This window comes from Rubrivivax sp. A210 (assembly GCF_904426505.1).
GTDB lineage: Bacteria > Pseudomonadota > Gammaproteobacteria > Burkholderiales > Burkholderiaceae_C > Rubrivivax.
In genome coordinates, this window is the sequence record NZ_CAJGBN010000006.1 from 1 (window position 1) to 57,671 (window position 57,671).

Genomic DNA, 57,671 nt, shown 5'->3' on the forward strand with positions numbered 1-57,671 from the left:
GCCGCCGGCCAGCCCCAGGCGCGCAGATGGCGGGCCAGCGCGGCGGCGCCGTCGCGCCAGGCGGCCAGGCGGGCTTGCTGCGGCGACTGCGGCGGCGCTTGCGCGGCGGCGCTCATTCCAGGCTCGTCGGCTGCAGCTGCAGCGCGATCTCGAAACGCAGGCCGGCGCTGCCGTTGGACTTGTCGCCGGCCTTGTCGGCAAGGTCCAGCCGCGTCAGCGTGGCGGCGGCCACCAGCGGCTGCAGCGCCAGTGCGTCGACCACGGCCAGCGCCGTGGCAGCGTCGCGCGCCTGGCCCTCCAGGCGCAACTCGGCGCGGCCGGTCTCGTGTTCCAGCGCCGTCCAGCGCAGCCCGGCCGGCGTGACTGCCTCGACGGCGCCGAGAACGTCGCCCCAGGGGTGGCGCAGGCCGGCCACCACGGCCCAGGCGGCGGCGCGCTGGGCAGCGCTGCTGCTGAGGGCCTGGGGGGCAGCGCCTTCGAGGCCCGGCGCCTTGGCCTGGCGGCCCGGCCCGGCGCGCTGGCGCTGCGCCTGGGCCTGCCAGCGCTCGACGCGCGCCTGGGCGGCCTGGAGCCGGTCGCGTGCGGCCAGCATATCGATGCCGCTGGACAACGCCATCAGCAGGCCGCACAGCAGCAGCAGCCAGGCCGGCCAGGGCGGGCGCAGGGGTCCGGCCACGAAGTCGTGCGCCGGCACGACGGGGCGCGGGCCGGGCTTCATGGCAGGGCCCATGGCGGCGGCGCCGTGGCGGCGTCCAGGAGGCCGGCGATGCGGGCCTGGCCGGCCAGCACGGCAGGGGCGGCCGGGTCTGCGCCCGCGTCGGCGATGCCGAAGCCGGCGATGGCGCAGTCGGCGCCGGCCACGCCGTGCTCGGCCTGCCATTCGGCCAGCAGGGCGGCCAGGGCCTGGCCATCGGCGGCGGCGGCGCGGCGCTGCTCCAGCGCGGCCAGGCGCCCGCCCTCGAAGACCAGCCAGGTGGCATGCGCGCCCTCGGCCAGCAGCAGGCCGGCACGGCCGCGCCCGGGCCAGCCCGCCAGCGCGGCGACCACGCGGCGCAACGCCGTCGACCACCAGGGCCGCACGCTGGCCAGGCGCGAGCGCCGCTGCGCCGCGCCTTCGCGCCAGGCCGCAAGATCGGCGCCGTGCAGCGCGGCGGCGCTCAGCGTGGCGCCCTCCAGGCCCAGCACCAGGGGCCAGGCGGCGGCCTCGGGGCCGTGGAAGTGCAGGAACTGCTGGCGCGCCCAGGCCTGCTGGTCGGCCGCGGGCGCGCGCACCAGCGCCGGCTCGGCGGTGAGGAGCGGGTAGAGCAGACGGCCCGACAGCACCAGGTGCAGCTCGCTGGCCGGCTGGGCTTGCAGCCAATGCGCCAGGTCGGGGGCGCCGCCGCCCTGCCCGTCCAGCTCGGTCACGCCCTCGGGGGCGACGAAGAGAGGGCGGCGCGGGCGCGGCCAGGGCAGCAGGCCGGCCAGGCGCCGCTCAGGCGTCGCTGGTGACACGTTCGGCCTCCTCCAGCGTGGTCTCGCCGCGGCGCACGGCGGCCAGCGCGGCGTCGCGCAGCAGCACCATGCCGCTGGCCACGGCGGCCTGGCGGATGCGCGTCATCGGCGCCCGCGCGGCGATGAGGTCGCGCAGCTCGTCGTTCATCAGCATCAGCTCGGTCACCGCGCGGCGGCCGCGGTAGCCGGTGTGGCGGCAGTGGCTGCAACCGACGCCGCGCATCGGCCGCCCGCCATCGCCGGCGTCGTCGGTCACGTCATCTGCACCTATCGCCAGCAGGCCGTGGGCCTGGTGCAGCGGCGCCACCGGCACACTGCAATGGCTGCAGTTCAGGCGCAGCAGGCGCTGCGCCAGCACGGCGTTGAGGGCCGAGACGACGTTGTAGAGATCCAGCCCCATGTGCATGAAGCGGCCGATGACGTCGAAGGCGCTGTTGGCGTGTACGGTGCTGAAAACCAGGTGGCCGGTGAGCGCCGCCTGCACCGCGATCTGCGCCGTCTCGGGGTCGCGGATCTCGCCCACCATCACGCGATCGGGGTCGTGGCGCAGGATGGAGCGCAGGCCGCGTGCGAAGGTGAGGCCCTTGCGCTCGTTCACCGGCACCTGGGCGATGCCGGCGAGCTGGTATTCCACCGGGTCTTCGATGGTGACGATCTTGTCGCGGCCCTGGTTGATCTCGCTGAGCATGGCGTACAGCGTCGTCGCCTTGCCACTGCCGGTGGGGCCGGTGACGAGCAGCATGCCGTGCGGCTGCAGCGCCAGCCGGCGCAGCGTGGCGCAGGTGACGGCCGGCAGGCCCAGCGCGGCCAGGCTGAGCTGGCCCTGGGTCTGCTCGATGCGGGCGCGGTCGAGCACGCGCACCACCGCGTCCTCGCCGTGGGCCGTGGGCATGACCGAGAGGCGGAAATCGATCTCGCGGCCCGACAGGCGCAGCATGAAGCGGCCATCCTGCGGCAGGCGGCGCTCGCCGATGTCGAGCTCGCTCATCACCTTCAGGCGCGAGACCAGCTGCTCGGCGATCTGGCTGCCCTCGACCCGGCGCACCGGCTGCATCACGCCGTCGACGCGGTAGCGGATGCTCATGCCGCGCGGCTCGCACTCGAAATGCACGTCGCTGACACCATCGTGCAGCGCGTCGTAAAGCGTGGCGTCGAGCAGGCGCACGACCGGGCTTTCCTGCTCGGCCAGGTGCAGCGCCGACAACTCCTGCGCCGCCTCGGCGCCTTCGCCGCCCTCGCCACCGGTGTCGCCCACCGCGGCCAGCGCGCGGTATTCGGCGGCACCCAGCGCGATCAGGGTGTCGATGCTGGCGGCGTCCTGGCGGTGGCGCTGCACGCGGCGCTGCAGCCGCGTCTCCAGGCGCTCGAGCAGCGGTTGCGGGATGGGCGCGTCGGACAGCGCCGCCAATTCGCCGCGCGGCGACTGCGCCAGCACCACACGCCAGCGCTGGGCCTCGGCCGGCGGCCAGAGGTCGAAGGCGGCGCGCCAGGGCCCGAGGGCCGGCGTCAGGCAGGCGGCCAGCACATCGGCCGATCTCACCTGGCTGACGCCGCGGGATTCGAGCGCCGCGTTCATTGCACCTGCTCCGCGAGCTGGAAGATGGGCAGGTAGAGCAGCACGACGACGGTGCCGATGACGCCGCCCATCAGCAGCATCAGGAGCGGGTTGAGCAGCTTGGTGACCCAGTCGGACAGGCGCTCCAGCTCCTCGTCGTGGAAGGCCGCGGCCTGGCCCAGCATCTCGCCCACGGCACCGCTCTTCTCGCCCACGCGCAGCATGCGCAGCGCCACCGGCGTGGCCAGGCCCTCGCGCTCGAAGGCGTCGGACAGCCGCTCGCCGCGCGCCACCGCGGCCAGCGCCGCATCCACGCGCGGGCGCAGCCGCGCCGCCACCACCGGGCGCGCGGTGCGCAGTGCGGCTGGCGCCGGCACGCCGGCGGCGAGCAGCATGTTGAGCGTGCGGTACAGCCGCGCCAGCGCCAGCACACGCAGGCGCTGGCCGACGGCGGGCAGCCGCCAGAGCGCGTCCAGCACAGCCTCGCGCACCGCGGCCACGCGCCAGGCCAGGGCTGGCGCCGCCAGCAGCGCCAGCGCCAGCGCGGAGGCCAGGGCCGGATGCTCGCCAGCGACGCGGCCGGTCTCGAGCAGGGCGCGCGACAGCGGCGGAATGTTGCCGGCCATGCCGTCCAGCATGGTGGCGAAGCGCGGCACCACGAAGATGAGCAGGAAGACCACCACCGCCATGCTGGCCAGCACCAGCAGCAGCGGGTAGAGACTGGCGCCGACCAGGCGGGCGCGCAGCATGTCCACCCAGGCCAGGTAGCGCGCGTGCGAGGCCAGGGCCTCCTGCAGCTGGCCGGTGCGCTCGGCGGCGGCTATGACGGCGACGAAGAGGCCGTCGAAGTGCCGCGGCTGGGCCGCGACGGCGGCCGAGAAGGGCTCGCCGATGCGCAGGTGCTCGATCACGCCGTCCAGCGCCGCGGCCACGGCCGGCGCGGCTTCTTTCTCGCGCAAGGCCGTCAGCGCCTCCAGCAGCGGGATGCCGGCGCCCAGCAGCACGCCCAGTTCGCGGCTGAACAGCGCCAGCGGAAAGCGCGCTCTGTGGCCCAGCAGCGGAGTGTCCGGGGTCGCCGCCGCGCCCGCCTGAACCGCGACCACGCGCGCCGCCGGCAGGCCCAGCTGGGCCAGCGCGGCGGCGGCGTCGGCGGCCTCGATGCGGCGGCTGGCGATGCGGCCAGCATCGAGGTAGCGGATGTCGAAGGCCGGCATGGGGCGCGGTCTCACCAGTTGCCGATGTCGGCGTCTTCGCCGACGCCGCCGGGCCGGCCGTCGCGGCCCAGCGACCAGAGGTCGACATCGCCGTGCTCGCCCGGGTTGCGGTACTGGTAGTCGTGGCCCCAGGGGTCGGCCGGCACGGCCTTGGCGAGATAGGGGCCGGTCCAGCGCGGCTCGTCGCCGGGCCGGGCCAGCAACGCGACCAGGCCCTGCTCGCTGGCCGGGTAGCGGCCGGTATCGATGCGGTACTGGTCCAGCGCCTTTTCGAAGCTGCCGATCTGCGCCCGCGCGATCTTGACCTCGGAGCGGCCGATCTGCGCGAACAGCTTGGGCCCGACATAGCCGGCCAGCAAGCCGATGATGACCATCACGACCAGCAGTTCGAGCAGGGTGAAGCCACGTTGGAATCGGCGCGGTGCGGTCATGGAAAGCGGACGGGCGCCAAAGGCGCGGGCAGCAGGCGGGCCGATGGATGGAGATGGCACAGCGCCCAGGGAACCCCAGAGCTTATGAAGCGCCCGTGACTCGGCTGTGAAGGGCGCGCTTCGTCGCCACCCTGCGTGCCGGGCCATCGCCGCCGGCGGCTGTCACCTTGCGGTCACGGCCCGCGGCCGACACTGCGCCGCGGCCCGCTCCCGGGCCGCCTCAAACCTGCCCACCCAGCCCAAGAGGTCTCGCATGATTCCTGTTTCCCTCACGCAAGAGGCGCGCGCCCTCGCGCGCGCCGCCGGCCGCTTCTGCGGCGCGGCGGTGGCCGCACTCGCCTTCGCCTCCGCGCCCGTCGGCACCGCGCTGGCCGACGACGAGCACGACGATGACGGTGGCACCTATGCCATCGGCCTCTGGGGCGACCTGCCCTACGGCCCGGCCCAGGCCGCCACCGGCGTGCCCAACCTGATCGCCGACATGAACGCGCAGCGCCTGAAGTTCACCGTCCACGACGGCGACCTCAAGGCCGGCTCGGGCAGCCTGTGCGACGAGAACCTGTACCTGCAGGCGCTGGGCTTCTTCAACGCCCTGCGCGCTCCGGCGATGTTCACGCCCGGCGACAACGACTGGACCGACTGCGACCGCCCGGCCAATGGCGGCTTCAACTCGCGCGAGCGGCTGGACCGCGAACGCGCGGTCTTCTTCTCGACCCCGTTCTCGCTGGGCCAGCGCACGCTGCGCCAGGAGGTGCAGGCCGAGCCGCTGTGCCTGGGCCTGAACGGCGCCGTGCCCTGTGTCGAGAACCGCCGCTGGACCGTGGGCCGCGTGACCTATGCGACCTTCAATGTCGCCGGCTCCTGCAACAACCTCTGCGACACCGCGCCCGACGCGGCCGAGTACGCGGCGCGCAATGCCGCCAATATCCGCTGGCTGCAGGAGACCTTTGCCACCGCCAAGGCCCGCCGCTCGGTGGCGGTGATGCTGATCAGCCAGGCCAACCCCGGCTGGGACCAGAGCGACCCCACGCGCGCCCCGCTGCGCAACCCGCGCACCCTGGCCCAGACCGATGGCGCGCCCGACGGCTTCCAGGCCTGGCTGCTGGCGCTGCGCGACGAGGTCATCGCCTTCCGCCGGCCGGTGGCCTATGTGCACGGCGACTCGCACTACTTCCGCATCGACAAGCCCCTGCTCGACGCCGCCGGCCAGCGCCTGGAGAACTTCACCCGCGTCGAGACCTTCGGCAACAACGCGGCCAATGGCAACAACGACGTGCAGTGGCTCAAAGCCAGCATCGACACGCGCAGCCGCGAGGTGTTTTCCTACCAGCCGATGATCGTGCCGGGCAACCGCACGGCCGTGCCGGCGCCCTGAACGGGCGCGGCGCCGGGGCCCGCCAGGCGACGGGCTCCGGCGCCGGACTTCAGTCGTCGCGGTCGTCCAGCTTGGTCGGCGCCAGCGGCGGCGGGTTGGGCCGCGACGGCGTCTGCGCCGAGGGCTGCAGGCGCATGCTGCCGGCCTGGGTCTCGAAGGCAACCGCAAAGGTCTCGATGCGGCTCGCGCTGGCCACGGTGTCGACATACCACCACTCGGCCACCGCGCGCTGCGGCGTCACGTCGACCAGCATGTAGCCGCGGCGGTGCAGGTTGATGTACTTGAAATGCGGGTTGGCCGAGCGCAGCGCGCCGGCAATGGCGCCGTTGGTGTCGGTGTCGATGCCGGGCGAGCTGATCGAGGTGCCGACGAACTCGACGGCGCGCGAGCCCTGGCCGGTGGCCGGGTCATAGCCGCCCGCGGCGACGACCGGGTTGTTGGGGTCCTGGCTCAGGTCGGCGGCCCAGGAGCTGTGGATGTCGCCGGTGAGCACGACGACGTTGTCGACGCCGGGCTGCGTTGCCGAGCCCTTGATGACCTCGTAGACGCGGTCGCGTGCCGGCTGGTAGCCGTCCCACTGGTCGGAATTGAGGAAGAGCCCGCCGCCGGCTGCATTGGGCAGGCCGAAGCCCGGCACCTTGAGCTGGGCAAACATCACGCCCTGGCCCAGGAACTTCCACTGCGCCGGGCTGTGACGCAGGCGGTCGAACAGCCAGGCCTCCTGCTCGGCACCCAGCAGCTGGCGCGTGGGGTCTGCATAGGGGCCGTTCTGCGTGAAGGCGGCGCCGAAGGGGGTGGCGATGCTGCCCGGAATCTGCTGCGAACGGCCGCCCAGGCGTTCTTCCAGCATGATGAGGTCGGCCAGGTCGCCCCAGGCCAGGGCGCGGTTGCTGCGGCGCAGGTCGGCGCGGTTCTGCTCGCGCACCGGCATCCACTCGTAGTAGGCCTGCAGCGCCGCGGCCACGCGCGCCGGCCACAGGCCTTCGCTGTCCGACTGGTGGTTCTGGGCCCCGTCCACCCAGGCGTCATTGGCCGTCTCGTGGTCGTCCCAGATCGCCACCAGCGGGTGCTGACGGTGCATGGCCTGGGAGTCGGCGTCGCGCTTGTACTGGGCGTGGCGCATGCGGTAGTCGGTGAGTGTCACCATCTCGGTGGCCGGCTCGGGCGTGCGCACGCTGCCGTACTGTCCGGCGCCGTACTCATACAGGTAGTCGCCCAGGTGCAGCACGAGGTCGAGGTCGGCACGCTCGGCGATGCGGGCGTAGGCGTTGAAATAGCCGGCGGCATGGTTGGAGCAGCTCACCACGGCCATGCGCAGGCTCGTGGTGCGGCCCACCGGCAGGGTCTTGGTGCGGCCGATGGGCGAGCGCTCGCCCTCGACCTTGAAGCGGTAGTAGTAGGTGGTGCCGGGGCGCAGGCCCGTGGCGTCCACCTTCATCGTGTGGTCGCGCGCCGCCGTGGTGGTGCTGCGGCCGCGCGCCACGATGCGCTTCAAGCCGGGGTCGGCGGCCACCACCCACTCGATCTCGACGCGCTGCTCGGGGCGGCGCGGCGTGACGCGGGTCCAGAGGATGACGCGGTCGGACAGCGGGTCGCCGCTGGCCACGCCGTGCTGGAACAGCGCATCGCGGCGCTCGCCGCCGGTGGCCAGCGCGGCCATGGGCGTGGCGGCCAGGGCCAGCGCGGCCGAGCCCGACTTGCGGAAGAAATCGCGGCGGTTGGCACCCACCGGCAGGGGTTTGACGCGGGAGGGACGGCCCATCTGACTTCCTTTGGGAGGCCGGCGCGGGCGCCGGCAGGCTGCGAGAAGCCTGCCGCCCCCGGCGGGGGTGGTCAGGCTCGCGAAGCGCCGAAGTCTGGGAGGGCCGTTTGACAGCGTGAAGTCAAACGGCGCCGGCCCCTCAGGCGAGGGGCGAGTAGCCGCTGACGAGAGCGAAGCGGCGGTGGTCGGCCACCGTGAGCTGCAGGCGCTGGCCCGGCGCCAGCGATTCAAGGCCGGGGCCCGCGGCGCTCCTGGTCAGGGTCCAGTCATGGGCGTCGTCTCCCGCGAGATAGGCCAGGCCGACCGCCGGCAGCACTTCGAGCACGGTGGCGGTGGTGGTCCTGGGTATCGCGTAGACCGCTGGCTGCATGCAAGCCTCCGTTTACAACTTGATGCCTTGGGTATACCCCGGAAACACAGCGCCAAACGTTGATCTGGCCCAACTTCGTCCGGCGGCTGCGCGGCAAGCGCGCACCGGCCGCAGGCACGGATTCCCCCGGGCGCGAGCCCGCGCCGGCAAGGGCCGTCACTGCAGCTTCATCAAGCGCCGCTAGATTGCCGCCTCTGCTACCGGAGCCCCTGCCCATGGTGAGAGATTGATGGCCGCAACCCCGCCGCGGCGCCCGCGCCGCGTGGGCCTGCTTGTCGCGGCGCTGCTGGCTCTGGCCCTGCTGGGCGGCTGCTCGCCGCAGGCCCTGCTGGTGCGCGGCGTGGCCGACCAACTGGCCGGCCAGGGCAGCGAGGCCGAGGACGACCTCGATCTGGCGCGCGAATCCAGCGCCTTCTACCTCAAGCTCTCGGAATCGGTGCTGCGCCGCACGCCCGGCCATCTGGGCCTGGCCGAATCGGTGGCCGGCGGCTTCACGCAGTATGCCTACGCCTTCGTCGAGGCCGAAGCCGAACGCACCGAGGCCAGCGACGCCCGCGCCGCGCAAAGGCTGCGCCAGCGCGCGGCCAAGCTCTATGCGCGCGGCCACCGCCACGCGATGAACGCGCTGGAGGCGCAGCATCCGGGCTTCGCCGCGGCGCTGGCCCAGGCCGACCCGACGCTGCGCCTGCGCGACGACGAGGTCGGCGTCGCCTACTGGGCGGCGGCATCCTGGGGCGGCTTGATCGCGCTGTCGAAAGACCGGCCCGACCGGGTGGCCGACCTGCCCCAGGCCATCGCCCTGGCACGCCTGGCCTGGGAGCGAAAGCCGGACCACGGCGATGGTGCGCTGGCCTCGCTGATGGGCAGCTTCGAGATGGCCCGCCCCGGCGGCACGCCGCAGCAGGCCGCGGCCTATTTCGACAGCGCCATCGCCGCCGCCGGCGGGCGCAGCGCCGGGCCTTTCGTGGCCAAGGCCGAAGCCCTGGCCCTGCCGGCCGGCGACCGCCCGGCCTTCGAAGCCCTCCTGCGCCAGGCCCTGGCCGCTGCCGGCACGCGCGGCGACCTCGCCAACGAAGTGATGCGCCAACGCGCGCAGTGGCTGCTGGCCACGGCCGACGACCGCTTTTGAAACCATCCCCTCCATGAACATCGCCCGCCGCCTTCTGTCCGCTGCTCTGACCACCGCCCTGCCCGCTGCCCTGATCGCGCTCACCCTGCCCCTGACGGCGCCGGCCTGGGCCGCGCCGGGCTCGCTGCGCATCGGCAGTCTGGTGCCCAAGAACTCGCTCTACCACCAGCAGCTGCTGGAAATGGGCGAGGCCTGGCGCAAGGCCCAGGGCGAAGGCGCGAAGTTCGTTGTCTTCACCGACGGCAGCCAGGGCGGCGAGGCCGAGTTGGCGCGGCGCATGCGCATCGGCCAGCTGCAGGGCGCCCTGCTGTCGGTGGTGGGCCTGCGCGAGATCGATCCCGCCATCAGCGCGCTGCAAAACCTGCCGCTGCTGTTCAAGAGCTGGGAAGAGGTGGACTACGTGCGCGAGAAGATGCGCCCGGCGATGGAGAAGAAGTTTCTCGACAAGGGATTCGTCGTGCTGGGCTGGGGCGATGCCGGCTGGGTGCGCTTCTTCTCCAAGGCGCCGGCCTTCCGCCCCGACGACTACAAGGGCATGAAGTTCTTCGCCTGGGGCAGCGAGGCCGAGCAGCAGGCCATCATGAAGAGCCTGGGCTACACGCCGGTGCCGCTGGAAACCGCCGACATCCTGCCCTCGATCCAGACCGGCATGATCAACGTCGTGCCGTCGACGCCCTACTTCGCGCTCGCCACCCAGGTCTACAACACGGCACCTCACATGCTGGAGATCAACTGGGCGCCCATCGTCGGCGCCATGGTGGTCACCAGGAAGGCCTGGGACGAGATGGCGCCGGCCGCCCAGCAGGCGCTGCGCACGGCCGGCGAGAAGGCCGGCGTCGAGATGCGCGGCAAGGCGCGCCGCGAAGTGGACGAAGCGGTGGACGCGATGAAGAAGCGCGGCCTCGTGGTCAACCGGCCCTCGCCCGAGCAGTTGCGCGAATGGAACGAGCTTGCCGACAAGCTCTACCCCCGCATCCGCGGCACCATGGTTCCGGCCGAGACCTTCGACGAGGTCTTCGCCCACCTCAAGGCCTACCGCGCCGGCAAGGGCAGGTAGTCCTTGGACGCCCCTTTGGCCGGCCCCATGCTTCCCTCGACGGCGGCCTCAACGGCTGCTTTCGCCGCGCCCGCCACGGCCCCCCGCTGGCGGCAGGCAGCGCGCTTCGACGATGCGCTCGCGGCCCTGGCGCTGGGCCTGATGATGCTGATCCCGCTGGCCGAGATTGCGATGCGGCCTCTGCTGGGCCGCGGCGTCGAGAACGCCTCGGTGCTGGTGCAGCATCTGGGCCTGCTGCTGGCCATGTTCGGCGCCGTGGCGGCCGAGCGCAACGGCCACCTGACGACGCTGGGCAGCAGCCTGGACAAGCTGTTCGGCCCCGGCCTGCAGGCCGGCATCAAGGCCATCGCCCAGGGCAGCGCGGCCCTCGTCAGCGGCGTGCTGGCGGTGGCCAGCGCGCGCTTCGTGGCCAGCGAGATGGAGGCTGGCCAGGGCCTGGCCTATGGCCTGCCGGTGTGGTGGGTACAGGCGGCCATGCCGCTGGGCTTTGCGCTGCTGGGGCTCAGGCTGGGCTCGCGCTGCGCCAGCGCCGCCTGGGCCCGCACGGCCTGGGCGCTGGCCCTGCCGGTGGCCGGCGCCGCCGCGGCCTGGCGGCTGGACGGCGCGGCGCTGCCGCTGCTGCCGGCTGGCGCCGCGCTGCTGCTGATGCTGCTGGCCGGCGCGCCCATCTTCGCCGTGCTGGGCGGCCTGGCGCTGGCGCTGTTTGCCTCCGACGCGCTGCCGCTGGCTTCCATCGCGCTGTCGCACTACCAGATCACCGTCAACCCCTCGCTGCCGGCCCTGCCGCTGTTCACGCTGGCCGGCCTGGTGTTCGCGCGCACCGGGGCCGCCCAGCGCCTGAGCCAGCTCTTCCTGGCGCTGTTTGGCGGCGCCGTGCGCGGCACCGTGCTGGCGGCGGCGGTGCTGTGCTCCATCTTCACCGCCTTCACCGGCGGCAGCGGCGTCACCATCCTGGCCCTGGGCGGCCTGCTGCTGCCGCTGCTGCGGCGCGCCGGCTATCCGGAGCAGCGCGGCATCGGCCTGGTCACCAGCGCCAGCGCCCTGGGCGTGCTGCTGGCGCCCTCGGTGCCGCTGATCATGGTGGCGGTGATCGCCCGCGTGCCGATCAAGGACATGTTCCTCGCCGGCCTGCTGCCGGCGGCCGTGATGGTGGCCTGCCTGCTGCTCGTCGGCGGCTACCTGCGCAACGGCCGCGCCGACCCGGCCGGCCCGGTTGCGGCACCGCCGGCCCGAGCCGACCTGGGCCGCGCCCGCGCCGCGGCCTGGGCCGCCAAGTGGGAAATCCTGGCGCCGTTGGTGGCCATTGGCTCGCTGGTGGGCGGCTTCGCCACACCCACCGAATCGGCCGCGCTGACCGCCGCCTATGCCATTGCCACCCAGGCCTTCGCCCACCGCGAACTGGGCTGGCGCGCCCTGGGCCGCTGCCTGGTCGAATGCGCCCAGGTCATCGGCGGCGTGATGCTGATCCTGGGCATGGCGCTGGCGCTCACCAACTACCTCGTCGACGCCGGCATCCCCGACGCGGCCATCGAATGGACCCGCGGCGTCGTGCCCAACCGATTTGTCTTCCTGCTCGGCCTGTGCGTCTTCCTGTGCGTGGCCGCCGCGTTGATGGAAATCTTCGCGGCCATCGTCGTGCTCGTGCCGCTGCTGCTGCCGGTGGCGCGCAGCTACGGCATGGACCCGGTGCACTTCGGCATCGTCTTCCTCGCCGCGATGGAATTGGGCTTTCTGTGCCCGCCAGCGGGCATGAACATCTACTTCGCCTCAGCCATGTTCGGCAAGCCCATGCGCTATGTGGCCGCCGCCGTGTTGCCTGCTGTGGCGGCCATCTTCATCGGCACGCTGCTGATTGCCGTGGTGCCGATGTTGGCCACCGGCCTGCCAACCTGGCTGGCGGGGGCGTAGCAGCCCCGGGCGCGTCCGCTCGGAGCGCGCAGTCGAGGTCGCGCTGCAACTGTTCCGCAAGGGCTCAGCCGACTTCGCTGACTGCCTTCATGTCGCGTTGGCCACCCAAGCCGGCGAGCAACCGCTGCGGACATTCGACAAGGGAACGGCCAAGGTCAGCGGCGCTCAACTGCTGGTCAAGGCATGAGGCAGCGACGAACATCGGCCGCGCCCGTTTCATCGGCCACCGTCAGCATCGAAGCCAGCCATGGCTCTACTTGGCTCAGAGGATCTTTGCCGGGGATTCTCGGCCATAGAATGAAAATATCCTCCACGGCACCAGGAGACGCTCGTGACCCAACTCGGTGAGGCGGTCAAGGCCGCCGGGATCAGCACGCTTTCGAGGAAGTGTCCGTTCGACGAGGCGGAACCGCCGGATGATCCTCGTCCGGAGGACGAGGAGTTCGCCTGGGACGACAGCGTCACGATGGCAGCAGCACAGGACAATAGCGCCAGCAAGTTGGGCAACAACTTGGAGGGCGGATCACCAGGTAGCGACGGCAGTTGGAATGTGCTTGGCGGGGATCCGCCGCGGTACAAGGCCCCTCAGGTCGATACAAAACGTGACCCCTCCAAGCCCAAGGTCGAGGTCGATGGCGTTGACTATCCCTTCACCGTAGCGGCCCATCACATCATTCCCGGCAATGCGTCTCTGTACGAAAGCCAACTCTTCAAGAGCTACATGAAGAAGGGTGGAAAGATGCAGGTAACTCAGCCAAAGAAGAAGACCTTCACTGTCTCCCGCAACATCGGCTACAACATCAATGGGAGCCACAACGGTGTATGGCTGCCTGGCAGTTATGCCATACGCACCGGCGTTCATCCGAGCAAGTCCACATGGAGTGTCTTGATCGAAACCCCAGGCCATGTGGAATGGTGCTACCGCTATATCGCCGCCGTCACGAAGAGCACCGGTTCCCAATTCCATGACACGCACGTCCACTACAGCAACAACGTGCTGAAGCTGCTGAACAAGATGTCTTTGCTGCTAATGAAGCACCAGACGCAGTGCGACGACTGCCAGGGCAAGGATCAGTCGCCTCCGCCTTACATTGTCAAGAATCGGCTGTATCGACTTTCGGCTCACCTGCGAGGCAAGCTGCGCCTCTCGCCGCGCTACTGGGCTCGTCGTGACCCCTGGATGGCCTCCGACCAAGTGTTTACCGATATCATGGGCAATCCAAAATCAAAGGCCGCCTTTTTCAGGGCCTATAACAAGCCCTAATGGGATCGAAATGTCCAAGTCCAAGCCCGCGCCAAGCAAATACAGCGTGATGACCTGCGAGGGCGTTCATCCTGCCACTTCCGTCTCGCTTCTCAGCGAATGGAACGGTCCACCATGGATGACGGGTTCACGAATTGACCTCGATGTCCCCGACCCGGTGCTGTTCGAACTCAATCCACGCTATCCCGGCAAGTTGTGTCCGATGTACGAATCGACGATCGTCCTTATGAGCGATGCGCTGATTGCGGTGCTGCATGCAGCGGGTGTCTCAAACCTCGAATGCTTTCCGGCGCGAATTCGCGACCGCACCCGTTCGGACGCCATCGAGAACTACAAGGCGGTCAATGTGGTCGGATTGGTGGACTGCGCCGACATGAGCAAGTCGGAGTACGACCCTCCCGAAGACGACGACGGCATCCCGATGATGTTCGACAGTCTTTGCATCGACGATGCGAAGGCTGGCGGTGCGCTGCTATTTCGCCTATATGAGGCACCCAGTGCCATCGTCGTCCACGAGCTGGTGAGAAATGCCATAGAGCAGCAGATCACAGGCATGACGTTTTACGAACAAGGGGAGTGGTCGGGTTGAAGTCGCAGTGAGCCGACCCGATAAAACTCAAGTCCAGGACGACACGGTCATTGAGGATGAGGTGGGTCCGCGAACAGGGTCTGCGCCCTTCAGTCCGAGGTGAGGCCCCCATCATTCGACAGCCGAAGACTCGTTCTCTGTGTGCCGGGCAGGCTCCGTGGTGCGGAGGATCTCGTTCAGAACGGAAGTGGCGTAAGTTCCGGCGGACAAGGAGAACTTGAGCACCAGTTGATTGGCTTGCAGCCATTCCCAAGACATGTCCACTGGGCTCGCCACCAGGGCGCGGCGAGCCTGATCCAGACCGGCATGTTCCATGCCGTTGCACAAGGTGGAGTGACGTTCAGCTACACCGTTTTCCAGGGCCTGCGCTTGATCGGTGGTGGTCACGCGGCCCCGACCCCAGAGCGGTCCGGTAGGCTGGCCCGCCTCGTCCATCACGTCACCGGGCAGGGTCTTGCCCCAGAGTCCCTGCTGGATGCGCAGCGCCAGCACTTCATTGAAGACGAAGGAGCGCACCGCCGACAGGTAGATGCCCTTCTTCTTCGGGTTGCGGACGCGGATTTCGCGAGCCAGCATGGCCAGGCCCTGCGTCACGTTGCCGCCGTCGTGGCCGAAACGCTGAGCGCCGAAGTAGTTGGGCACGCCATGTGACGCAACGGCTTTCAGATTGGCCTCAATGGCATCGCGATCGCCGGTCACGTCACGCAGCACAATGCGGAATCGGTTGCCCTGCAGATCACCGGGGCGCAGCTTCTTTACGTGGCGGCTCTGGCTCAGGACATTGAATTCCGGGTGCTGAAGCTGGGTCAGATCGGGTGCCTCGCCCTTGGGCAGGTAGATGCTGAACCACTGACGGGTGATGGCATAGCGGTCCTTGAGGCCTGCATAGCCCACGTCTCTGTCCTGCACGTTGGCGGCCTCGGCCAGTTGCTGGGCGACGAAGGCTGTGTTGGCACCGTTCTTTTCGATGTCCAGCCAGATGTGTTCGCCTTCCCCGGAGGGTGGCTGCAGCGGCAACTCGGCCACGACGAAATCCTCGTTGAGGAGTTTCAGGGTGGCCCTGGCGCCGCTGGCCGGATAAGCGTTGGGCCACTGCGGCAAGGCCGTGTATTGAGCGTCATTCATGATCGGTCTGATGGCACCAGCTGTATATGGGGGTGGGCAGGCTATCCAGCCGACCAGGGACAGCCCAAGCAGTGATTCTCTCCCTACCCGCATGCCTTGACGATCGTCAACAGATGCGACTCCAATGGGAACCGTTGCGCGCTACGACAGGTGGACCGTCGGCTCGTTGCCGGCCAGGGGAATCACGGCAGGCAGCACCAACAGGCCGTTCAAGTGATTCGACCTCGTCGCTGCCAACAACACGCCGATCAAGCCGACGTCGAACAAGTCCGTCGATTGAGCGAACCGCCGCGGGCCCGCCATCAGAACCTTGTCTCGCGCCGAGCCAGACCCAGGGCGATCAAGCCAACCGTTAGCAGCGCCAGCGGTGTTGGCTCGGGCACGTTGCGCTGCGGGTCCATGTCACTTAAGTTCTCGCTGATCCATCCGGTAAAGCGCTGGACGTTGACGTAGTAGCCGGGTCCGCTCTCATCACACGAAACGGCAAACCTGAACGAAGCCACGCCGACAATCTTGTTGTTGGCGAGCAGCGGCCCACCGGCGTCGCCTCGACAGAAGGTTTGGGCGAGCCCGCCCACCGGGATGGTCTCAATGAACGCATCAGGGATCTCGACCCCGATGGGGCCCTCCGACCCGATGTACTGTGAGATGGAAACCGCGCCAGACCGTCGCACGCCACTGCCCACACCGTTGCCGGTCTCACCGAAGCCGACGTCAGTGACGGCCGACCCAGCCGCTGGCGCGGCCGTGTCGATCACCCAATGCGTGACGCCGCTCCACGCGGCGACGTCGGTCCTGTTCAATCCGACCAAGGCGATGTCGAAGGCGAGGTTGAGGCCATCAACCGTGGCAAATCCGGGATGGGCACGGATCTCGGTCACTTGGGCGGTCATGCCCGCGCCCAGCGAAAACTGCAGGCCATCCGCGGGTGTCAGATTGAAGACGCACTGCGCCGCTGTCAGAAACACGTTGTCGCTGAGCATCGTGCCCGTGCACGCGTCGTGAGTCGCTGGCGGCATGAGCATGCCGATGCCAGCGAACTGGCCGCTGATATCGGCAAGGCCCAGGTGGATGGCCCGGGCATCGGTCGCCAGTGCGCATGTCAGCGCGAACAATGTGGCCGACATTGCCCCTCTGGCCCGACGCGACAGTTCCGCCGTGCGAACTGGGCGCTTGGACCTGTGGTCAAGGCATCCAGGCGCATGCCCGCGCCTCGACGAAGTGTCTACCGACTCGCAGCCCGAAAGCGTATTCATTGCAGTCTCCCGATCCCCAAAGCCTTGACTTCCTGATGTTGGCTCCCCTCTCGATCGAAGGAGCCTCCTCAAAGGGCGGCGCGGTTCATGCCGGGAGGCCGAACCCGCGCAGCGACAATGGCGGGCTGGCGGGCCGGTTCAGCGCCAGCTCAGGTCGCCACGGATCATTCCTGCCCCAACTCGACCGCTCAGCTGCCTGACCGTGCCATTTTCGATTTTCAACACATGGATGGGGCAGCCGGTGCCAGCGCAGCCGACGTAGGCCAGCTCGCTGCCGTCGGGTGACCACGCCGGTGGGAAGTACATGGCGTCCATCAGGGTGGCTGGGCCCGTGCCATCGGCACTGACGACCTGAATGCCCCGGTTACCCGATGTGCCGTACCCGTGGAATGCGATCCGCCGGCCATCGGGCGACCAGGCCGAAGACGTCAACGACGCACTGTCGCTGGACACCAATTGGCGGGGCGGGCCGCTGCCATCGGCCGCGACGAGGTAGACGCCCGGGGAGTCTGCGCCGCGGGCAAAGGCGATCGTTTTCCCGTCGGGCGACCAGGCCGTTCCAGAGAGTGCTGTGATGTTGGCCAGCTGAACCGCACCGCTGCCGTCGAGGTTGACCACCCGCAAGCTCTGGGGCTGGCTGGAATCGCCCGAGTAGTGCACATAGGCGACGCGCCTGCCGTCGGGTGACCACGAGGGTGAGTGGTCGACTTCCAGGCCCTGGGCATCGGTCAGCGGCCTGATCCCGCCGCCATTGGCGCTGGCCAGCATGATGCCGTCGGGATTGTTGGCGCCCAACGCGTGCGGGCGTGAGAAGACGAGCTGCGTTCCGTCAGGCGACAGTGCCGGTTGTTGATCCTGGGCACTGGCCGCAAAGTTGCAGGAGGGGGTATCGCCGTCTGGCACGCACCACGGCACGGCGGGGTTGATCGTGTTCACGGCATGCCCCGTGCCGTCGGCGTTGATGGACTCGATGCCGGGGCCTTCGTAGTCGCCGCCGGTGGTCGCGCTGAAGTAGATCCTGCGCTCGGCCGCGAATGACAAGGTCACGGTGGCCAGCAGGTCATCGGAGATGCCGAGCGTGGCCGCGCAAGGGCTGTTGCTGCGGCGTATCCGCAGTGTGTGCGTGCCGGTGTCGTCGGCGGGCAGGCCGGCGGCCTGCAGCAGCCGCGTGGGCGTGAGCGTGCTCAGTGCACCGGCCAGCAGGTTGCCGCCACCGGCGCTGACGGTGGCCACTTCGGCGTCGTCAAAGGTGACCTTCAGCGTCTCGGTGCCCGCGCTGGCGCATTCCAGGTTGGCGATGTTGCCGCTGATCGCCACGGTGCCACCCTTGTTGACGGTCAGCGAGTCGGTGCGCTTGGGGTTGGCCGGCGTGTCAGGCACGGCGTCGAAGCCCAGCACGCTGCGGCCCAGCAACTCGCCACTGGCGTTGTTGATGCGCACCTCGATGCGGGTGCGCACGAACTGCACGTCCTGCGCCAGCGCCGGCACACCGCCAAAGGCTTCCATCACCGAGGGGTAGTGCGCCAGCGTCTGGCTGTCCTTGGCCACCGTCCAGGCGGCTTCGCGCACGGGGGTCACCAGGGGGTCGAGCAGTTGGGTCTGGATGATGCCGGCGTAGCTGGCGGCACCGCGTGTGGCCAGCGCACGGGCCTGGTTCGCGTAGGCCCTGCCGGGCGCGTGCAGCGGCAGGGGCGGCAGGTCCAGCGCATCGGCGGCGGCCTGCAGCGCTTCCAGGTCGCGCTTGGCGCGGCGCGCCACCTTCACGGCTTCAGACGGTTCCTTGAGATCGTTGGGGGTCCTGACGACAGCCAGCCTCAGCTTCTGGAAGTCGATTTCTCGCTGGGTCAGTGCGAGGCCGGCATCCATGAAGGTGTCGACGCTCGCGCCCGGGCAGCCGCTCTGGTTGATGTCGCCAGCTTCGGTGATGCGCCACCAACCGCCCAGCTTCTGGCGCAAGGGCTTGAAGTCGGCCAGCTTGGTGACGGGGGCGGTGCGTGCCTTCTCGATCGCGTCACTCAAGGCCCGGCAGGCGGTGTCGTGCGCATCGCCCAGGAACACCATGGCGTCCACCGGAAAGTTCGGGTCGCCGCGCCGCATGATCAGGCTGGCCATGCTGGCCTGCAATGCGAAGGCGGAAACGAAGTCACCCTCGCTTTCCATGATCGTGACTTGGCGCCGGGCGCTGGCCACCATCTCGGCGGCGGTGGTGGTGCTGGAGGCACTGAGCGTGCCTTCCGCCGCTGGGGGCGGGTCGGCCAGCGCCCGGGCGTTGAGCGCCCGCGCACGCCCGGCGTCCACCGGTGCGCCCGCCACCGCGGGCTGGGCCAGCGTGTCCAGCGCCGTGCCGCCGAAGGTGGTGAGCCGGGCGCTGAGGGTACGCGCGGCCGTGTCCACGGTGGTGGCCACGTAGCTGTCGGCGGTGCCCAGGCGCTGGCGCAGGCTGGCCCGGGCGCCGGGCACCTGGCCGGCGGGGTACTCCAGCACCACCGTCACTGGCTTGGCGAAGACGAAGCCGCCGGGTGCCAGGCTGACGCTTACCACGTCGCCGGCCGCGGGGGCCAGCGGCGTGATGCTCACGACCGTGTCCGAGGCCAGGGCACCGTCGGGGATGCTCAGGCTGACCTTGACGCCCGACGCGGTGGCCTGCACCGTGCCGCCGGCAGTGCCCACGGTCTGCGTGACCGGGGGGCCGATCGGCACGCTCACCGCAGGGGTGGGTGCCGGGTCACTGCTGCTGCCGCCACCGCAGCCGCCCGCCAGCAAGGCCAGGGCCAGCGCGCCGGCCAGCCACAACGTTCTTCCCAGGCCCCGGGCGGGGCGTTCGAGGGTGCGATTCAGATGCTGGCGCATGGTGTTCCTCCGGTGGTTCCATTGCTTTGGGGCTGGCCCTGCGGCGCGGGCAGCTCGGCCTGGGTCGCGGGTTTGGACAAGAAGTGGAGGAGTTCGTCCGGCGCGGCAAAGAGCTGCGTCGCGTCGTCATCGACGCGGCGCGCCGTGGCGCGGAAACGCGGCCCTGCAGACCACACGCGCACCAGGTAGAGGTTGGATTCGTCCACGGCTGTGTCCCCTTGCAACGCGGCAAGGGCCACGTCCGGGGCAGACCTTATGGCAGGGGCGTTTCTCCGGCGTTTCCCGGCGACCCGGGCGCATCTGCAGCCGCCCTACGGGCTCCTTGCGATGCGCCTGGATCGGCGCAAACCGCTGGACTTCAGTGGTAGTCCTCTTCGCGCTGGTGGCGCGCGCCGATGACGAGGACCAGTCCCGGAGTGCGTATGTCGAAACGAAGGACGTACCCCGTAGAGCCGAAAGGAACGATGAGTTCGCGCAATGTTGGGCGTTGACCTACCTTGCGGTAGCCGTAGGGTGTGGTCGGCAGATGACTTTGTGCAACCAAGCGAACCACCGCGAGGACTTCGTCGGCGCGCATGGCCTCTTCGACTGTCCAGGCGCGCTCAAGCAGGAAGTCGAACAGACGATCCAGATCGGCATCCGCCTCAGGGATGAACTCGACCTTGAACGTCATCTGCGCAGCTGCTTTACCCGTGCGGCGATCTTTGCCTCCAGCCTCGATAGAACGAGGTCCGTCGAGACGGAAATCCCGGTGCGCTCGTACTCTGCCAACGAGGCGTCGCAACGCGCGGTGAAGTCGGTTTGCACCCGACGGAATTCGACCGCCCGACGCACCGATGCCTCGACAAAATCGGTCAGCGTCTCGCCGGGCAGCAGTACGGAATCAAGATCAGCACGCAACTCCGGCTCGACTCGGATTCGAGGAATGACGGCGGCTTTCATTCGCGGACCGTAGCGCAATCGCACTACGTACTCAAGTGCGCTCGGGTCTCGGGCTGCCTCGACTGGGACTGCGCTTCATTGGATTCGAGCGACGAGCCCTGTCGCAGGCCAGCCGCACAGGCTGAGCCACGGCTTCCCCCCGCCGCCGCACTTGCGGATACTCGGGCCATGACCCACGCGTCGGCCCCGTTCCCACCACAGCTGCGGCTGTGGGGCGTGCCGCAGTTGTTGCCAGCGCCCGACGCCGCAGCGGTGAGCTTCGCGGCGGAGCGCCGCTTCCAACTGCTGCTGCTGCTGGCGCTCGAGCGCGGCCAGTGGCTCGACCGCGACCGCATCGCGGCGCTGCTGTGGCCCGCGCACCCGTTGGCCGAGGCCCGGCGCAACCTGCGCAAGGTGGTGTTTCGGGCCCGAGACGTGCCCGGCGCGCAGGCGCTCGAAGCGACGGACCACGCCCTGCGCTGGGACGTCGCCACCGACTTGCAGGCGCTGCACGACGCCGGCCAGCGCGGTGATGCCGCGCAAGGCCTGGCGCTGCGCCGCGGCCCGCCGCTGCAAGGGATGGACGACCCCGACAACGCCGCGCTCACCGAAGTGCTGGCGGCCGCGCGCGCCCGCATCGACGAGGCCTGGCTGGCCGCCGCGCACGGGCAATTGCAGACGCCGGGGACGCCGTCGGCCCAGGCGGCTGCAGCGCGGCGCATCCTGGACGTCGACCCGCTGGACGAACCCGCCATCGGCGCGCTGTTGCGGGCCGAACAGGCCTGCGGCCGGCCCGCCGAGGCCCAGGCCGCATACCGCCGATACGCCGCGCGGCTGGTAGATGAGCTCGGCGTCGAACCGTCGCGCGCACTGCGCGACCTGGTGCATGGCGTTCCCCCGCCGGCCGCTGCCGGGCCCGAGCTGCCGCCGCCGCGCCCCGCGAGCGGCGCTTTCGTTGGCCGCGGGCTCGAGCTGGCCGAGGCGCAAGAGCTGCTGGCACAGCCGGCCTGCCGCGCGCTCACGCTGTTGGGGCCGGGGGGCATCGGCAAGAGCCGCCTGGCGCAGCAGCTCATGGCGCGCTGCGCCGCGCTGTTTGCCGGCGGCGTGCACTGGGTAGCGCTGCAGGACACAGCCCAGCTGCCGGCGGCGCTGGCCCGACTGGCGCAGGCGCTGGGCGTCAAGATGCTGGACACCGGCGACCCGATCGACCAGTTGTTGCGCCAGTTGCCGCGCGAACGGCTGCTGCTGGTGCTGGACAACGCCGAGCACCTGGACGAGCTGCCAGCAGCGCTGCAGCGGCTGCTCGACGGTGCGCCGGCTGCCGTGCTGCTGCTCACGTCGCGCACGCGGTTGCACCTGCGCGACGAGTGGGTGCTGCCGCTGCCCGGCCTGGCCGTGCCCGACGAAGACAGCCGCGACCTCGAAGCCGCCGCCAGCTTCGACGCCGTGCGTCTGTTCGAGCAGTGCGCGCACGCGGCGCGGCGCGACTTCGTGCTGGCCCGCCACCTGCCGGCGGTGATCGACATCGTCGAGGCGGTGGGCGGCATGCCGCTGGCCATCGAGCTGGCCGCGGGCTGGGTGCGGCTGCTGCCGCCCGAACAGATGGCGCAGGATCTGCGCGGCTCCATCGACCTGCTCGAGCGCGACCCCGCCGCGCGTGGTGCGCCGGCGCGGCCCGATCACGCCAGTCTGCGCGCCGTGCTCGACGGCACCTGGCAACTGCTGGCGCCGCGCGAGCGGGAAGCGCTGGCGGCGCTGTCGGTCTTCGAGGGCGGCTTCACGCGGGCTGCGGCGCAGGCGGTGGCGGGCTGCTCGCTGCCGCTGCTGTCGGCGCTGGTGGACAAGAGCCTGCTCGCGGTGGACGACGCGGGGCGGTTCGCCATGCACCCGGTGGTGCAGGCCTATGCCGCCGAACGGCTTGCGAGCATGCCGGCCGGCTTGTCGCGCCCGGCCCTGCAAGACCGGCACGCGGCCCACTTTGCGCGCCAGATGGTCGATCTCGCACCGCTGGCGCGCAGCGCGCCGGCCCGCCTGGCCGCGCCAGTCGATGCTGAGTTCGCGAACCTGCGCGGCGCTTGGCGACACGCCCTGGCACGCGGCCAGGCGGCGCTGCTGCTGGACATGATCGGCCCCTGGCGCACCTACTTCGAGAACAGCGGCCGCACCGATGAAGGCCTGCGCGAGTTCCGCGCCGCACTGGCCCTGCCCGAGATCGACCTGCAGGCGGCGCAGTTGCTGGCGCGGCTGCGGCACGCCATCAGCGCGCTGCTGTTCCGTCGGGGTGAACCGGCCGAGGCACTGGCCATGGCGCAATCGGGTGCTGCCAGCGCCGAGCGCGCGGGCGAGCGCATGGCGCTCAAGGGCTGCCTGAACACGCAGGGACTCGTGCTGTGGCAAATGGGGCGCGCGGCCGAGGCGATGGCGCCGCTGGAGCGTGCCAAGGCGCTGGCCCTGGAAGACGGCGACCGCTACGGCGTGGCGGTCGCCCTGAGCAACCTGGCGATTGCGGAGAAATCGCTGGGCCGCTTCGAAGCCGCACTGGCGGCCAACCAGGAAGCCCTGGCCATCGTGCGCGAACTGGGCGACGCGAAGCTGCTGAACACACGGCTGCACAACATCGGCAACCTGCACCGGGCGCTGGGGCAGTGGCAAGAAGCCCGCCACTGGTTCGACGAGACCCTGCGCCATTGCCAGGTGCATGCCGTGCAGCACACCGTGCCCTACGCGCGGCTGAACCGCGCCCTGGTGGACATCGAACTTGGCGCGTTCGACGCTGCCGCGCAGGCTCTGCATGCCGTGCTGGCCGGGCAGGGCGAGATGCCGCAGGCCCTGCTGGAAATGGCGGCCGAGATGGGCCTGGCCCGCATCGACTTCCACCACGGCCGTTTTGCGAACGGCCGCCAGCGTCTGGTGCGCGTGGTGCAGATGGCCCGTGCCAAGGCCTTCGAAACGCACCCGATGCAGGCGTTGATCGTCTGGGGCGAAGCCCTGCGCGCCCAGGGCCGCACGGAGGAGGCGGCCACCCTGTGGCTGGTGGGTGCCGAACATCCGGTGCTGGAGATGACCGACCGCATGGTGGCGCGCCGCCACCTCACGGCGCTGAACCTGGACGACGAAGCCTGCGCCCGGCTGCGCGAGCGGGCGCCCCCGGAAGAAGCCTGGCTGGCCGACCTGTGCGGCGCGCCCTGAGCCGCCCGCGTGGTCTCGCGGTATGCCCACGACGAGCTGGTTGCGTTGAGCCCCGAGCGGGTGACGCCAGTGCCGCAGGTGGCGCACCGCGTGATCACGCCCCGCCTGCTCGGCCAGTCTGGGCTCCATCCTGCCGAAGCCGACTGCGGCGCGGTCACGCTGATCCGACGCCCTGGCTCGTTCGCCGACCCCAACATTCATCGGCATTGCCTGGTGCTGGAAGGCGTGCAGGTCCAAGCTTCCATGAACAGCAGCCCGCCCATGTCTTCCGACGCGCCCATGCTGGTCCTGAAGGTGTCGGTCGCCGACGTCGCCAGCCGGCCGCGTCACTCGGCCGGCTCCACACCAGCGCACGGTAGTTGCCAGAGGTAAAGCAGCGGCCGCCCGGACAGAAGCAAAGAAAGTCCGCCGTCAGGCGCTACCGCCCCCCCCCCGAAAAGGGCTCGAAGCGCCCAGGCATCAACTTGGCCGCCGGCGCACCGCCACCAGCAGAGCGGATATGCCCAGCAACATCATCGCGTAGGTCTGCGGCTCCGGCACAGCGGCCACATCACCGGAGCGAACCGCCCACGCATAGACGTTGTTGCCGGGATATATGGTGGTTACGGTCCCATCGCCGTAATTCGTGGCCCAGACCGAGCTGGGATTACTCGGATGGTCTCCCGACCCAGACCAGTAGTAGAAGTTTTCGATATTGATAAAGAGCGGGTCCTTCGGCGCAAACCCGTCAACCAGACCAGAGCCAACGACTGTCGGCAGCCGCCAATCGCTGTAGTCGACATTGCGCACGCTATCGTGGAACACGAGATTGTTCGCCCATGTGTTGGCTGCGCTCCAGGTCATCGAGCCGTCGATGAATTGGGTGGGGTAGCCGCTGGTCTTGGCGTAGTTGGCGTCCTGCAGCCAGGTGATCTTGCGTACGTTGTCGTATATCAGGCCGCCGCCGCGGTCTTCGAGGGCTGCATGACCGATGGCCGGCAGGCAGCAGGCTGCAACGAGCAGGACATTTCGGGACGTGATTGTTGACATGACATTTCTCCCTTTGGGGGTGGTGGACAGAATCAGGGCGGCGCTTTCAACGCCTCCGCCAGCGCGACAAGATCAGGTCTATAGGGGTGCAAGGGCAAGCGGGCAACGGTTGCGCGGCATCAGCTGCTGCGCAATGTGGAGCCCAGGCGTTTCTCCGGCGTTTCGCCAGCGCTTCCAGCCGGGGGGTTGGCAGGTGGGGCAGTCGGCTCCGCGTCAGGCGCCCCTGCGGGGGCATCGGCCAAACTGGCGATGTGCTCGCACAGCGGTTGCACACCTTCAAAGCGCAACACCTCAACTTCTTCCACGGCACGCAGGTCAGCGCGAAAGTGGCCGGGTTCGGGCCAGACCTTGAGCACGTAGAGCCGGCCCTCGCTCATGGCTTCGCCCTGCCGTGGCGTGTTGTCACGATGAAGCACCGGCTCAGATTTCACGCAGGCTGCGGCGGCGACCCAGCGCGCCCAGCACGCCCAGGCCTGCCGCCATCAGCGCCCAGTTGCCCGGTTCGGGCACGGCGGTGATGCTCAACTCGCCGCTGGTGTAGAGCTGGCTGCTGTTCCAGGCCAGGCCGGCGGCCAAGGTGGGCAGGCGGATGCTGGCAAAGCGACCGGCAGGGCTGCCGTTCCAGTCGAACAGGTCGAAGTGGTCGCCGGCCTGGCCGGCCCAGCCGTCCAGCCACAGCACCTGCAGGCTCGCGCCGCCCAGCGCCACCGGGCCACCGAACACCAGTTTGTCGTGGCCGCTGCCGGCTGCGGTGCCACCCAGTTCCATCGCCAATGCGCCGGCCTCGAAGTTGACACTGCCGTCCAGCGCCACCAGCGCTGCGCTGTTGCCCGGCGCGTAGCCATTGGCAAAGTTCTTGGTGCCGGCGCCGTCAAAGCTGCCGATGCCGCCCACCCAGTTGAAGAACGTGGCGGTGGAGCCTGCCGTCACGATGAAAGAGCCCTCGTTGGTGAAGTCACCCCAGAACATGCCGTGCGAGGCGATGCCCGAGACGCTGATCAGACTGTTTTCGCCGTTGGTCACCGGCCCGTAGATGCTGGTGGTGCCAGCAATGCTGATGCGGCCGTTGTTGGTGATGCCACCGCGTGCGGCGAGGTCGGCATTCATCAGGTTCAGGCTGCCGGCGTTGCTGAGCGGGCCGCCCACTTCCAGCGTGGCGCGGCCGGTGGTGGCCTGCACGTCGATGCTGCCCAGGTTTTCCACTGCGCCGGCCAGTTGCATGGCCTCGTTGTCGCGCACCAGCACACGGCCGCCTCTCTGGATGAGCAGGTCACCGGCCAGCCGCCCGCTGCCGGTCAGCGTGCCGTTGTGGCCCAGCGTGCTGCCGTTTTGCGCGTAGATGGCGCCACGGGCCAGGTTGAGCGTGGCGATCTGGCCGTTGGCCGCCTGCACCGTGAGACGGTTCACCGTGGCATCGACCGGGCCGAACACGGTGGCGCTGCCGATGGGGTTGATGAGCACGTCATGCGGCGCACCGGGCGTGATGCCGAAGGCGCCCATGCCGGCGTAGTTCCAGCGGCTGGCGTCGCTCCAGCTGCCGTTGCCGCCTTGCCAGTCGGGGTGCAGGGTCAGCCGGTAGGCTTGGTCGCGGGAATTCTGGCTTGAAAGAACTCCGGTGCCCGTGATCTGGGCGTAGGCATTGATTCCGGCCGCATCGCGCAGGACCCAGCCTGCGGGGGCCACGTTGTTGAGGTCGAACATCGTGCCTGCGTTGTGCAAGAAGGCATGCGAGACTTGACCTTCGTTGGAGACGACAAAGGAGGCTCCGACGATCTGGCCGGTGGCGTTGATGCCTAAGGCGCTGCTGCTGCCACCGGCCAGACTGCCCAAGTCCTGCATCACCCCATTGGCGTACAGAAACGCGCCTTGAGGGATTCCCCCTTTGGACGCAGTTCCCACTACCCAACCGCTGTCGTTGATGGCGCGCGCCTCACTCGTTCCGCCGACGATCAGGGTGCCCAGATCCTGCATCGTCGTCCCCGAATACAGGAAGGCGTGCTCGGGGCCCGTTGCACGCGAGCTTCTGCCGACCACCTGGCCACTGGCGTTGATGGCCGTTGCAGCGCTGAAGCGGCCACCCAAGGTACCCAGATCCTGCATCACGCCGTTTGTCCACCGATAGGCGTGTTGGTCCAAGGCACCAGTTTCCGCCGAGCCCACTACCTGACCCGCCGCATTGATGCCGTTGGCATAGCTCTTGATGCCACCCAGCGCGCCCAGGTCTCTCATGACGCCGCCCGTGTTGAGAAATGCACGCGGTGTGACGAAGCTCAACCAGGAGTCGCCCACGACCAGCCCGCTGGCATTGAGGCCGTTGGCCGCGCTGACGTAGTTGTAGGGCGCGGCCAGCGTGCCCAGGTCCTGCATCGCGCCGCCCGTGAACAGGAAGGCGCTTGCAAAGCCGAAGCGGTTCACCTTCTGACCAACCACTTGGCCGGCGTCATTGATGCCCGTGCCAACACTCGAGACGTCCGTTGGCGCACGCAGGCCAATGACATCGGCGCGCCCTGCCGCAGCCGCCCAGGGGCCGAACACGATGAGCCCGGCAGCCAGCAAGGCACGGGCGAGCGGTGTGGGTGTCATGGTGTCTCCGGGGGGCTTGCCGGGCGACGCTCGTCCAGCGCGGCGCCATCCTCGGTGACAGGCGTTTCTTCAGCGTTTCCCTTAGCGTTTCCCTCGGCCTTTCGCGGTGCGCCGTGGCTGGCGCGGGCATGCGACGCATGCCCGCAAAGACGCCGCATCAAACCTGCAAGAGGCGGTCAACCACATCGGCCAGGCTGGGCCCCGGTGCGGCTTCCGGCAAGGCCGCGGGCAAGGCGGCCAGGCTGGCTTGCGCCAGTTGGCGGGCCGGCGCGGCCAGGCCGTCCATTTGCAGCACGCAAAGCAAGGCGTCCCGGGCTGCGGCCCAGTCGCCCCGGGCCGTCTGCAGCCACTCCGCATGAATGAGAACGGCTTCGCCAAGGTCGCTGGCGCAGTTTCTTTGCTGCGCAGACCGCACCAGGCTTTGCACCAGCCGGTGCGCTTCGGCCCATTCGCCCGAGTTAAGCGCCAGTTGCGCCAGGCCCTGCTCGATAGACTCCATGAGCACCAGCCGGCCGTTGCGCTGGCTCATCTGCACGGCGCGATCAAAATGCTGGCGTGCGCCCACAAGCGCACCCTCCTGGCGCAGCACATGGCCCATGCCGGCGGTGGCGTGCAATTCGATGATGGCGATGTCATGGTCGCGGGCATGGCGCAGGGCTTGGGCGTACCAGTGACGGGCCGCATCCAAGCCCGCGCGGTGGCCGGCGCTGCGGCCCAGCCGGCCGAGGTTGGCGAGGTGCCAACCGGCGTTGTAGAGATCACCCACTTCGCGGCTGCCCGCCAGGGCATTCAACAGGCAGCTTTCGGACTCCTGCGGCCGCCCGGCTTCGATGAGTGCAACCCCGAGACTGCCCTGCGCCCAGGCCGTGCATTGCGCGTCGCCGCGTTTGCGGGCCAGCGCCACCGCGTATTCAAAACGCTCGATGGCTGCGTCGATGGCGCCGTCCCGCCAGAGGCAGTTGCCGGTGCCCAGCACGCAGCCTATCCACGCTTCGGTGTCGGGCCCGTCGGCGGCCAGCACGGTGCCGCTGCGTGCCAGTTGCAGCGCCTGCTCGGCCAGGCCGGCGCGGTGGTGCAGCATCGACAAGCCGTGGCGCAGGCGCGACTGCGCGTGCCGCGCCGGTGCGGTGTCCGCGGGCAATGCCAGCGCCGGGGCGAGCAGGGTGATGCCTTCGCGCTGACGCCCGCGGCTTTCAAAATAAGCCCACAGTGCCCGCACCATGGTGGCGACCCAGTCCACGCGGCCGGCCTGCACCGCGCAGCGCCAGGCCGCGCACAGGTTGGCGAACTCGGCTTCCACGCCCGCCACCAGGGGCCGGGGGTCGCCAATGGCGTGCGGCGCCAGCGCGGCCAGCACGCGACTGAAGTGTTCGGCATGCCGCAGGCGCAGCGCCTCGGCCTGGGGCGGGTCTTGCGCCAGGCCTTCGTTGGCAAAGGCGGCCACCGCCGGGTGCAGGCCGAACCGGCCGCCCTCTGCCACCGCCACCACGCTCTTGTCCACCAGGGCCGACAGCAGCGGCAGTGGGCAGTGCGCCACCGCACGGGCGGCGTTGTGCGTGAAGCCGCCGCTGAAGACGGCCAGCGCCGCCAGGGCCTCGCATTCGCGCGGCGCCAGCAGGGCCCAGCTGCGCTGCAGCACCATGCGCAGGCTGGCATGGTCGGGCCGCGCCAGAGGCACGGGGCTGGCAGGGTCCCGTTCGAGCAGCTCGATGGAGTGCCGCAGGTCGGCCGCAATCTGCTGCGGCGTGAGCAGGCGCACCCAGGCGGCCGCCAGCTCGATGGCCAGCGGCATGCCGGCCACGGCGCCGACAATGTCCAACACCGCGTCGAGATGGCGCGCCAGTTGAAACCCGGGCTGTGCCAGGCGGGCACGGACATCGAACAGGCGCACGGCGTCAAAGCTGGCGGCGGCGTCCAGGTCGCGGCTTTCGTCGTCGGGCACCGCCAGGCCGGCCAGCGGCAGCACCCACCCGTCGACAGCATGCAAGCGCCGGCGCGAGGTGACCAGCATGGTCAAGGCCGGTGCCCCGCTCAGCAGGCGTGCCAGCAGCGGGCCCAGTTCGGGCAGATGCTCTGCGTTGTCCAGCACCCACAGCGTGCGCGTGGCCGGCAGCGCGCTGCACAGGCGCGTGACGGGGTCATCGGCGGCTTCGCCCACGAGGCCCAGGCTCTGCGCCAAGCGCGCGGGCACGGCGGCGGTGTCGGACACGTCTTCTAGATCGACCCAGAGCACTCCTCCGCCAAAGGGCGCGCTGAGCGCGGCGCCCGGGGCCAGGGCCTGCCGCGCAAGCCGGCTCTTGCCCGCGCCGCCAGGCCCGAGCAGGGTCACGAGCCGGCACTCGGGCCGCTCAAGCAGCGCGCACAGTTCCGTCAACTCGGTCTTGCGGCCGATAAACAGCGCGGGCGCGGCGGCGGCCACGGCCACCTCGCGCCGCACGTACTGCGGCTGCGTGTGCTGCGGAGGCTGGGCCGGCGCGAGCATGAGGGCGCGCAGAGCGCTGGAAGGCTCCACGCCCAGCTCGGCCCGCACACGCTGCGCATAAATCAGGTACAGCGCCTGGGCCTGCGTGCTGTGGCCCTGCGCCAGGTGCGCGGTCAGCAAGGCGGCGACGGCGGTTTCGTCGAGTGCATCGACATCCAGCATGCGTTGCGCGATGCGGCTGCACGCGGCAGGCGCCGAGCCTATGCGCAGGCAGGACGTCGCCACCGTGTGCCAGGCTCGGTCGGTACGCTCGCGCTCAGCCGCGAGCCAGTCACGCAGCGCGGTGTCGGCGCGCTCCACCAGGCCCTGCAGCAGCGCGCCGCGGCGCAGCGCCAAGGTGCCGTCCAGCCCGCCGGCGTCGATGCGGGCGCGCCAGTCGCGGCGCTCGGGGCCCTGCAGCGGCTTGCGCGCCCAGGGCAGGCCGGGCAAGGCCAGCACGGCGCGCTCGAAAGCCAGCAGGTCGGTATCGACCGCCCAGCGCAAGGCATGATCGTTGGACTCCAGCGCCTGGGCGCCCGGCACGGCGTGGGCCTGGTGCAGCACCTTGCGCAGGTTGCGGCGTGCAGCCGCCGGGTCATGCCCGGGCCACAGCAGCGTGGCCAGGTGATCGCGGTCCACCCACTTGCCTTCGTGCAGGGCCAGCAGCGCCAGCAGTTGGTAGCGGCGTTCGGGGGCCAGTGCCAACACGGCGCCGTTGCTGTGCAGTTCGGGGCGTCCCCACAGCAGCATTCGAGTCTGTGGCGAGGCGGCAGGTTCGGGGACCATGCAGGATCTTATCTGCCGCTGCGCGGCGCTGCGCCAGCGTCTCCCGGTGGTGCCAGGGCCGTGTCCTGGCGCAGCGCAGCTGCAATGTCGCCCAGCGTTGGTGTGGTCCCAGCCTGCGATGGCAGGGCCACTGACAGCGCCCGCACCTTGGACGCGTGGTGATCGTCACGCTGTGCAACCACAGCCGTTCGATCAGGGCCTGCATCGCGTGATCCTTTGGCATTGATCCGAGGGTGATCCACCCTCTCGCGACGCAAGACTTTGACCGTCAGGGACGGTGCGATCGATTCCGGTCTGCGTCTGTACGGAGGGGCACGGATCACCAAGATGCGCTAGGCGTCGACGGCAGGAATGAACTGCAGGCTCGGACGGGGCATTGCGCTGATCGCGCTCGCCTTGGATGCTGGGTACGCTGTCACACAGACCCTTGCAACGTGCAAGTCCATGCTGCGAGCGGCAAGCGGCACGGCCATTCCGGCCATGGGCAAGAGCTGCGAGCCTCTGTCTGCGTCGGCGGTAGCGCGCAAGCCGGCTGGAAGCCCCGCTCGAAAGGCAATATGAACACATACAAGCCGCTGCTGCCGGCTGGCCCTGCATTCCGTCGACACGGCCGCACGCCGCCGTATCAGATTCGCACGCCATGACAAGCGCCCTACTGCCCACATCGGCGCACACTGCCAGCGCAGACACCGTCGCGTCGGCACTGGATGTGCGCGCGGATGTCGGCCTGGGCCATCAGCAGAGCGCCGAGCGCCTGGCGAAGTGGGGCCCGAACGCATTGCCTGTCATGCCTCCGCGCTCACCCTGGCGGGTGCTGCTGGCCCAATTCAAGAGCGTCATGATCGTTATCCTGCTGGGCGCAGCGCTGCTGGCAGCATGGGTCGGCAGCGTCAAGGATGCGTCGGTGATCCTGGCCGTCGTCATCATCAATGCGCTGGTCGGCTTCTACCAGGAGTACCGCGCAGAACGCAGCCTGGACGCGCTGAAGTCCATGCTGCCGGCCAACGCCACCGTGCGGCGCGATGGCAGCAGCCAGAAGATCGACGCCGAAACGGTGGTGCCCGGCGACATCCTGCTGCTCGAAGCGGGGGACAGCGTGTCCGCCGACGGCCGGCTGATCGTGGCTGCAGCTCTGGAGATCGATGAATCGGCGCTGACGGGCGAGTCTCATCCTGCAGCCAAACAGTGCGAAGCGCTTGCGAGTGGAGACGCGCCGCTCGGCGACCGCAGCAACATGGTCTACATGAACACGCTGCTGACCCGGGGGCGCGCCGAAGTGTTGGTGACTGCCACCGGCTCGCACACCGAGATGGGCAAGCTGTCCCGCGAACTGGCAGCCACCGTCGAGGTGCCGACCCCCTTGCAGGTTCAGCTCGATCAGCTCGCCAAGCGCCTCGGCGCGATTGCATTGATGCTGGTGGCCTTGCTTTCGCTGATGCAGTTTCTGCGTGGCAAGAGCCTCCCGCACATCCTGCTGGACGCCATCGCCCTGGCCGTGGCTGCGATGCCTGAGGGTCTGCCGGTGGTGGTCACGGTCACGCTGGCGTTGGGCATGCACAAGATGGCCCGCCAGCACGCGATCGTCAAGCGCCTGGCCAGTGTCGAAACCCTGGGCTGCACCACCGTCATCTGCTCTGACAAGACAGGGACGCTGACGCTGAACCAGATGACGGCAACGACCTTCGGCTACCAAGGCCGGACATTCGAGGTGTCGGGCGAGGGCTACGAGCCGACGGGTTCGATCACCGAGGCGGGCGCTGCACCGGCCCAACCCTTGGTCGCGGCCGAGCTGACCGCGCTACTGCAACCGTTGGTGGCCTGCAACGACAGCCGCATCGAGGAAGGCAAGATCATCGGCGACCCGATGGAGGCTGCGCTGCTGGTGCTGGCCGCCAAGGGCGGCGTGGTGCGTGAAGAGGTCGAGCGCGCCTTGCCGCGCGTGGCTGAATTGCCATTCGATTCGGCTCACAAGTTCATGGCGACCTTTCATGCCGATGGCGAGCAGATTCAGGTGTTCGTCAAGGGCGCGCCTGACGTGCTCCTGGCCCGTTGTTCGACCTGGCGAACCCGCTCGAATACGGCCGAGTTGCCGCCACCGATCGACGCGCCGCGCCGGCTTCAGATCGCCGCCGACTACCAGGCCCTCGGCGAACGCGGGCTGCGCGGCCTGCTGGTTGCCACCCGCACGCTGCCAGCCGGTAGCTTCGATGCGAGCGGCGATCTGTCAAGCACGGTCGGCGAGTTGTGTTTCGTCGGACTGGTCGGCCTGATGGACCCGCCTCGCGCCGAAGCCAGGCAAGCCATCGCCGAGTGCCAGCACGCCGGCATTGCCGTCAAGATGATCACGGGCGATCACCAGACCACCGCAACCGCCATTGCCGGGGCGCTGGGGCTCGCGGGTCGCACCGTGTCGGGCGCGGAACTGGACCGAATGGATGCGCGGCAGCTTGCAGACGCTGTTGACGATGTGGCCGTCTTTGCCCGGGTGTCGCCGGGCAACAAGGTGGCCATCGTGCGCGCGCTCCAGGCCAAGGGCCACGTCGTGGCGATGACGGGCGACGGTGTCAACGACGCGCCTGCCTTGAAGCAGGCCGACATCGGGGTGGCCATGGGCGTGGCCGGCACGGCGGTGGCCAAGGAAGCCGCCACCATGGTGCTGACCGACGACAACTTTGCGACCATCGTCACGGCCGTGCGCCACGGTCGCACGCTGTACGACAACATCCTGAAGTTCGTGCGCTTCCAACTGTCGACGACGATCGGCGCGATCCTGACGGTCTTCACTGCGCCACTGCTGGGCCTGCCCGAACCCTTCACCGCGCTGCAGATCCTGTGGGTCGCCATCATCATGGACGGACCGCCGGCCGTGTCGCTCGCGCTCGACGCCGCGCGGCCGGGAATCATGGACGAGCCCCCCCGGCCACGGGGCGAGCCGGTGCTGCCGCTGAAGCGCGTCGCGCGAGTCTTTGCCTACGGCACCACGATGATGATCGGTACCCTGGGCGTGCTGTACCACGGGCAACAGACCGGGCCGCAGGATCGGGCGCTGACCCTGGCCTTCACGACCTTCGTGCTGTTCCAGCTGTTCAACGTGTTCAATGCGCGCAACGAGAACGGATCGGCCTTCAACGCGCAGTTCTTCAGCAACCGGATGCTGTGGGTGTCATTGTGCGCAGCGCTCTTGCTGCAGATGCTGGCGACACACTGGGGGCCCGCGACGCGCCTCTTCGGCACCACGGGCATGGCCTGGGCGGACTGGCTTGTTGCCGCAGGCGTTGCCTCGTCGGTCCTGCTGCTCGAAGAGGCCCGCAAGCTGGGGCTGCGTGGGTGGCGGCATTTTCGTGCCGAACCTGAAGCGCTGACCGCAACCGTGTCTTGAGGGCAGGACTGCGATCATCGACCATTGGTCCAAGTCGAAGACCAGATCTTGCGCAGTTCCAAGCCGAAGTTCCTGGTGTAAAGCTCGGGGTTCCAGGCCGCGGCGGCCAGGGTGCGCTGGCGCAGACCCCGCTTCAGCTTGAGTAAGGCCTGCCGGTCTTGCGCCATGCGGGCCGCGATGTGGACGTAGGCATCGTCATCGGTGGCAATCCAGTCGGGCAAACCGGCTGCACGCATGAAGCTCGCACCCATGCGCGACACAAAATGCCCGCCTTCCTTCACCAGCACCGGAACGCCCATCCACATCGCTTGAAGGGTGGTGGTGCCGCCGTTGTAAGGCACCGGGTCCAGACCGATGTCCACGTCGGCGTACTCCGCCATCATGTCGCTCAGGCCCACGGGGCCTCTGAACTCGATGCGCTGCGCGTCGACCCCCTGCTGTGAAAAGAGCCTGGCGTAGCGCTCGCGCGCACCCCGGTCCTGAAAGCTCGGGGCCTTCAGGATCAGGCGCGAATCCGGAACGGCCCCCAACACCCGGGCCCACAGGCGGATGGTGTGCGGGGTGAGCTTGGGAATGTTGTTGAACGACCCAAAGGTCAGCGGCCGCAAGGCCTGCGCGTCCGGCATCTCGGGGTAGGGGTAATCCGCCTCGGGTGCGTAGCAGAACACCGTGTCCGGCAGGCGGGCCACCCGCTCGGAATACAGCGCGTCGTGTTCGGGCGGCGTGACGACCGGGTCGCCAAAGATCCAGTCCATGTTGGGGATGCCGGTGGAGCCCGGGTAGCCCAGGAAGGTGGCCTGCACCGGAGCCATGCGTTGCGCGAAGAGTGCAATGCGTTGCATCGAGGTGTGCCCGGCCAGGTCGATCAGGATGTCGATGCCATCGGCTTCCACCTGCCGGGCAAACTGGGCGGCCGTGGCCTGGGTCATTTCGCGCCACACGCTGACACGCGACTTGGCCAGGTGGGTCTGGTCGTCGTGACTCACGCCCGTGAAGTACAGGGTCAGCGGAAACTGCTCCCGGTTCCAGCGCGCCAGCATGGGCTGCATGAAGAGGTTGACCGGATGCTGGTGGTGAAAGTCTGCCGATACCAGGCCGATGCGCAAGGGGCGCTGCGGGTCACGGTCATTCTGGAAGCTGGAGCGATCGCGCGCACCCTGCCCCATCCCTGCAAACAGTTCGCGGTGCAGTTGCGCCACTTCCTGGGCGCTGAGCGTGTCGGAGTACAGGGAACTCATGGCCACGCTGGATCGCAGTGACGCATCGCCCGCATCCACCAGGGCGCGATAGTGCTTCAGGGCGGCGTCCGCGTCGCCCATCTTGCCGGCAATGGCTGCACGCATGGAGGCGGCATCGGGCATGGATGCCTGCGCCTGCGCGGCGTCAAGCGCAGCGAGCGCGTCTTCCATCTGCCAGCTCTCGGTCAGCATGAGCGCGAGGTTGTAATGCGCCGCGCCGCTGTGGGGATGCAAGGCCACGCTGCGGCGCAGGACCTCCACGGCCTCCTGCCACAGGTTGAATCGAAACGACAACTGCGCCAGCCGGGTGAGCGTTCCCTCGGCCGCTGCCGCCGAGGCCCGCGTCAGCGTGGTCAGGGCCTCCTCACGCAGACCCAGGCGCAACAGGGCGTCGGCCTGGTCGATCAGCACTTCGCATTGCGCATCGATGGAGAAGCTCCCGGGCTCCAGGCACATGGTCAGCACGGCGGCCCGCAGGGCCTCCAGGGCGCGCGGGGCGAGGCCGGCATCCAGACGGAAGCGACCCATGGTGTGGTGCGCTTCCACCTGCTTCCTGGCATCGCCGGCGGCCAGCATCAGGGCCTTGTGGTAGTAGCTGGCCGCCTGGTCTTGCGCCTGCGCCTCCTGCATTTCTTCCAGTGCGCGCGCACAGGCCAGGTAGCCGCGGCTGTCCTGCGGATTGCACGCTGCGGCGCGCTCGTAGCACTGCACGGCGCGCTCGCGGGCGCCCAGCCGGCGGCTCACATTGCCCAGTTCCAGCCAGGCCGAGAAGTGGGCGGGGTCCAGCCGCAGCGCGCCCGCAAAGGCATCGCGTGCCTCTTCCAGCCTGTCCATGCGCACATGGCAGCGGGCCTGCAGCACATGGGCCACGGCAAGCTCCGCATCGAGCGCCAGCGCCTGGCCCGACAAGGCCAGCGCATCGGCCCAGCGTTGATCACGAAACGCCGCATTGGCCTCATTGAACCTTAGCGCGGCCTCGGCGTGGCGAGCGGCCTCGGCGGCGGCCTGCGCAAGGCTTCGTGGCCTGAGTGCCTGATCAACCTTCATGGGCCTGTGGCGCCAAGGGTTCAAGCCACAGGGCCTTGTGCTCTGCCGGCAGGAAGAGGTGGTCGCGGCAGGCCTCGGACGCATCCGCCAGTTCGCCCTCCACTGGCTCGCCACTGTCCAGCGCAAAGTGGCTGTAGTTGCCGTCCCGGCACAGGGCCTGGAAGAACGCCCTGTCATAGCCCGGCAACAGCTCGCACACCAGGGCCGGCCGGGCGGTCCTCAGCAAGCGGATGGCGCCCTTCAAGACCTCGGGCTCACGGGATTCCACATCGATCTTCACCAGCACAGGCACCCCTGCCGGCAGGCGGTTCGCCAAGGCTGTATCGAGCCGTGCCAGCGCCACCTGGCGTTGCCCGGAATGCCTGGGGCGGAACTGCGGGTTCAGCGAGGCCGAGGTTTCCACCAGGCCGTGATCGGCCAGCGGGAAATACAGCGTGGCTTCGCCATCGGTCTCGCCCAGTGCGGCCACATGCAGGCTGAGCCGGTCAGTGGCTTCGGACACGGCTGCGTTGCTGCTCAGAACCGCAGCGATCTCCGGCACAGGCTCGAAGGCATGGGCGTGTACGGCCCCGGCCGCCAGCGCCAGCAGGCTGTAGAAGCCGGTGTTGGCGCCAACGTCCAGGAAGACCGGCCGCAGCGCGTGGCACCACTGCGCCACCAGCGCAGGCAAGGGCGGCTCATAGGCAGCCCAACCCTCTCGCAGCACCGTCATGGCCACCTGGTCGCGGCCGGCACAGGTGTCCATCCAGAAGCGGCGGTGGGCGTCGTCCCACTCCAGGTCGGCCTGCACCAGGTGATTGATCTGGTTCATGCGGCGCACCGGTCCGGAACAGCGGCCAAACGATAGGCTGGCGCCTGCCGGCCCAGCAGGTGCTGCCAGGCCGCGGCCAGTTGGCGGTCGAAGCTGGCTTCACTGAATGCCGCGGCGGTGGCCTGCGCGGCAGCCACCCTGGCGCTCACCGCGCCGGCTTCCAGCGTCAGCGCGGTGTGCAGGGCACGGGCAAAGCCTTCCAGGTCGCCCTCGGCCACCCAGTAGCCGTTCTCAGGGGTGGCGTACTCGGTGCCGCCGCCGCCATCAAAGCCACACACCAGGCAACCGGCGGCCATGGCCTCCAGCGGCGGCAGGCCCAGGCCTTCGTCGCGGCTCAGGCTGGCAAAGACCCGCGATTGCGCCAGGGCCTGCGCCACCTGCGGGCGCGTCATGTCATGGATCTCGACCCAGGGCACCTGGGCATGCTCAGGGTACAGGCCGCGGAACAGGGTCTTCAGGGCCGCCGCATCGGCCGGGCGCTTGCGCGGCATGCAGGCAATCTGGCGCAGCGGCGTGGCCTGGCGGGCCGCCTGTGCGAAGTGGGGCAACACCATGGGGCGCACCACCTGCCAGTCGGTGGTCGAGCCCCACCGCAGCAAGGTGTCGCGCGTGAACTGGCTGCAGCACAGGCCGCCACCCAGGGGGTAGGCGTTCATGCTGGCCACATCCACAAAGCCACGGAAGGTGTAGAACGGGTTCTGGTTGTGAATGGCCACATGGCAAGGCAGCTTCGCCAACTGCGCAAAGCTCTCCGGCGGCATGACCTCGGGCACCACCAGCCAGTCCTCGGGCGAGAACGCCACATGCTCGCCCCAATGCACCATGGGCACCGAATAGGGCTGGCTCGGCACCCCTACCTTTGAGGCCGGGTCCAGCAACACAAACGCCCGCAAACCCTGCTTGCGCAGGGATGCCACATGCTGGAAGTTCACCAGCTCGCCACCGGCGCGAACCGGCAGCGTGCAGGCGTAGTAGATCGAAGGCCTGGCCGACATGGCGGCCTCAGATCACATGGCTGGCGGTGACGATGGCGTCGTCAATCAACAACTGGGCGTGAGCTGCGGTGTCTTGATAGACCTTGTAGGTGTGGTTGCTGTCAGCGGCATCCGTGTAGGTAATTCCCGTCGCCGTCCAACCCGAACCAATATTCACGGTGTCCCCCGCATCACCCTTGATCATCAATTGATGGAATCGGTCTGCAGTGGCTGCGCCATCCACATTGAAAAGGTTCATACCGGACATATCGATCACATCTTTGGCACGAATCGTCAGTGTGTTGGCAGCCGTATCGGTGGCGAGATCGATCTTCTCGATGCTCTCGATCCGGCTGAAGCCGCCCGGCGTGCCACCACCCAAATTGGTGATCCCCGTCAGGTCGAGAGTAGCGCCGCCCGTTACTTGCAGGGTATCCAGGCCGGTGCCGCCGGCAACCCGCGCCAGCTGGCCATCGGTAACGCCAGCAAACAACTTGCTGATGTTGTCGGCGTTAAGCACAAACACATCGTTTCCTGCACCGGCGTACATGACATCCGCCCCGCCGTTACCTGTGAGCGTGTCGTTGCCAGCGCCCGCCGCAAATGTTTCGCCAATGGCAGTACCGTCGAGAGAGTTAGCGGACGTGTCACCCATGAAATCGACGGTGGTGGCAAATTGCTCGCCACCAAAAACAATGGCAGTTTGGCCAGCGTTCGTACGCCCTCCAGGATTCGCATTACTTGCGCCAATCAGCAGGTCAGATAGCCCATCCCCATTGACATCGCCGGCTGACGACACCGAGAAACCACTCGCTTCCCCTGTGCACACACCATTGATAATGAATCCACCATTACCTGCTGCAATATCGGAAAGCTCAACTGCCGTTGTCGCCGTTCTCCCATAGACGACGTAGGTTCGCCCTTTATTTCCTAGGAACCTATGGGCGGAAATCAGCATATCGCCCAAGCCATCGCCGTTCATGTCACCGGCTGACGAAACGTCAGAGCCGGTTAGCGAGCCGGAACACATCCCGTTGATGACGAAACCGCCTACACCCCCAATAACGGCCGACAGTTCCACTGCCGCCGAACCGGTTCTGCCAAAGATGACATAGCCTCGTCCCTCATTTGAACCATGTGGGTCAGCGGCTGTGTTCGCAACAATCAGGTCTGCGAGGTTGTCGCCGTTTACATCACCGATGGAGGCACCACTTTGGCCGTTCAAATTCCCCCCTGTCTCCAAATTGGTCGCCGCATTGATCTTGAAGCCACCGGCTCCCAGGTTGCTCAATTGAACGATGGAGACATCGGTTTTGCCAAACACCACGTAATTCTCCGCGCGCCCGGAGCCAACCAGCAGGTCGGCCAAGCCGTCGCCATTGATGTCTCCTGCGGAGGAAAGAGAAGCGCCGTCCTGAATGTCCCCAACACCGCGGCCATCAATCATGAAATAACCGGCGTTGGTAGTCGTATCACCTTTTGATGGCAAATTGATTGCCGTAGAACTGGATTTGCCAAAAACGACATAAGACACATCGGAAACACTGCCAACAACGATATCGCTACTGCCATCACCGTTGACATCGCCGGCCACTGCGACGTCCGACCCAAGGCCGTAGTTAGTGGTTGTGCCACCGGTAATCACAAAGCCGTTGGTCCCGATACTTGCCAAATTCACCGATGTCCCGCTGGTTTTTCCAAATACCACATAGCTGGCCCCGGACTGGGCGGCGTTTCTGGTTTCAATTGGGGCGCCAATCAGCAAATCGGCCAACCCGTCGCCGTTCATATCGCCAGCGGCCGATACGGCAAGACCCAATTGGCCGAGAGGCGTACCGTAATCAATGGCAAAGCCACCGCTGCCGAGTTTTACGGCAGAAAGCTCGACGGCGGCAGCGGTATCAGTTTTGCCAAAAACCACGTACCCACGGCCATACTGGCCCAGCATATAAGGCGCACCAATGAAGACGTCATCCAAACCATCGGCATTAACGTCTCCCGCTGATGACACTGAATACCCTGAAAGGCCACTGGCAGATTCACCATTGATAACAAAACCACCGAGCCCGTTGGCCACCGCCGATAACTCCACCACCGCAACTGGCACACGGAAATTCAAGGTGGTTGTATCCGAGATGCCAGCATACGGATTGTTGGTCGAATCCTTGATCACCCCGCTGAGCATCTGCACGTTGTAAGTGCCGGATTGCAAATCGGTGGCCGGATTGATGGTGAGGGTATTGCCGCTAATCGTTACCTGAGTGGTATCTGTAACGCTGATGGTCCGGGTATCGGTGCCATTGCTGATGACGATATTGCCGCTCCCCGCCACAACCGCCTCGCTGAAAGTGAGGACGATATTGCTGGCGGTGGCAACGCCTGTGGCATTGTCTGCCGGGCTGCTGCTGGCCAGCGTCGGTGCCACATCGACGACAGCACTGATGTTGCGCGTGATGTCGGTATCAACCAGCAATTGCGTTGCACTGGCTTGATCGTTGTAAATCGTATAAGTCTGGCCACCGACGGTGGTAGTGCCGAAGTCAGTCCATGTGCCGCTGGCATTGAGCACATCTCCGGCATGGCCATCGATCAGCAGTTGATGCTTCTGCACCTTGGCCCCCAGGTCTGTCCAGCCGTTACCGGCGTTGAAGACATTCATCCCGGCCATGTCGCGGATGTCGGCTGGAGCCAGCGTCAGTGTGTTGGCGCCGGCATCGGTTGCGAGGTCGATTTTCTCGATGCTCTCGATCCTGCTAAACCCATTTGGCGTGCCAGCGCCCACATTGGCAATCGCGGTCAGGTCGAGGTTGGCGCCGCCCGTCACTTGCAAAGTATCCAGGCCGGTGCCGCCGGCAACCCGAGCCAGCTGGCCATCGCTTACGCCAGCAGACAATTTACTGATGTTATCGGCGTTGAGTACAAACACATCGTTCCCTGCACCGCCATACATGACATCAGCCCCGCCGTTACCGGTGAGCGTGTCGTTTCCGGCGCCCGCCGCAAATGTTTCGCTACTGGCAGTGCCTACCAAAGAGTTGGCGAACGTGTCACCCAGGTAATCGACGGTGCTCGCAAATTGCTCACCACCGAAGACCACGTAGGTTTGACCCGCCGTCGTGCGCCCTCCAGGTCTTCCACTGGTCGCACCGATCAACAAATCAGATAAACCATCTCCATTGATATCGCCGGCTGACGACACCGAGGTACCGCTCGCTTGCCCACTGCTCGCACCATTGACAATGAATCCACCACTCCCTGCTGCAATATCGGATAACTCGACAGCCGTTGTCGCCGTTCTCCCATAGATGACGTAGGTACGCCCTGTGTTGGCATTGAACGCCTGGCTGGATACCAGCATATCGCCTAGCCCATCGCCATTCATGTCGCCAGCCGAGGAAATATCCCAGCCGGTCGCCTCGCCAGAACACATCCCGTTGATGATAAAACCGCCTGTGCCGCCAATTACCGACGACAACTCGATTGCCGCCGAACCGGCCTTGCCAAAGAGGACATAGCTTCGACCCGAAGTTGATCCATGCGGGGAAGCGAACGTGTTGGCAACGATCAGGTCAGCGAGTCCGTCTCCATTCACATCACCGATGGCGGCGCCGTTAAGACCGCTCGCATTCAGACCTGATTCCAATGCGGTTGCCGCATTGATCTTGAAGCCGCCTGCGCCCAGGCTGCTCAATTGCACGATTGAGGCATCGGTCTTGCCAAACACCACATAGTTTTCACTCAAACTGGAGTCAATCAGCAGATCGGCCAAACCGTCGCCGTTGACGTCCCCGGCTGAGGAAACGTGTAGGCCGTCATTGGCATTGCCAACACCGCGGCCATCAATCATGAAATAACCGGCGTTGGTGGTCGTCACACTCAGGGTAGGCAAAGTGACTGCGGTGGTACTGGATTTTCCAAAAACCACATAAGACACGTCGGGGTTGGCGCCAATGATGACGTCGCTGACGCCATCGCCGTTCACGTCACCTGCCGATGAGACCTCGTACCCCATGGCGTAATTGTCTGTGCCGCCGCCAATGACAAAGCCGTTGGATCCGATACTTGCCAAATTCACCGAAGTCCCGCTGGTTTTTCCGAAAACCACATAACTGGCGCCGGAGAAGTTTGCTGCTCTAGTTTCACTCTGGGCACTAATCAGCAAATCGGCCAGCCCGTCGCCGTTCATGTCGCCAGCTGAAGATACGGAAAAGCCCAACTTGCCAGAAGGCGAAGCGGAATCAATGGCAAAACCACCGCTGCCCAGTTTGACGGCAGACAGTTCGACGGCAACAGTGTTGTCCGTCTTGCCAAAAACGACATACCCACGCCCAGAACCGCCAAGCATGCCGCGCGCACCAATGATGACATCATTCAAACCATCGCCATTGACATCGCCCGCAGAGGACACTGACCACCCTGAAAGGCCACTGGCACACTCACCGTTGATCACGAAGCCGCCGGTTCCGCTCTCTACCGCAGACAACTCCACCACCGCGACGGGGGTTGCTGGTACACGGAAATTCAAGGTTGTTGCATCCGAGATGCCAGCATACGGATTGTTGGTCGAATCCTTGATCACCCCGCTGAGCATCTGCACGTTGTAAGTGCCGGATTGCAAATCGGTGGCCGGGTTGATGGAGAGGGTATTGCCGCTGATCGTTACCTGACTGGTATCTGTAACGCTGATGGTCCGGGTATCGGTGCCATTGCTGATCACGATATTACCCGTCCCAGCGACGATGGCCTCACTGAAGGTCAGCACGATGTTACTCGCCGCAGTAACTCCGGTAGCGTTATCTGCCGGGCTGCTGTTCACCAGGGTTGGTGCGGTATCGACGGGGGCCGTGATGTTCCTCGTGATGTCGGTATCCACCAGCAGCTGCGCAGCGCTCGTGGTGTCGTTGTAGACCGCATAGGTCTGGCCGCCCGCCGTGATGGTGCCGGCGTCGTTCCAGGTGCCGCTGGCATTGAGCACGTCACCGGCATCACCGTCCACCAGCAGTTGGTGGCGCGCCACGGCGGCACCCAAGCCGGTTCCGCCGTTGCCGTCGTTGAACAGGTTCATGCCGGCCAGGCCGTGAATGTCCGCGGGATCGAGCGTCAGCGTGTTGTTGCCGCTGCCCGTCAGGTCGATTCTCTCGATGCTGTCCAGGCGGCTGCCCCCGATGGCGTTGCCGGCGGCCTGATCGGCGATGGCGGTCAGGTCCAGGGTCAGGCCTGCCCCGTTCAGGGCCAGGGTGTCGATGCCACCCCCGCCATCGACGCGCACCAGCTGGCCACTGTTGCCACCGGCGCCCAGGTTTGACTGCAGCGCCGTGATCATGGCGCCGTCGATCTCGATGCGGTCGTTGCCGGCGCCGGCATACACCACGCTGGCCGCGGTGGCCGTGATGCTGTCGTTGCCGGTGTTGGCCACGATGGTCTTGGCGGTACCGCCGTCGTCCAGGGTGTCGTCACCCGAGGTTCCCACCACGTCGACGGCCGTGGCGGCGGCAAAGCCGCCACCGGTGCTGCCGAAGATGACGTAGCTGCGCCCTGCACCGCCCGCGTCGCCATTTCGCACGTAGTCACCGATCAGCAGGTCATCGAGTCCGTCACCGTTGACGTCACCCGCTGCCGAAACGCTGAAGCCGGCCCGACTGTTGGACCCATCGGTGTCGATGGCGAAGCCGCCGTTGCCGGCTGCGACCGCCGTCAGCTCGACGGCTGCCGTGCCCGACTTTCCGTACACCAGGTAGGAGCGCCCCACGCTGCGGTATAGCGGGGCGCCCACGATCATGTCGCCGAGGCCATCGCCATTGACATCACCGGCACCGGAAACGCTCCAGGCCGTTTGGGTAGGGTTGGTCTCGCCCGTGATCATGTAGCCCCCGGAGCCCGCTGCAACGGCCGAGAGATCGACGGCCAGCGCATCGGTCTTGCCGAAGACCACGAAGCTGCGGCCGGTGTCCAGACGACCCAGCACATTGGCGGTCGGCGCACCCACGATGAGGTCGGACAGCCCGTCGCCGTTGACATCGCCCACTGTCGAGACGCTGTAGCCGCTTTGACTCGAGTTGCTGCTGCCATCGGTGAAGCCGTTGATCAAGAAGCCGGTGGATTGGGTGGCCACTGCGGACAGTGCAATGGCGCCAGTGCCGGTCTTGCCAAAGGCCACATAGGTACGTCCCATGCCATCCCGGCTGCCGGCGCCGATGACCAGGTCAGCCAGGCCGTCGCCGTTGACGTCACCCGCCGCCGAGACGCTGGCGCCGCTGCCGATGGTTGACGCATCGGTCATGCTGCCGTTGACCACGAAGCCGCCACTGCCGGCGGCGACGGCCGAAAGTTCGACGGTCGCGCGGGTGCCGGCGGTGGTGCCGAAGACGATGTAGCTCTGGCCGCCGCCACCCGCACCCGGCGCGCCGACGATGATGTCCGCCAGGCCATCCCCGTTGACATCGCCTGCGCCCGAGACACTCACGCCAGCCCCGCCCTGGAAGCAGTGGCCATTGATGGCGAAGCCGGCGCTGCTGCCGCCTGCCGTCAGGCTGCTGAGCTGGATCGAGCCCGTGCTGGTCTTTCCGTAGACGACGAAGCTCTGGCCACCGTCCACACTGCCGTTCGGGTCTGCATAGATCGAGCCGACCAGCAGATCGGCCAGGCCGTCACCGTTCACGTCGCCGGCATCCGATACGGAATAGCCGGCCTGGCTGGTGCCTGAGCCGAACATGGCGAAGCCGCCGCTGCCGGCCGCAACCGCGCTGAGATGCACAGGCCCGGCCAAGGTGCTGGAGCCGAACACCACATAGGCCTTGCCGGGACGGGCGCTGGCATCGGCCGCGCCGATGATCAGGTCATCGAGTCCATCGCCATTGACATCCCCGGCATTGGAGACCGCATACCCGCTGCTATCGCTCAAGGCTTCACCCAGGATGGCAAAGCCTTCGGTGCTGCCGCCGGTGAGCGACTGCAGCCTGAATGCCGGGCTGACGGTTGCAAAGTTCAGCACGGTGGCATCGGCAATGCCCGCAAAGGGGTTGCCTGCCGCATCCCTCAGGGCCGTGGCGGCAATCAGCACGTTGTAGGCGCTGCCGGGCTGCAGGTCTGCCGTGGGGTTGATGGTGACGGTGCTGCCGCTGATGGTGACCTGGGTGGCGTCACCGATGCTGATGGTGCGGGTGTCCGTGCCATTGCTGATCACGATGTTGCCGCTGCCCGCCTGCACGGCTTCGCTGAAAGTCAGCACGAGGTTGTCGCCGGCATTCACGGTGCTGGCGTTGTCGGCCGGGCTGCTGCTGGACAAGGTGGGGGCCGTGGCATCGATGCGGAAGGCCTTGGCGGCACTGCTGGCGCCGGCATTGCCCGCCGCGTCACTGGCCTGCGCCGTGACCGAGTAGCTGGCGCTGGCGAGCGCGCTGCCCGGCGTGAAGGTCCATTGGCCCGCCGCATCGGCCGTGGTGCTGCCGAGCAGGGTGGCCCCGTTGAACAGGCTGACCGTCGCATTGGATTCGGCCGTGCCACTGAAAGTGGGCGTGGCGTCGTCGGTGATGCCCGCGTCGGCGATCAGGCCAGGGGTGCGCACGTTGTCTGACACGCTGACGATGGCCGGCGCTGCGGGTGCCGTGGTGTCGAGCGTGAAGTTGCTTGCGGCGCTGGCGGCACCTTCATTGCCGGCGGCATCGCTGGCCTTGGCGGTGATGGCATAGCTGCCCTCGGCCAGGGCGGCAGCGGGCGTGAAGGCCCAGTTGCCGGAGGCGTCCGCCGTGGTGCTGCCCAGCAGCGTGGTGCCGTTGTAGATGTTGACGGTGGCGTTGGCTTCGGCCGTGCCGGCGATGGTGGGTGTGGTGTCGTTGGTGATGCCTGCGTTGGCCACCGTGCCTGTCACCGGCGCGGCGTTGTCGCTGATGCTGGTGATGGCCGGCGTTGCGGGCGCCGTGGTGTCGAGCGTGAAGCTGCTGGCGGCGCTGGCCGCACCTTCGTTGCCGGCAGCATCGGTGGCCTTGGCAGTGATGGCATAGGTGCCATCGGCCAGGGCCGATGCGGGCGTGAAGGCCCAGTTGCCGGAAGCGTCTGCCGTGGTGCTGCCCAGCAGTGTGGCGCCGTTGTAGACGTTGACGGTGGCGTTGGCTTCGGCCGTGCCGGCGATGGTGGGTGTGGTGTCGTTGGTATTGCCTGCGTTGGCAACAGTGCCTGTCACCGGCGCGGCGTTGTCGCTGACGCCGGTGATAGCCGGCGCTGCAGGGGCCGAGGTGTCCAGCGTAAAGTTGCTTGCGGCGCTGGCGGCACTCTCGTTGCCAGCGGCGTCGGTGGCCTTGGCGGTGATGGCGTAGGTGCCATCGGCCAGGGCCGATGCGGGCGTGAAGGCCCAGTTGCCGGAAGCGTCTGCCGTGGTGCTGCCCAGCAGCGTGGCGCCGTTGTAGACGTTGACGGTGGCGTTGGCTTCGGCCGTGCCGGCGATGGTGGGCGTGGTGTCGTTGGTGTTGCCTGCGTTGGCAACAGTGCCTGTCACCGGTGCGGCGTTGTCGCTGATGCTGGTGATGGCCGGCGCGGCGGGCGCCGAGGTGTCGAGCGTGAAGCTGCTGGCGGCGCTGGCGGCGCTCTCGTTGCCGGCGGCATCGGTGGCCTTGGCGGTGATGGCGTAGGCGCCCTCGGCCAGGGCCGCTGCGGGGGTGAAGGCCCAGTTGCCGGAAGCGTCTGCCGTGGTGCTGCCCAGCAGCGTGGCGCCGTTGTAGACGTTGACGGTGGCGTTGGCTTCGGCCGTGCCCGTGATGGTGGGCGTGGTGTCGTTGGTGCTGCCTGCGTTGGCCACCGCGCCTGTCACCGGCGCTGCGTTGTCGCTGATGCTGGTGATGGCCGGCGCGGCGGGCGCCGAGGTGTCGAGCGTGAAGCTGCTGACGGCGCTGGCGGCGCTTTCGTTGCCGGCGGCATCGGTGGCCTTGGCGGTGATGGCATAGGTGCCCTCGGCCAGGGCGGCAGCGGGCGTGAAGGCCCAGTTGCCGGAGGCGTCCGCCGTGGCGCTGCCCAGCAGTGTGGCGCCGTTGTAGACGTTGACGGTGGCGTTGGCTTCGGCCGTGCCCGTGATGGTGGGCGTGGTGTCGTTGGTGTTGCCTGCGTTGGCCACCGTGCCGGTCACCGGCGCGGCGTTGTCGCTGACGCCGGTGATGGCCGGCGCTGCGGGCGCCGTGGTGTCCAGCGTGAAGTTGCTTGCCGCGCTGGCGGCGCTTTCGTTGCCGGCGGCGTCGGTGGCCTTGGCGGTGATGGCGTAGGCGCCCTCGGCCAGGGCCGATGCGGGGGTGAAGGCCCAGTTGCCGGAGCCGTCTGCCGTGGTGCTGCCCAGCAGCGTGGCGCCGTTGTAGACGTTGACGGTGGCGTTGGCTTCGGCCGTGCCGGCGATGGTGGGCGTGCTGTCGTTGGTGATGCCTGCGTTGGCCACCGTGCCGGTCACCGGCGCGGCGTTGTCGCTGACGCTGGTGATGGCCGGCGCTGCGGGCGCCGAGGTATCCAGCCTAAAGGTGCTCGCGGCGCTGGCGGCGCTTTCGTTGCCGGCGGCGTCGGTGGCCTTGGCGGTGATGGCATAGGCGCCCTCGGCCAGGGCCGATGCGGGCGTGAAGGCCCAGTTGCCGGAAGCGTCTGCCGTGGTGCTGCCCAGCAGCGTGGCGCCGTTGTAGACGTTGACGGTGGCGTTGGCTTCGGCCGTGCCCGTGATGGTGGGCGTGCTGTCGTTGGTCTGGCCTGCGTTGGCAACAGTGCCGGTCACCGGCGCGGCGTTGTCGCTGACGCCGGTGATGGCCGGCGTTGCGGGTGCCGTGGTGTCGAGCGTGAAGCTGCTGGCGACGCTGGCCGCACCTTCGTTGCCGGCGGCATCGGTGGCCTTGGCGGTGATGGCATAGGTTCCATCGGCCAGGGCCGATGCGGGCGTGAAGGCCCAGTTGCCGGAAGCGTCTGCCGTGGCGCTGCCCAACAGCGTGGCGCCGTTGTAGACGTTGACCGTGGCGTTGGCTTCTGCCGTGCCCGAGATGGTGGGTGTGGTGTCGTTGGTGTTGCCTGCGTTGGCAACAGTGCCGGTCACCGGCGCGGCGTTGTCGCTGACGCCGGTGATGGCCGGCGCTGCAGGGGCCGAGGTGTCCAGCGTGAGGGTTTGCACGGCGCTGGCGGCACTCTCGTTGCCAGCGGCGTCGGTGGCCTTGGCGGTGATGGCGTAGGCGCCATCGGCCAGGGCCGATGCGGGCGTGAAGGCCCAGTTGCCGGAGGCGTCAGCCGTGGTGCTGCCCAGCAGCGTGGCGCCGTTGTAGACGTTGACGGTGGCGTTGGCTTCGGCCGTGCCGGCGATGGTGGGTGTGGTGTCGTTGGTACTGCCTGGGTTGGCCACCGTGCCGGTCACCGGCGCTGCGTTGTCGCTGACGCTGGTGATGGCCGGCGCTGCAGGGGCCGAGGTGTCCAGCGTGAGGGTTTGCACGGCGCTGGCGGCACTCTCGTTGCCAGCGGCGTCGGTGGCCTTGGCGGTGATGGCATAGGTTCCATCGGCCAGGGCCGATGCGGGCGTGAAGGCCCAGTTGCCGGAAGCGTCGGCCGTGGTGCTGCCCAGCAGCGTGGCGCCGTTGTAGACGTTGACGGTGGCGTTGGCTTCGGCCGTGCCGGCGATGGTGGGCGTGCTGTCGTTGGTGTTGCCTGCGTTGGCCACCGTGCCGGTCACGGGAGCGGCATCGTCCGTCACGCGGGCGATGCCTGGCGCTGCCGGGGCCGTGGCATCGATGGTGATGCTCAAGGCGGGACTGGCAGCGCTGATGTTGCCCGCTGCATCGACGTACCTGTAGGCCATGCGCCTGACGCCATCGGACAGCGGGCTGTCGGGGGTGATTTCGCCGGTGACGGGGTCATAGGTGGCGGCCACGGCCACGTCGTCCACCAGCAAGGTGACGGTACGGGCATCGGAGGGCAAGGATCCGATGGCAAAGGTGGGGGTGGTGTCCTGGGTGACGTCGTCCGTGCTGCTGCCACCCGTGTCGCTGGCAGCGCTCAGGTCAGGGGCGGCGGCGGGTGTGGCTGGGGCCGTGGTGTCCAGGGTGAAGCTGCGCACGGCGCTGGCAGGGCTTGTGTTGCCTGCGGCATCGGTGGCGTTGGCGGTGATGGCGTACGCGCCCTCGGCCAGAGGGCTGACCGGTGTGAAGGTCCAGGCACCGTCGGCGCCTGCCGTGGTGGTGCCCAGCAAGGTGCTGCCGTTGTAGAGGTTGACCGTGGCGTTGGCCTCGGCCGTGCCGGCAATCAGGGGCGTGCTGTCGTTGGTGATGCCTGCGGCGGCCACGTCGCCGGTCACCGGCGCCGCGTCATCGCTCACGCGGCTGACAGCCGGGGCGGCCGGTGCCGCGGTGTCGATGCTCAGGTTGAGGCTTGGGCTGGCAGCACTGAAGTTGCCCGCCAGGTCGATCAAGCTGAAGCTCACGGTGTGGTCACCGCTTGCCAGCGGCTGGCTCAAGACAAAGTCGCCCGTGCTCGTGTTGTAGGTGCCGGCAACGGCGGCGCCGTCCACCGTGACTTCCACCGCCGTGACTTCGCCCGCAATCAGGCCGCTGCCCAGGTTGATGGTGGGTTGGGTGACGCTGGTGACATCGTCGGTACTGCTTGCGCCACTGTCGTGGGCGGCCACCAGGTCGGGGGCTGCGCCTGGTGCGGCGGGGCCCGTGGCGTCCACCACGGCGCTTCGGACCGCGGAAGCACCGTTGCTGGTGGGCGTGCCGTCGTTGATGCCGGCGGTTCCGGCGCTGACCCAGCTCACTTGCAGGTTGTGGCTGGCGTCGCTGAGGGGCGGCGTGGTGAACGACCAGGTGCCGGTCACGCTGTCCACCACCGCATCACCCAGGTAGGTGTTGCCATCCCACACGCGCAGATGGTTGCCGCTGGCCGAGCCGGTCATGCCCGACAGGGTCAGGGTGGCATCGTTGGTCAAGCCCCCATTGGCGACTTCGCCGGTGTGCAGTGCCCTGTTGTCGAGCACACTGTCCAAGGTCGGGGCGCTGATGTCCACCGTGACGGCTGCCGTGCGCGGCGCCGGGTTGCCCGCCGGGTCGGTGGCGGTCACGGTCACCACGGTGGCGTTGGGCACCTGGTTGGCGGGGCTGTAGCTCCAGCTGCCGTTGGCATTGGCGACCACCGTGGCCGTCTTGGGCACACCGCTCTCGGTCCACGTCAGCGTGACCGTGTCGCCGGGCGCGGCACTGCCGGCGAATGCGCGGCCTGAACTGGGGTTGGCCGTGGGGTCCAGCGCGGGGCCCGTGGCATCGATCGTGATGGCCAAGGGGGCACTGGGGGCACTCTCGTTTCCGGCGCCATCCACCAAGGTGTAGGTGATGGACCTGGCGCCTTGAGCGAGGGCCGCTGTGGGCGTGAGGGCACCGGTGCCGGCATCGTAGTTGGCGGCCACGGCCACGCCGTCGATGTAGAGCCTGGCCAGGGCTGCGCCGCCCGGCAAAGTGCCGATGGCAAAGCTGGGCGTGGTGCTGCGGGTCAGGTCATCGGTGGGGCTGAGGCCGGTGTCGCTGGCGGCGCTCAGGTCGGGGGTGTTCAGGGGCGCTGAAGGCACCGAGGTATCCACGGTGACCGTCAATGCCGGGCTTCGAGCGCCGCTGTTGCCGGCCGCATCGGTGTAGCCGTAGCGGATGGCGTGTACGCCGTCGGCCAGTGCAGCGCTGGGTGTCAGGCTGCCGGTGGCGGGGTCATAGCTGGCCGCCACTTCGATGCCGTCCACGAAGAGTTGGATGCTTTCGCCCGCAGCAGGCGCGGCAACGCCAAAGCCGGGGGTGTTGTCGGCGCTGATGTCGTCGGTCGCGCTGGCACCGGTATCGCTGGCTGCGAGCAGGTCGGGGGCTGCGGGTGCCGCCGGTGCGGTGGTGTCGATGGTGACGGGCAGGCCGGGGCTGCGGGCGCCGATGTTGCCTGCGGCATCTACATAGCCGTAGGCCATGCTGTGCAAGCCGTCGCCCAGAGGCTGGGTCGGTGTGAGCGTGCCAAGGCCCGCGTCGTAGACAGCGGCCACTTCGACACCATCGACATAGAGCTTGATGCTCTCGCCGACGGCCGGCGCGGTGACGGCAAGGCCTGGGGTGACGTCGGCGGTGATGTCGTCGGTGGTGCTGGCACCGCTGTCGCTGCTGGACAAGAGGTCGGGGGCGGCGGGTGCAGCCGGCGCGGTGCTGTCAATGGTCAGGCTGAACGCGGACGAGGCCCCGTTGCTCGCAAGGCTGCCATTGGAGGTGTTGGCCGTGCCCCCGGTGACCCATTGCGCGGTCAGGGCATGGCTGCCCTCTGCCAGGGCGGTGGCGGGGGCAAAGCGCCAGGTGCCGGTGGCGGCATCCACGGTGGCATCGCCCAGGTAATTGCTGCCATCGAAGATGCGCAAGAAATCGCCGGCAACGCTGCCGGTGTTGGTGCCGACATGGCCGCTGAGCGTGGGCTGGGTGTCGTTGGTGCTGCCATCGCGGGCCACGCTGCCCAGGACGCGGGCAACGTCGTCGGTCACGCTGTCGATGGTGGGGCCGGCCACACTGACGGTGACCGTGGCGCTGCCGGGAGCCGGGTTGCCCGCGGGGTCGGCCGCGGTGACGGTGACCACGGTGCCATCCCCGAGGTTCAGGGCGGGTGCGCCCGCTTCGGGGTAGCGCCAGCCGCCATCGGCATTGGCCACGACGGTGGCGGCTTGCGGCGTGCCACCGGCGGGTGTCCAGTTCAGGGTCACGGTATTGCCGGGCTCGGCAACGCCGGTCAACAGGCGCCCGCCACTGGGGTTGGCCAAGGGGGCGATGGGCGCGGCCGTATCGATGGTGATGTTCAGTCCCGCGCTGGCCGGGCCGACACTGCCTGCGGCATCGGCATAGCGGTAGCTGATGGCGTGGGAGCCCTCACCCAGCGCATGGACCGGCGTGAGTTCACCATTGACCAAGCTTGCCGCCACCTCCACGCCATCCACATAAAGCCTGGCGGTGTCGCCGGCGGCCGGTGCGGCAATGGCGAAGCCGGGGGTCGCATCGTGGGTGATGTTGTCGGTGGCGCTGGCGCCGGTGTCGCTGGCGGTGGTGAGATCGGGGGCTCCCGCCGGCATGGGCGGCGCCGTGGTGTCCACCGTGATGGAGAGTGCCGGGCTGGCCGCGCTGCGGTTTCCGGCGGCGTCGACATACCTGTAGGTGATGGCCCTGGTGCCGTCGGACAGTGCGACCGCAGCGCCCAGTTCACCCGTGGCGGGGTCGTAGACGGAGGCGACTTCCACGCCGTCGACGAAGAGCGAGACCCCCGCGGCGCCGGCCGGCAAGGCGCCGATCTGGAAGACGGGCGTGGGGTCGGCCGTGAGCTCATCGGTGCTGCTGACACCGGTGTCGCTGGCGGCAGCCAGATCGGGGGTCCCTGCGGGCCCGGTCGGCGCCGTGCTGTCGATGGTGAGCGTGAGCGCCGGGCTGGGGGCACCGAGATTGCCCGCAGCATCCGCGAGCCGATAGGCAAGGCTGTGGGTGCCTTCGGCGAGGGCTGTGCCGGGCACGAAGTCGCCGGTGGTCGGGTTGTAGGTGCCTGCGATCTCGGTACCGTCGACCGACACCACGAGCCGGGCCACATCACCCTCGATCAGGCCGGAACCCAGATTGAGCGTGGGCAGGGTCCTGTGGGTGATGTTGTCGCTGGAACTGCTGCCGCTGTCGTCCGGGGCCACCAGGTCTGGCGCATTGACCGGCGCACCCGGTGCCGTGGTGTCTACCGTGACGCTGTACACCGCGGATCCGCCGCTGCTGATGGGGGTGTTGCCGGCACTGACCCATTTGACGCTCAGGTTGACGGCAGCTTCGGCCAGCGGCGTGGGGGGCGTGAAGCTCCAGGTTCCTTCGCTGGCGTTGATGGTGGCATCGCCCAGATGGGTGTTGCCATTGAATACCTTCAGCACATCGCCTGCGCCGCCGCCGGCCGTGCCGGTGGTGCCGCTCAAGGTGGGGGTGGTGTCGTCGGTGCGGGCGTTGCCGGCCACGCTGCCGGTGATGCGACCGGCGTCGTCCAGCACGCTGTCTAGGGTGGGGGGCAAGGTATCGACCACCACGCTGCCGGTGCGTTGGGCAGGGTTGCCGGCTGCATCGACCGATGCCACGGTGATGACGGTTCCGTTTGGAATGCCAGCCGGCAGCAAGCCGGTGCCCGGGTAACGCCAGTTGCCATTGGCATCGGCTGTCAGGGTGGCCGTCTGGGGCGTGCCGTCCGTCCAGTTCAGCGTCACCGTGGTGCCGGGTTCGGCGGTGCCGGTGAAGAGTCGTCCGCCGCTGGGGTTGGCCGTGGGGGTGGCGGCCTCCGTGGTGTCGATCGTCACGGCCAGGGCCGGGCTTTGCGGGCCTTCGTTGCCCGCCGCATCGACATGGCTGTAGGTGAGGGTCTTGACACCGTCGCCGAGTGCCGCGGTGGGCGTGAGCTCCCCATTGACATAGCTGGACGCCACCTCAAGCCCGTTGACGTAGAGCTTGACCGTGTCGCCGGGGGCGGGAGCGGCAATGGCCAGGCCGGGTGTGGTGTCGTGCGTGATGTTGTCGGTGGCGATGCCGCTATCACTGGCGGCCGCGAGGTCGGGCGCAGCGGAAGGGGCCGAGGGCGCGAGGGTATCGATGCCGAAGGAGTGAACGCTGCTGGCCGGGCCTTCGTTGCCGGCCGCGTCCATGGCCTTGGCGCTCAGCTCGTAGTGGCCATCTGCCAGGGGCGTAGCCGGGGTGAAGCTCCAATGGCCGGCGCTATCGGCCCGGGCCGATCCGATCACGGCATTGCCCTGGTAGAGCGTGACCGTGGTGTGGGCCTCGGCCGTGCCCGCGACGGTGGGGGTGCTGTCGTTGCTGCTGCCGTTGTTGGCCACGGTGCCCGTCACGGGCGCGGCATTGTCGGAAACGCCGGTCATCGTGGGTGCGGCTGGGGCGGCACTGTCGATCGTGACGGACAAGGCCGGGCTGGCAGCGCCAGCAAAGCCGCCCCGCAGGTACCGGAAGCTGATCGCGCTGACGCCATCACCCAGCGGCGTGCCGGGGGACAATTCACCGTTGGCAGCGTTGTAGGTGGCGGCAACCACCTGGCCATCGACCAGAAGTTCCACCGCGTTCACGCCAGCCGGCAAGGGCCCGACATTGAAGATGGGGGTCCGGGTGCTGGTCACATGGTCTGTCGCGCTGGCACCGGTGTCGCTGATGACCGCGAGGTCGGGCAAGGCGGTGGGGGCCGACGTGTCCACCACGATGATCACCGCCGGACTGGCCGTGTTGTTGCCTACCTTGGTGGTGATGGCGATGTTCCCATCGCCTGCCGCCGCAATGACATTGGCGGCCACCGCAATGGTGGCCACACCGGCAGCGACGTCGTTGGCCGTCAGGGTGTAGTCGAAGCTCTGCGACCCCCAGACCACATTTACCACCGTGCCGGCAGTGGCCGTGCCGATGGCGGCCTTGATGCTGGTCCCCGCGCCGGCTTCGGTCGCGGTGTTCAGGCCATCGGTGGCACTCGCCACCCAAGGAGCCTTCTGGCTGTTCTGAACAGTCAAGGCCGCCGCACCTGCCTGGGCACCTGACTCGAACGCCGAAGCGCCCGCATCCATCAGGTCCACCCCCGTCTGCTTGATGGCCAACTGGGTCGGGTCCGCCGGGCTGGTCACCAGGGCGTCCTGCAGCCGTTGCAGCGTGGCGTCGATGCTGCCACTCACGGCATCCGCACCCGACAGCGCCGCCAGCACCTGGCCGTATTGCTCTGCTGCACTGACGCCGTTGCCTTCGTCGTAGGCGGCATCCAGGACAGTGACAGCCGGCCCCGTGATGTCGGCCACGCCGAAGATGCGAGCGATCTTCTGATTGGTCAGCACATCGGACTCGGTCACGCGGTTGCCGGTGAGGCCGGCGCTGCGTGCAGCCAACTCCGTCAGGGGAGACACGGTCACGGCGACGTTGGAACTGCCGTCCACCACGGCCATGGCGCGCAATTCGGTATTCAGGCTGCGCGCCGCGCCGGTCGTTTCGTCATTGAAATCGGCAGCGACGCCATTGTTGTCAGTGAGCTTGACCAGGATGGCACCACGGTAGCCGTTGGTGATGGTGGCCACGTATTGCCCGGTGACGGGGTTGAGTTGCCCTTGGGCCAGGAAGTTGCCATCCTTGTCGTAGATGTCGACCTGGTCTGCTGCAATGAATTTGCCTGCCAGGGCGGTGACGGTGATGGTGTAGGCCTGGCTGCCACCCCCTGAACTCTGGCTGCCCAGGGTAGCCACCAAGCCCATGCCGGCTGCGGCGGCCCAGGCTGGCGTCAGCCACGCCGCATGGGATGCCGGGGGAATGTAGGTAGACATGCCGGCCTGGGTGCTGAAGCCCGCCAGGCTCTCGCTGATGCCCAGGTTCTGCACCAGCGGAGATGTTTCGCCATAGGCATAGACCAGGCCGCCGCCATCGCCCAGCGGGGCACCCACGGGACTGTCGCCAGAAATGACGTAGCCCGTTGAGTTATCGCCCGCCAGGTTCACCGCGCAGGCTGCGGCACGGCATTCGCCGTAGAAGTCTTCCAGCACCAGCTGCTTGTCGCCCAGAACGACAATGTGCAAGTCATTGGCATGTCGACTTGCCGACACCTGGGTGGCATCGACCTCCTGACCGTCAGCGCCGGCCATGACACGGTAGTGGCTGCCGGCCTTCGCCTTGACCCGTGTGGTGCGGCCTTTCTCAAGTACCCAGCTTTCAGCATGATCCGACTTGAGTTGAATCCTGGCGTTGGGCGTTTGCAGGGCAGTCATGGGGAATCCTTCCTGGAAGGGGTTGACGTTCAGCGCTCGGTCATGGCTCCGCCAAAGGCGCGCGCAATGGGTTTGGTGAGGTATTGCAGGACGGTTCTGTGGCCGACCTGTATGTCGGCCGTTGCCGTCATGCCGGGCTTGATATCGGCGCTGCGCAGCTTGTGGTGAAGAGCCAGCTTTTCCAAGGTCAGGCGTATGCGGCCGCGGTAGGCTGTGAGCGGCTGGCCATTCGGGCCGGGCTCGGTCAGCGTGTCAGAACCCAGGTAAACCAATTCGCCCTGCGCACTGCCATAAAGCGTGTAGTCAAAGGCGTCCAGACGCAGTTGAACGGGCAGGCCCACGCGCAGCAAGCCGATATCGGTCGGGTTCAACTTCACTTCGAGCAGCAACTCACCATCGGTCGGGGAGATCTGCATCACCTCGTCACCGGCCCGCAACACGCCGCCCACGGTGTTGAAGCGCAGGTACTTCACGACACCGTCCATCGAAGCGGTGAGCGCCGTGTGGTCCAGCACATTGCGTCGCTCGTCGCGGCGAAAGCGCTGCCCGGCGAGTTCCTCTTCCAGCTTTGCGGCTTCGGTGCGGGCCTCTTGCCGGTACTTGCTTTGCAACTCCTGCATCTTGGCCTTCAGCTCCAGCACCTGGCGCCGGGCCCGCAGCAGTTCAACCTGGCTGATATCGCCGCTGGCCATCAGCTTCTCGTTGATGCGCAACTCCTCGCTGGCCAGGCGCAGGGAGTCATCGAGCGCCGCGACCGCTTCGCTCAGGCTTTGCTGGCGCTGCGCATAAAGTGCCATCTGGGCCGCTACCAGATGGGCGTGCGCGGCCAAGGCGCGCCCAAAGGCAGGCGCGCGGCCTTCGGCCTCCGCATGCGCTCGCTCAAGGGCGGCGGCCAGGGCGGCCACCTTGGATTGGCTCTCATCGAAAGAGGCACGAGCCCGTTCGGTTTCCAGCACCGCCAGCACCTGGCCCTGCGTGACGCGGTCGCCCTCCTGCACCCGAATGGCAGACAGCACGCCACCGTCAACAGCCTGGATGATCTGGGTGCGCGCGCCGGGGATGACCTGCCCCTGGGTGCGCACGGTCTGCTCGATCTCGAAGTAGCCGGCCCAGGCCAGGAAAAGCACCAGGCCCAGGGTCATCACGGGCAGAACCCGCAGGGTCGGCAGCTTCATGCGGGGACCGCGGCAACAACCGGGACAGCGCCGGTGGCTTGCACAGGAGCCCCTTGCAGGCGCTCCATCACACTGGCCGTAGGCCCATCCATCACGATGCGGTGGTTGGCAATGACGATCAGCCGATTGACCAGGTTCAGCATCTCGGGCTTGTGCGTGACCAGCACCAGGGTGTCGTCGGCTGCAAGCGTCTGCTGCAGCAGGGCAGTGATCTGACGCTCGCTCTGGCTGTCCACCGCCGCCGTGGGCTCATCGAGCAGCCAGATGCGGGGCCTGCGCAGGAACACCCGCGTCAGATTGACCATTTGGCGCTGCCCGCCCGAGAGCCCGCTGCCGCCTTCGTAGATCTCTTGTTGCAGCCCGCGCGGATGCACCGCGATCACCGAGGCAAACAGTCCGGTTCGCTGCGCGACCCTGACCAGGACTTCGTCGCCCGGGTCCACCATGCCGAGCACCAGGTTGTCGCGCAGGGTGCCGGCAAACAGGCGTCCCTCCTGCTGCAGATAGCCCACGTGTTCGGCCAACAGGGGTTTGGAGAGCTGGGCCAGGTCTACGTCATCCAGCCGGATGCTGCCCTCTTGTGGCTTGTACATGCCCGAGAGCAGGCGCAGCAATGTGGTCTTGCCCGCGCCCACCGGGCCGACGATGCCGACGCGCTCGCCCGCCACAATGCGCAGTTCCGGGATGTGCAGGGCAGGCTGGGCACCGTACTGCAGCGTGACGCCCTGCATGCGGTAGTCACCGCGAAGCTGATCGACCAGGACCGGTGTGTGGTCATGGTGATCGTCCTGCAGGCGCCAGAGCTGGTCCAGCCCTTCGAGCGCCGCCCGGGTATGGGCCCACTGCATCAGCTGGCCGGCAATCAAGGCCACCGGGCCCAGCACGCGCCCGGCCAGGATCGAGCAGGCAATCAGGGCGCCCATGGTGAGTTCGTTGCGCGCGAC

At 68.1% G+C, this 57,671-nt stretch carries 33 protein-coding genes (1 of these 33 running past the window's edge); 9 read left to right on the top strand and 24 right to left on the bottom strand.

All coding sequences use genetic code 11. The features are described from left to right. Window positions 1–112: 112 nt before the first annotated feature. The 5 genes from JMV16_RS06110 to gspG are packed head-to-tail and all read right to left on the bottom strand — an operon-like array spanning window position 113 to window position 4,694. Entirely contained in the window at window positions 113–718 is a 606-nt protein-coding gene (locus JMV16_RS06110; RefSeq protein WP_201493304.1) for a hypothetical protein, read from the bottom strand. Beyond that, the gene (locus JMV16_RS06115) at window positions 715–1,494 is read right to left on the bottom strand and encodes a hypothetical protein (protein WP_201493305.1); all 780 of its coding nucleotides are present in this window, start codon (window positions 1,492–1,494) and stop codon (window positions 715–717) included. Before JMV16_RS06115 ends, JMV16_RS06110 begins: the two co-directional genes overlap by 4 nt. Then, window positions 1,475–3,070: a GspE/PulE family protein gene (locus JMV16_RS06120; RefSeq protein WP_201493306.1), complete on the bottom strand. Its 1,596-nt coding sequence runs from the start codon at window positions 3,068–3,070 to the stop codon at window positions 1,475–1,477. Before JMV16_RS06120 ends, JMV16_RS06115 begins: the two co-directional genes overlap by 20 nt. Next, window positions 3,067–4,263, bottom strand: coding sequence for a type II secretion system F family protein (locus JMV16_RS06125; RefSeq protein ID WP_201493307.1), 1,197 nt, complete (start codon window positions 4,261–4,263; stop codon window positions 3,067–3,069). The genes JMV16_RS06120 and JMV16_RS06125 overlap by 4 nt, the downstream gene beginning before the upstream one ends. Before the next feature lie 11 nt (window positions 4,264–4,274). Continuing rightward, the gene (gene gspG, locus JMV16_RS06130; protein WP_201493308.1) at window positions 4,275–4,694 is read right to left on the bottom strand and encodes a type II secretion system major pseudopilin GspG; all 420 of its coding nucleotides are present in this window, start codon (window positions 4,692–4,694) and stop codon (window positions 4,275–4,277) included. A gap of 253 nt (window positions 4,695–4,947) precedes the next feature. Between gspG and JMV16_RS06135 the strand changes: the two genes are divergently transcribed. Beyond that, window positions 4,948–6,069 (top strand): hypothetical protein, encoded by a 1,122-nt coding sequence (locus tag JMV16_RS06135; RefSeq protein WP_201493309.1) that lies wholly within the window; start codon window positions 4,948–4,950, stop codon window positions 6,067–6,069. 49 nt (window positions 6,070–6,118) lie between these two features. Here JMV16_RS06135 and JMV16_RS06140 read toward each other — a convergent pair whose 3' ends face one another. Together JMV16_RS06140 and JMV16_RS06145 are read right to left on the bottom strand one after the other, a co-directional pair. Continuing rightward, entirely contained in the window at window positions 6,119–7,831 is a 1,713-nt protein-coding gene (locus tag JMV16_RS06140; RefSeq protein ID WP_201493310.1) for an alkaline phosphatase D family protein, read from the bottom strand. A gap of 139 nt (window positions 7,832–7,970) precedes the next feature. Further along, window positions 7,971–8,201 (bottom strand): hypothetical protein, encoded by a 231-nt coding sequence (locus JMV16_RS06145; RefSeq protein ID WP_201493311.1) that lies wholly within the window; start codon window positions 8,199–8,201, stop codon window positions 7,971–7,973. 229 nt (window positions 8,202–8,430) lie between these two features. Here JMV16_RS06145 and JMV16_RS06150 point away from each other — a divergent pair, with 229 nt between their 5' ends. The 5 genes from JMV16_RS06150 (at window position 8,431) to JMV16_RS06170 (ending at window position 14,148) form a co-directional block, all read left to right on the top strand. Further along, window positions 8,431–9,330, top strand: a complete 900-nt coding sequence (locus JMV16_RS06150) for a TRAP transporter TatT component family protein (protein WP_201493312.1) — start codon at window positions 8,431–8,433, stop codon at window positions 9,328–9,330. A 13-nt stretch (window positions 9,331–9,343) separates the two neighbouring features. Further along, window positions 9,344–10,387 (top strand): TRAP transporter substrate-binding protein DctP, encoded by a 1,044-nt coding sequence (gene dctP / locus JMV16_RS06155; protein ID WP_201493313.1) that lies wholly within the window; start codon window positions 9,344–9,346, stop codon window positions 10,385–10,387. A gap of 27 nt (window positions 10,388–10,414) precedes the next feature. Beyond that, a complete protein-coding gene (locus JMV16_RS06160; protein ID WP_201493314.1) occupies window positions 10,415–12,295 on the top strand; it encodes a TRAP transporter large permease subunit in 1,881 nt (626 codons plus the stop codon). 331 nt (window positions 12,296–12,626) lie between these two features. Then, window positions 12,627–13,559 carry an AHH domain-containing protein gene (locus tag JMV16_RS06165; RefSeq protein WP_201493315.1) on the top strand — a complete coding sequence of 311 codons (933 nt, stop codon included), beginning with the start codon at window positions 12,627–12,629 and terminating at the stop codon, window positions 13,557–13,559. Window positions 13,560–13,569: 10 nt separating this feature from the next. Further along, window positions 13,570–14,148, top strand: coding sequence for an imm11 family protein (locus tag JMV16_RS06170; protein WP_201493316.1), 579 nt, complete (start codon window positions 13,570–13,572; stop codon window positions 14,146–14,148). Between the two features lie 111 nt (window positions 14,149–14,259). Here JMV16_RS06170 and truD read toward each other — a convergent pair whose 3' ends face one another. From truD to JMV16_RS06200, 7 genes are all read right to left on the bottom strand, one after another. Further along, entirely contained in the window at window positions 14,260–15,273 is a 1,014-nt protein-coding gene (gene truD / locus JMV16_RS06175; protein WP_201493317.1) for a tRNA pseudouridine(13) synthase TruD, read from the bottom strand. Window positions 15,274–15,414: 141 nt separating this feature from the next. Beyond that, window positions 15,415–15,540, bottom strand: coding sequence for a hypothetical protein (locus tag JMV16_RS24425; RefSeq protein ID WP_255511412.1), 126 nt, complete (start codon window positions 15,538–15,540; stop codon window positions 15,415–15,417). Window positions 15,541–15,575: 35 nt separating this feature from the next. Then, entirely contained in the window at window positions 15,576–16,400 is an 825-nt protein-coding gene (locus JMV16_RS06180; protein ID WP_201493318.1) for a S1 family peptidase, read from the bottom strand. Between the two features lie 267 nt (window positions 16,401–16,667). Then, window positions 16,668–19,379: a PD40 domain-containing protein gene (locus JMV16_RS06185; protein WP_201493319.1), complete on the bottom strand. Its 2,712-nt coding sequence runs from the start codon at window positions 19,377–19,379 to the stop codon at window positions 16,668–16,670. Beyond that, a complete protein-coding gene (locus tag JMV16_RS06190; RefSeq protein WP_201493320.1) occupies window positions 19,364–19,585 on the bottom strand; it encodes a hypothetical protein in 222 nt (73 codons plus the stop codon). Before JMV16_RS06190 ends, JMV16_RS06185 begins: the two co-directional genes overlap by 16 nt. A gap of 152 nt (window positions 19,586–19,737) precedes the next feature. Continuing rightward, window positions 19,738–20,052 (bottom strand): type II toxin-antitoxin system RelE/ParE family toxin, encoded by a 315-nt coding sequence (locus JMV16_RS06195; protein ID WP_201493321.1) that lies wholly within the window; start codon window positions 20,050–20,052, stop codon window positions 19,738–19,740. After that, window positions 20,049–20,321 (bottom strand): YlcI/YnfO family protein, encoded by a 273-nt coding sequence (locus tag JMV16_RS06200; RefSeq protein WP_201493322.1) that lies wholly within the window; start codon window positions 20,319–20,321, stop codon window positions 20,049–20,051. Before JMV16_RS06200 ends, JMV16_RS06195 begins: the two co-directional genes overlap by 4 nt. Window positions 20,322–20,489: 168 nt before the next feature. Here JMV16_RS06200 and JMV16_RS06205 point away from each other — a divergent pair, with 168 nt between their 5' ends. Both JMV16_RS06205 and JMV16_RS06210 read left to right on the top strand, forming a co-directional pair. Beyond that, window positions 20,490–23,489, top strand: a complete 3,000-nt coding sequence (locus JMV16_RS06205; protein ID WP_201493323.1) for an ATP-binding protein — start codon at window positions 20,490–20,492, stop codon at window positions 23,487–23,489. Between the two features lie 9 nt (window positions 23,490–23,498). Continuing rightward, entirely contained in the window at window positions 23,499–23,861 is a 363-nt protein-coding gene (locus JMV16_RS06210; protein WP_201493324.1) for a hypothetical protein, read from the top strand. A gap of 87 nt (window positions 23,862–23,948) precedes the next feature. On the opposite strand, the gene JMV16_RS06215 is transcribed toward JMV16_RS06210, so the two are convergent. From JMV16_RS06215 to JMV16_RS06230, 4 genes are all read right to left on the bottom strand, one after another. Continuing rightward, on the bottom strand, window positions 23,949–24,518 hold the full coding sequence (locus JMV16_RS06215; RefSeq protein WP_201493325.1) for a DUF1566 domain-containing protein: 570 nt from the start codon (window positions 24,516–24,518) through the stop codon (window positions 23,949–23,951). A gap of 119 nt (window positions 24,519–24,637) precedes the next feature. After that, window positions 24,638–24,949, bottom strand: coding sequence for a hypothetical protein (locus tag JMV16_RS06220; protein ID WP_201493384.1), 312 nt, complete (start codon window positions 24,947–24,949; stop codon window positions 24,638–24,640). After that, on the bottom strand, window positions 24,939–27,101 hold the full coding sequence (locus JMV16_RS06225) for a PEP-CTERM sorting domain-containing protein (protein WP_201493326.1): 2,163 nt from the start codon (window positions 27,099–27,101) through the stop codon (window positions 24,939–24,941). Before JMV16_RS06225 ends, JMV16_RS06220 begins: the two co-directional genes overlap by 11 nt. Window positions 27,102–27,258: 157 nt before the next feature. Beyond that, complete coding sequence (locus JMV16_RS06230; protein ID WP_201493327.1) at window positions 27,259–30,348, bottom strand: AAA family ATPase; 3,090 nt, start codon at window positions 30,346–30,348, stop codon at window positions 27,259–27,261. Window positions 30,349–30,988: 640 nt separating this feature from the next. On the opposite strand from JMV16_RS06230, the gene JMV16_RS06235 reads away from it, so the two are divergent. Then, window positions 30,989–33,727, top strand: a complete 2,739-nt coding sequence (locus tag JMV16_RS06235) for a cation-translocating P-type ATPase (RefSeq protein WP_201493328.1) — start codon at window positions 30,989–30,991, stop codon at window positions 33,725–33,727. A 14-nt stretch (window positions 33,728–33,741) separates the two neighbouring features. On the opposite strand, the gene JMV16_RS06240 is transcribed toward JMV16_RS06235, so the two are convergent. The 6 genes in view from JMV16_RS06240 to JMV16_RS06265 are tightly spaced (at most 29 nt apart) and all read right to left on the bottom strand, a layout consistent with a single transcriptional unit that may run on beyond the window. Next, window positions 33,742–36,096 carry a tetratricopeptide repeat protein gene (locus JMV16_RS06240; protein WP_310737071.1) on the bottom strand — a complete coding sequence of 785 codons (2,355 nt, stop codon included), beginning with the start codon at window positions 36,094–36,096 and terminating at the stop codon, window positions 33,742–33,744. Then, window positions 36,002–36,823, bottom strand: coding sequence for an FkbM family methyltransferase (locus JMV16_RS06245; protein WP_201493330.1), 822 nt, complete (start codon window positions 36,821–36,823; stop codon window positions 36,002–36,004). The genes JMV16_RS06240 and JMV16_RS06245 overlap by 95 nt, the downstream gene beginning before the upstream one ends. Further along, window positions 36,820–37,818 (bottom strand): glycosyltransferase family 4 protein, encoded by a 999-nt coding sequence (locus JMV16_RS06250; protein WP_201493331.1) that lies wholly within the window; start codon window positions 37,816–37,818, stop codon window positions 36,820–36,822. The genes JMV16_RS06245 and JMV16_RS06250 overlap by 4 nt, the downstream gene beginning before the upstream one ends. A gap of 7 nt (window positions 37,819–37,825) precedes the next feature. Then, complete coding sequence (locus JMV16_RS06255) at window positions 37,826–55,552, bottom strand: Ig-like domain-containing protein (RefSeq protein WP_201493332.1); 17,727 nt, start codon at window positions 55,550–55,552, stop codon at window positions 37,826–37,828. A 29-nt stretch (window positions 55,553–55,581) separates the two neighbouring features. Then, window positions 55,582–56,727, bottom strand: a complete 1,146-nt coding sequence (locus tag JMV16_RS06260) for an HlyD family efflux transporter periplasmic adaptor subunit (RefSeq protein WP_201493333.1) — start codon at window positions 56,725–56,727, stop codon at window positions 55,582–55,584. Further along, window positions 56,724–57,671 carry the end of an ATP-binding cassette domain-containing protein gene (locus tag JMV16_RS06265; RefSeq protein ID WP_201493334.1) on the bottom strand. 1,170 nt of this gene lie beyond the right edge of the window, so only the last 948 of its 2,118 coding nucleotides appear in the window; its start codon lies beyond the right edge, outside the window; the stop codon is at window positions 56,724–56,726. The genes JMV16_RS06260 and JMV16_RS06265 overlap by 4 nt, the downstream gene beginning before the upstream one ends.

What these genes read in the sequence shown, in the direction of transcription:
- JMV16_RS06110 (WP_201493304.1), bottom strand. Translation starts at nt 718, where the DNA reads ATGAAGCCCGGCCCGCGCCCCGTCGTGCCGGCGCACGACTTCGTGGCC.
- JMV16_RS06120 (WP_201493306.1), bottom strand. Translation starts at nt 3,070, where the DNA reads ATGAACGCGGCGCTCGAATCCCGCGGCGTCAGCCAGGTGAGATCGGCC.
- JMV16_RS06125 (WP_201493307.1), bottom strand. Translation starts at nt 4,263, where the DNA reads ATGCCGGCCTTCGACATCCGCTACCTCGATGCTGGCCGCATCGCCAGC.
- gspG (WP_201493308.1), bottom strand. Translation starts at nt 4,694, where the DNA reads ATGACCGCACCGCGCCGATTCCAACGTGGCTTCACCCTGCTCGAACTG.
- JMV16_RS06135 (WP_201493309.1), top strand. Translation starts at nt 4,948, where the DNA reads ATGATTCCTGTTTCCCTCACGCAAGAGGCGCGCGCCCTCGCGCGCGCC.
- JMV16_RS06140 (WP_201493310.1), bottom strand. Translation starts at nt 7,831, where the DNA reads ATGGGCCGTCCCTCCCGCGTCAAACCCCTGCCGGTGGGTGCCAACCGC.
- JMV16_RS06145 (WP_201493311.1), bottom strand. Translation starts at nt 8,201, where the DNA reads ATGCAGCCAGCGGTCTACGCGATACCCAGGACCACCACCGCCACCGTG.
- JMV16_RS06150 (WP_201493312.1), top strand. Translation starts at nt 8,431, where the DNA reads ATGGCCGCAACCCCGCCGCGGCGCCCGCGCCGCGTGGGCCTGCTTGTC.
- dctP (WP_201493313.1), top strand. Translation starts at nt 9,344, where the DNA reads ATGAACATCGCCCGCCGCCTTCTGTCCGCTGCTCTGACCACCGCCCTG.
- JMV16_RS06160 (WP_201493314.1), top strand. Translation starts at nt 10,415, where the DNA reads ATGCTTCCCTCGACGGCGGCCTCAACGGCTGCTTTCGCCGCGCCCGCC.
- JMV16_RS06170 (WP_201493316.1), top strand. Translation starts at nt 13,570, where the DNA reads ATGTCCAAGTCCAAGCCCGCGCCAAGCAAATACAGCGTGATGACCTGC.
- truD (WP_201493317.1), bottom strand. Translation starts at nt 15,273, where the DNA reads ATGAATGACGCTCAATACACGGCCTTGCCGCAGTGGCCCAACGCTTAT.
- JMV16_RS06180 (WP_201493318.1), bottom strand. Translation starts at nt 16,400, where the DNA reads ATGTCGGCCACATTGTTCGCGCTGACATGCGCACTGGCGACCGATGCC.
- JMV16_RS06185 (WP_201493319.1), bottom strand. Translation starts at nt 19,379, where the DNA reads ATGCGCCAGCATCTGAATCGCACCCTCGAACGCCCCGCCCGGGGCCTG.
- JMV16_RS06195 (WP_201493321.1), bottom strand. Translation starts at nt 20,052, where the DNA reads ATGACGTTCAAGGTCGAGTTCATCCCTGAGGCGGATGCCGATCTGGAT.
- JMV16_RS06200 (WP_201493322.1), bottom strand. Translation starts at nt 20,321, where the DNA reads ATGAAAGCCGCCGTCATTCCTCGAATCCGAGTCGAGCCGGAGTTGCGT.
- JMV16_RS06205 (WP_201493323.1), top strand. Translation starts at nt 20,490, where the DNA reads ATGACCCACGCGTCGGCCCCGTTCCCACCACAGCTGCGGCTGTGGGGC.
- JMV16_RS06215 (WP_201493325.1), bottom strand. Translation starts at nt 24,518, where the DNA reads ATGTCAACAATCACGTCCCGAAATGTCCTGCTCGTTGCAGCCTGCTGC.
- JMV16_RS06225 (WP_201493326.1), bottom strand. Translation starts at nt 27,101, where the DNA reads ATGACACCCACACCGCTCGCCCGTGCCTTGCTGGCTGCCGGGCTCATC.
- JMV16_RS06230 (WP_201493327.1), bottom strand. Translation starts at nt 30,348, where the DNA reads ATGGTCCCCGAACCTGCCGCCTCGCCACAGACTCGAATGCTGCTGTGG.
- JMV16_RS06235 (WP_201493328.1), top strand. Translation starts at nt 30,989, where the DNA reads ATGACAAGCGCCCTACTGCCCACATCGGCGCACACTGCCAGCGCAGAC.
- JMV16_RS06240 (WP_310737071.1), bottom strand. Translation starts at nt 36,096, where the DNA reads ATGCGTCCGAGGCCTGCCGCGACCACCTCTTCCTGCCGGCAGAGCACA.
- JMV16_RS06245 (WP_201493330.1), bottom strand. Translation starts at nt 36,823, where the DNA reads ATGAACCAGATCAATCACCTGGTGCAGGCCGACCTGGAGTGGGACGAC.
- JMV16_RS06250 (WP_201493331.1), bottom strand. Translation starts at nt 37,818, where the DNA reads ATGTCGGCCAGGCCTTCGATCTACTACGCCTGCACGCTGCCGGTTCGC.
- JMV16_RS06255 (WP_201493332.1), bottom strand. Translation starts at nt 55,552, where the DNA reads ATGACTGCCCTGCAAACGCCCAACGCCAGGATTCAACTCAAGTCGGAT.
- JMV16_RS06260 (WP_201493333.1), bottom strand. Translation starts at nt 56,727, where the DNA reads ATGAAGCTGCCGACCCTGCGGGTTCTGCCCGTGATGACCCTGGGCCTG.